The sequence below is a fragment of the Lentzea tibetensis genome, assembly GCF_007845675.1.
GTDB classification, from domain to species: domain Bacteria; phylum Actinomycetota; class Actinomycetes; order Mycobacteriales; family Pseudonocardiaceae; genus Lentzea; species Lentzea tibetensis.
In genome coordinates this window covers 77994-134266 of record NZ_VOBR01000027.1, presented here as the reverse complement: position 1 = coordinate 134266, position 56273 = coordinate 77994, and the positions used below count along the sequence as shown (strand labels likewise).

Genomic DNA, 56273 nt, shown 5'->3' with positions numbered 1-56273 from the left:
GGGCCCCTCGCGGCGTGGTGGGGCCGGCTCCGCCGGCAGGAAGAGCACCTGCCGGCCCGATAGGGGTACCACGCCGCACCCCAAGTCAAGGCCCAATCGCCAGGTGCCCACCACCCCGCTCACTGCGGACACGCACACTCCTTGCCTGATCACACCGACCCGCCTGCCGCCGGGCCCGCCTTCCTTAGACGCACCAACCCGCCTGCCGTCGGGCCCGCCTTCCTTAGACACACCGACCCACTTGCCGTCGGACTCGCCTTCCGTAGATGCACCGACACACCCGCCGTGCCCGCCTTCCGCCCGGTACGACACACCTCGACCCTGCCCAGCACGAACCGGGGTGCGGAAGCCCGCAACATCTACGGCGCGGCGTAGCCCCCGCGAGCGAAGCGAAGCCAGCACACCAAGCAACCCACCACGAAACCGGCAGATACCAGGAGAGCACAGCGAAAACCGGCAGATACCAAAGGAAAAGAGCGCCCGCCGCACCAGCGACCCCCGCACTGCCCAACGGGCGCGGCCCCCGAGCACAAACCGGCAGCCGAATAATCAGGACAAACTTTCCCGGAGGGCAGGGGTGGGGAGGTCCTCGCTGATCAGGCGCAGCCTTGCCACATTTTGAAGTCCCCGTCAAGGCAGCTTTTCCGCCTTGACGGGGACTTCAAAATGTGGCGACCTCTGGTGATCAGCGAGGACCTCCCCACCCACCACCAAAACCCCAAGCTCAGCGAGCCACCGACAGGTTGTCGAACCGAGCGTTGATCGTCTGACTCACCGCGATCCCCACCTGCCCAGCCGCATAACTCGCGTCAACCACAGCCCCCACCTTCACCCCGTCAATCGACGCGGCCACAGACGTACCGGCGAACGTGAGCGCCAACTTGTGCCACTTGTTCACCCCCAACGCACCAACAGTCCCAGAAGCGAGCGTGGTCAACTTGGGCGAAGTATCGGACTTCAACAACGACCACGCCCCACCATCGGTGACCCGCAGGAAGTAGGCGTTGACCCGGTCAGGAGCCAACCCCTGCGACCCGACCCGCCCCTGCAACTCGACAAACCCCTTCTGCTCCAACAAGACGTCGACCCGCACCGTGTAGTCGGCCCACGACACGTCACCGATCAACGCGGAGGGATTCCGCTTCCCGTTGCGCCACACGATGGGCGCCTGAGACATGACCTGCCGCACACACCGCCCAGCCCCGCACGGCACGACCTCGAACGCGCCGTCCATGTCGGCCAGGTACCGGGCCTGCTTGCCGACCGGAGAGGCGTCGAAGTTGTCCTGGTACGGCAGAGCGAGTGGCTTACCTGGCTTCCCCGCGGCGGTGCCGTGGCCCTGGCCACCGGCGGTGGAGATCGAGTAGACGTAGCCCGGCCGGAGAACGAGCGAGTACTTCCCCGCCACCGGTGTGACATCGGGCTGCCGGACGAAGTGGTCGGCGGGGTTGTCCGACCGCAGGTTGGTGGCGTACACGCGCACAGCCCCCTGCTTCAACCCGGAGGCAACGGACACCGAAACCTTCTGATCAGCAACAGCGTCAATGGTTTCCAAGACAGTGGAGTAGTCGGACCCGGACCGCAGGGACACGTAGGAACCGTTGTCGCGGTTGCCACCGAGGTAGCCGGAAGCCGAGTCGAGGTACTTCCACCCCGGCGCGGTGAACTGCGTGGTGTGCGCGATCGCCCACACCTGCTTGCCGACCTGGTACGACCCGGCCCACGGCTGGTGGGCGCGCATCAACCCGGTGGTGTTCCACCGCAGGTTGGGTGAGATGGCGGCGATCAGGGGCCAGTTGAAGTACCCGGTCATCCGCGCGTCGATGTAGCCGCGGTTGAAGCTGCGCGTGGAGGCGAACGCGCCGGTGTTCAGGTCCTGCGAGCCGGTTTCGCTGGCCCACAAGGGTTTCCCGAGTGAACGTGCGTTGGCGCTGTTCAGACAGGACTTGCCCTTGTCGGTGCCCTGGTAGCCGCACGAGTAGTGGATGCCGACCACGTCGACGGCCGCGGCGAACGAGGGATCGGCCACCATGTCGTCGGCTGCGAGCCAGCCCTTGTTGCCGTCGTCGCCGACCAGGAGAGCCTGGTAGCCGTGGGAGCGCAGGGCCGCGTGGAAGGTCTTGTACCAGGCCTTGTCGTAGCCCTTCTCGTTCCACCCTCCCATGTAGTCGATGGTGAGGCCCCGCGAGCGGGCGCAGTCGAGCCACTTGATGTGGTAGTCGACGGTCTTCGAGCTCCAGAACGTCCCGAGCCAGCCGGGGGCGCCCCACGCCAGCGCGGCCAGCTTGATGCGCGGGTTGCGCGCCTTCGCCTGCTCCATCAGCCACCACTCGTAGCCGCGGTCGCAGTTGAGGTCGGTGGCGGTGTGCATGTGGCTGTGCTCGGCGCCGTCGGTGGAGTTGGTGTCGCCGCCGATCTCGACCTTCAACATCTGCAGTGCCGCGCCGTAGCCCGGTTTGAACAGGTAGTCGAGTATCTGGCCGCGCTGCGGCTCCGGGTAGTCGTACAGCAGGCGCGAGTTGCCGCCACCGCCGCTGATCGCGCCGACGCCGTCGAACGTCCTGCCGCCCGACGCCGGGTCGACGGTGATCGCGGTGTCCAGCGGCATCGGCTGGAGTGCCGGCACGGTCATCACCAGTGCCAACGAGGAGATCAGTGCCCAGATCATCGCGCCAGGCTGGACGGCGCGAATGGAAGGTGAATGGAATCCAGCCCAGCGAAACTAGCGCTGGCGCTTGAGCGGCACGATGAGCGGCGTGCCGGTCTCCGGGTCGTCGACGACGCGGCACGGCAGGCCGAACGCGTCCTCCACCAGCTCCGCCGTCATGATCCGCACCGGGTCACCCTCGGCGGCGATGCCCTCGCCCGGTTTCATGACGATCAGGTGCGTGGCGTAGCGGCAGGCCTGGTTGAGGTCGTGCAGCACGGCGACGAGCGTGTGCGCGCCGTCCTCGTGCAGGTCCGCGCACAGGTCCAGCACCTCGTGCTGGTGGGCGATGTCGAGGAACGTCGTCGGCTCGTCGAGCAGCAGGATCGACGTCTGCTGCGCGAGCACCATGGCGAGCCACACGCGCTGCCGCTGCCCGCCGGACAGCTCGTCGACGAGCCGGTCGGTGAGGTCGTCCACGCCGGTCTTGCGCATGGACTCGGCGACGACCGCCTCGTCCTCGGGCGACCACTGGCGGAACAGCTTCTGATGCGGGTACCGGCCGCGCGCGACCAGCTCCCCGACCGTGATGCCGTTCGGCGAGATGGACGTCTGCGGCAGCAGGCCGAGCCTGCGCGCGACCTCCTTCGACCGGTACGACGCGATGGCCGCGCCGTCGAGGTACACCGTGCCCTCGGTGGGCTTCAGCATGCGCGCCAACGCCTTCAGCAGCGTCGACTTGCCGCACGCGTTCGGCCCGACGATCACGGTGAACGAGCCGTCGGGGACGGAGACGTCCAAAGTGGACGCAACGGTGCGCTCGTCGTAGGCGAGCGTCAGGTTCTCCCCGCGCAGCCGCGTCATCGTGCGATGCCCTTTCGCCATTCGTGCGCCAGCAGCCACGCCAGGTACACGCCGCCGACCGCACCGGTCACGATGCCGACCGGGAGCTGGACCGAGAACACGCGCTGCAACAGCAGATCACTCGCCATCAACAGGACAGCGCCCATCAGCGCCGCCGCGAACACGCCAGGCCCGGCGGACCGGGTCAGCTTGCGCGCCAGCTGAGGCGCGGCGAGCGCGACGAACGAGATCGGGCCCGCCGCCGCCGTCGCGACGGACGCCAGCCCTACGCTCGTGCCCAGCAGGAAGAACCGGCTGCGCTCGACGTTCACGCCGAGCCCCTGCGCGGCCTGGTCGCCCATCTCCAGCAGGGCGAGACGTCTGCCGAGCGACACCGCCACCGGCAGCAGCACCGCGAGGCCGACGCCCGCGGTCGTGACGTGGCCCCACGTGCGGAGGTTGAGCCCGCCGACGAGCCACGCCTGCGCCTGCAGCGCCTCGTAGATCGACGCACGGGTGATCAGGAAGTGGTTGACCGCGACCAGGATGAACGACACGCCGATGCCGACCAGCACCAGCCGGAACCCCTGCACGCCGCGTTTCATCGCGAGCAGGTACACCACGACCGTCGTCACCACGCCGCCGACGAATGCGCCGGCCGCGATCATCATCATGCTGCCCTGCAGGAAGAACATGACGCAGATGGCGCCGGTCGCGGCACCGTTGGTCATGCCGATGAACTCGGGGCTGCCCAGCGGGTTGCGCGTCAGCGACTGCAGGATCGCGCCACTGGCGGCCAGCGCGGCGCCGACGAACAACGCGCACAGCACGCGCGGCAACCGCAGGCGCAGCACGATGAAGTCCGACGCGCGGTCGCCATGACCGACCAGCGAGGCGATCACCTCGGACGCGGTCAGCTCGATGTCACCGGTCATCAGGCTGGCGACCCCGACCGCGAGCACCGCGAGCAGGAGCACCGCCGACACGACGGCGACGCGCGGCACCACCCGCAGGGACACCGGTCCGGTGCGCAGCACGGCCGTCACAGCTGCGCCAGCTTCCTGCGCCGCACCAGCGCGATGAACACGGGCGCGCCCAGCACGGCCGTCACGATCCCGACCTCCACCTCACCGGGCCGCGCGATCACGCGGCCCAGGATGTCCGCACCCACCAGGAGGATCGGCGCGAGCACCATCGAGTACGGCAGCACCCAGCGGTGGTCCGAGCCGCCGAGTGCACGCGCGGCGTGCGGGACGGTCAGCCCGATGAACCCGATGGGCCCGGCCGCCGCGGTCGCCGCGCCGCACAGCAAGGTCACCGCGATGCCGCCGAGCAGCCGGATGCGGCCGACGTTCGCGCCGAGCGCGCTGCCGGTCTCCTCGCCGAGCGCGAGGATGTTCAGCGACCGAGTCAGCCCGAGCGTCAGCAGGATGCCCGCCAGCATCACCGGCGCGATGCGCAGGACGACGTCCATCTGGCGGCCGGCGATGGAGCCGACGTTCCAGAAGCGGAACGACATGAACGACATCGGGTAGAGCAGCAGCACGGCCGACACGAACGCGAGCAGCACGGCGCTGATCGCGGCACCCGCGAGCACCAGCCGGTCCGGCGAGGCGGCGCCGCTCCCGGCCGCGCCGAGCACGTACACCACGACCGACGCGGCGGCGGCGCCCAAGAGCCCGAGCCACAGGTAGCCGGTGATCGACCCGATGCCGAGGAACGCGATGCCGACGACCACGGCCGCGGACGCGCCGAACTGGACACCGAGCAGTCCGGGGTCGGCGAGGGGGTTGCGGGTCAGCGACTGCATCAGCGCGCCCGCCAGCCCGAGCGAGGCACCGACGAGGACGCCGATGATCGTGCGCGGCAGCCGGTGGTCGCGGATGATCAGCGACTCGACGGACCCGTCGTCGCTCAACAGCACGCTGAGCGTGTCCGTGAACGGGATGTCCCGCGAGCCGATCCACAGGCTCAGCAGGCACGTCAGCACGAGCACGGCGAGCGCGACGACCAGGCCGGCACCGCGCAGAGCGCGCGCTTCAGTCCTGACCGCCGTGCTCACCGAGTTCCCCCTGCCGATTAGGTGAGCCTAACCGTATCTCACCCGGCTTTGGTTCTGATCGGCATCTCCCGCGCCACCGCCCACGCGAGACCCAGCGCGACCACGACGGTGCCGAGCGTGAGCAACATGGCCTGCCCGTGCGTGAAACCCGGCAGCGAACCGAGGAACGGCAACGAGTTCGCGCCGGACACCAGCGATCCGGCCGGGACGATGAGCACGACGCCGATCGGGATCGTGACCAGCGCCGCCGAGGAGAACCGGATGAACGACGCCGCCATGAACGCGCCGACCGCGCTCCACACCGCGTACACCAGCGAGTACTCGAGAATCCCCCCGCCCGCGTCACCGGTGCTCCAGTCCATCCCGCGGTACACGAGCGACTCGACGAGGAACCCGAACCGCGTCACGGCCGCGAGCACGACCGAGATCAGCAGCGCGAAAGCCGCTGCCTGCCACAGGAACTCGCGCCGCGTGCGGCCGTGTGCGACCGCGATCGAGAGGAAGTTGCTGATCAGGTAGACACCGACCCAGAACAGCACCCACCGGGAGATCTGCGCGGCCGCGATGTTCCACCCGCTGATGCTCACGCCCTTCCAGACGGACACGACGAACGTCAGCGCCAGCACGACCACCAGCGCCCCGGCCCACACGAGCACGAGGAACGGCAGCAACGTCCTGGACAGCGAGGTCATGATCCTCATCGGGTCTCCCCCACGGGTTCGGTGAGGTGGACGAACAGGTCCTGCAAGGCGATCGGCCCCAGTTCCAGCCCCGCGCGCCGCGCCGCGGCGAGCTGCTCGTCGTCGAGCGAGCCGTAGACCATCGCGGACTTGGTGCGCCCCAACGTCTTCTCGGACAGCACGGTGAGCCCGGCGACGAACCCGTCGACGTCGTCCGCGACGCCGGTGACCTCGATCCCCCGCGACCGCAACGAGTCCGTCTCCTCGTGCAGGACGAGCTTGCCGCCGTCGATGATGACGACCTCCTCCAGCAACGCGGCCAGCTCCTCGATCAGGTGCGTCGAGAGGATGAACGTGCGCGGGTTGCGCATGAAGTCCTGGAGCAGCGCGTCGTAGAACTTGTAGCGGGTAGGTGTGTCCATGCCGAGGTGTGACTCGTCGAGCATCGTCAGCGGCGCACGGCTGGCGAGCCCGATCGTGACGCCGAACGCCGAGCGCTGGCCGAGCGACAGCGCACCGATCTTCTCGTCGCGCGACAGCTTGAACAGCTCCAGCAGCTCGTCGGCGTACCTGGCGTCCCACGAGTCGCGCCACCACGCCGCGTACGTCAGCGCCTCGCTGATCTTGTCGGACTTGTCGGCCGCGTCCGCGACGTGCCGGACGAGTGAGATCCCCGCCGTGGCCCGCCGGTTCTCGAACACCGGCTCGCCGCCGACGAGCACCGTGCCGCCGGACGGCTTGCGGTAGCCGGCGAGCACCGACATGAGGCTGGTCTTGCCCGACCCGTTTCTGCCCAACAGACCGTAGATCTTGTCGCTCTCCAAGGAGAAGCTCATGTCGTCCACGGCGGTGACATCGCCGTAGCGCACGGTCAGGCCGGTCACGTCGACGCGCATCAGATGTCCCCGTTCTCGAGCAGTTCGATCCTGCGGATCACGTCCGTCAACGGGATCCCGATGGCCTTGGCCTCGGCCACCATCGGGTCGACGACCTCGCCGAAGAACGTCTCCCTCCCCTGCACCCGCAACATCTCGCGAGCCTCCGTGCTCACGAACATCCCGATCCCCCGCTTCTTGTAGAGCACCTTCTCGTCCACGAGCTGCTGAAAGGCCTTCGCCGCCGTCGCCGGGTTGATCCGGTAGAAGGCCGCGTACTGGTTGGTCGACATGACCTGTTCGTCCGCCTCCAGCGCCCCGCTGAGCACGTCCGCCTTGATCCGCTCGGCGATCTGCCGGTAGATCGGGCTCCGGTCGTCGAACATCAGCTACATCCTTGGTTCGTTACTTGAGTAATGAACCCTAGCACTAGAGAAGTACGCTTGGCCATGTGGTCGGGATCGCGATCCTCTGCGCGGTGCTCGGCGCCGTGTGCAGCGCGGTCGGCGCCGCGATGCAGCACGCCGGTGTCCGGGAGGTCGGCGACCTGACGTTGCGGCGCGCCCACCGCCTCCCCGGCAACCGGCGGTGGCTGACCGGCTTCTCGATCCTGTTCGTCGCCGCGATCCTGCAGGTGCTCGCGTGGACGTTCGCGCCGGTCACCGTCGTCGCACCCATAGCGGTGCTGTCGCTACCCATCATCACGGTGATCGACTTCGGGCGCTTCACGCCCAAGCTGGCGGGCGCGGTGTTCACGGCGACGCTGGGCGTCGCGGTGTTCGTGTGGATCGCGGCCGGGTCGGCGGTGCCGACGGACGTGCCGACCAACGTGGCGCTGCAGGCCAGTCAGCTGGTCGCGGCCGCGGTGTGCGTGTTCGGCGTGATCGCGACGTTCCAGAGCGGCACGATCCGCTGCCTCGCGTTCGCCGTCGGCGCCGGCGCCGCCTACGGGCTGGTCGCCGTGCTGGTGCGGGACGTGACGACCTCACTGCCGTCGATCGCGTGGAGCTCGCTGGCCGGAGTCGTCGTGGCTTTCCTGATCGGGGCGTGGTTCATCCAGCTCGGGTACACGGCGGGAGCCGCGGACCTCGTGGTGGCCGGGCAGACCGTGACCAACCCGATCGTCGCGTCGTGGATCGGGATGGTGCTGCTCGACGAGACGCAGGGCGCCGGTGCGTGGACCGAGGTCGCGCTCGTGACGAGCGCCGTGGTCGCCGTGACCGGGATCATCGCGCTGGCCCAGTTCCACCGGTCCAGAGTGGTCACATGAAGGTTGTTGTCACCGGCGGCCGCGGCCGCTTGGGCCGGCACGTGATGGCCGGACTGCCGGACGCGCGTGCGGTGTCCCGTGCCACCGGCACGGACCTGTTGAAGGGGACCGGGCTCGAGGCGCTGAAAGCCGACGTCGTCGTGCACTGCGCGACGTCGTTCCGCCGGGAGGTCAACCTGGCGCGGACGGTGCTGGCCGCACGGCCGGGACACCTCGTCTACGTGTCGATCGTCGGCGTCGACCAGGTGCCGCTGCCCTACTACCGGCAGAAACTGGCCGCCGAACGCCTGATCATCGACTCCGGCGTGCCGTGGACCATCCTGCGGGCCACCCAGTTCCACCCGCTGCTGCGCTCGATCTTCGAGGCCTCGGCGCGGTTGCCGCTGATGATGATCCCCGACTTCCGGTTCCAGCCCATCGATCCGGCCGAGGTCGCCGCCGTGCTGGCACGGCTGGCGCAGGGTGAACCGGCGGGCATGGCGCCGGAGATGGGCGGCCCGGAAGTGCACCGGGCCACCGATCTGGCTCGCCTGTTCCTGACGGCTTCCGGAAAGCGGCGCAAGGTCGTACCGCTCCGGCTGCCCGGCAAGACGTTCGCGGCCTACCGCGCGGGCGGCAACCTCACCCCACACCGCGCGGTGGGCCGGCGAACGTTCGAGCAGTACCTCAGCGAATAGAGGCCGGCCTCATGTCGGTCCAGTTCTCCTCGACGTAGGCCAGGCACGCCTCGCGGGTGTCGTCGCCGAACACCTTGGTCCAGCCCGCGGGCACCTCGGCGAACGACGGCCACAGCGAGTGCTGCTGCTCGTCGTTCACGAGCACGAAGAACCGGCCCTGCGGGTCCTCGAACGGGTTGGTCATGACTCGATCCTCCTGGTGATGGGAACTGCCGGGTCGGTGACGGCGGCACGCAGCAAGCCGAGCAGCTCGTCCGCGATGCCCCGCGCGGTCTGGTGGTCGAACACAGCGGCAGCGTGGATCAGGAAGCACGGTACCGGTTCGTCGCCGAACGGTTCGTAGAAGCTCAGGGTCAGGTCGGTGCCGGACGACCCGACCGGGACACCGTCGAGCGTCCCGATGCCACCCTCCAGCGCCTCGAGCTGAGCCTGCTCGTGGTGCACCACCATGATCTGCGGTGCGGGAATGCCGAGCGCGTCGAACGGCACGTCGGCGTGCGACAGCGCGGTCAGGTTGGTCTCGCGCACCCGCGACAGCAGCTCGGTGAAGCTCGGCGCTCCCCCGGTGTCGGTGCGCAGGACGACCGTGGTGAAGAACGTGCCGACCAGGTCGGCCAGCGCCTCCTCGGTGCGTCCCGCGACCAGCGTGCCGACCGGGACGTCGGTGCCGAAGCCGCGCCGGGTGAGCACGGCCGCGAGTGCTGCCTGCAGCACCATGAACATGCTCGTCCCGGTGTCGCGGGCCAGCTGGTCGACGGCCACGTGCAGCGCCGAGTCCAGTGCGAAGCCGACGACGCCCGCGGTGCGGTCCGATGTGGATGGACCGAACGGCGTGGGCAGCCCGCGCAGCGTCTGCCGCCAGAACGCCAGCTGTTCCTCACCGACCGACGCGAGCACCTCGTGCGCCCACAGCGCGTAGTCCGCGTAGTCCACGGGCAGCGGCGTGAAGGCGGGCTCCTGCCCCTCACGCCGTGCCGCGTAGGCGACCTGGAGGTCGCGGAACAACGGCACGACCGACCACTCGTCGACCACCGCGTAGTGCATGGTCAGCAGGATCGCCTGCTCGGTCGGCCCGACGAGCAGCCGGGCGCGCACCGGTGCGACCGACAGGTCGACCCGCTCGGCCGCGTACGCCGCCATCCGCGCGTCCAGGTCGTCGACCTGCACGATCTCCAGCCCCGGCGCGGGAACCGTCCGCGCCGACATCCCGTCGACGAACACCGTGCGCAGCGGCTCGTGCCGCTCGGCGACGTCAGCCCACGCCGCCGCCAGTGCGGCGACGTCGAAGCCTGTCGACCGCAACGCGAGCGCGTGGTCGTAGTACGGGTGCGCCTCGGCACGCGTCCACTGCCAGTGCTGCGCGGGCGACAGCGGCAGCGTCACCGGCCGTTCCGCCTTGCGCAGCAACGGACGCCGCGACCCGCCGGAACCGAGCCGCCCGGCCAGCGCCGCCACCGTCGGCGAGTCGAACACGTCGCGCAGCGCCAGATCGACGCCGAACGCCGCGCGCAGCTTGCCGACCAGGCGCATGGACGCCATGGAGTGGCCGCCCAGCGCGAAGAAGTTGTCGTGGACGCCGACCGACTCGAGGCCGAGGAGCTCCGCGAACAGCTCGGCGACGGCCTTCTGCTCGGGTGTGACCGGCTTGTCGTCACCCGCGAGGCGGGACCAGTCCGGCGCGGGCAGCGCCTTGCGGTCCAGCTTCCCGTTGGGCGTCAACGGAAGCGGCCCGTCCAGCTCGATCACCAGCGCCGGGACCATGTAGTCCGGCAGCTGCGCCGCCACGAACGCCCGGAGGTCCTCGTCCTCACCCACGACGTACGCGACGAGCCGCGTGATGTCGCGATCCCGGTCGGCGACGACGGCCGCCTGGGTGACCGCCGGGTGCCGGGCCAGCGCAGCCTCGATCTCGCCGAGCTCGATGCGGAAACCGCGGATCTTCACCTGGGTGTCGACCCGGCCGAGGAAGTCGAGGTTGCCGTCGGCCCGCCAGCGAGCCCGGTCACCTGTTCGGTACATCCGGCCGCCGTCGAAGGGATTCGCGACGAACCGCTCGGACGTGAGCGCGGGCTTGCCCATGTACCCACGGGCCAGACCGCGTCCACCGACGTACAGCTCGCCGACCACACCGGGCGGCACGGGACGCAGCCGCGCGTCCAGCACGTACACCGTGGTGTTCGGGTCCGGGATGCCGATGGGCACCGCGCTGTCCCACGCCGGATCCGCCTGCCACAACGTCGAGTTGACCGTGGCCTCGGTGAGCCCGTACGCGGCCAGCACGTTCATGTGGCCTGCCCACCGGCTGATCACGTCCGGCGGCACGGTCTCGGTGCCGACCAGGATCGTGCCGCCTTCGGGCAGCTCGCAGTCCGGTGGCAGCGCCGACACCAGCGACGGCGGCAGGATCATGTGCGTGATCCGCCGGTCGCGCAGGAAGTCCGTCAACGCGGGCCCCGCGACGCGCACCTCGTCCGGTGCGAACACGAGCCGTCCGCCGACGGTCAGCGCCATGGTCAGCTCGAACACCGCCACGTCGAAACCGACCGACGCGAACTGCAGCACCCGGCTGTCGGAGGTGAGCTTCATCCGGTCGATCGCGGTGGCGGCCAGCGACGCGATGCCGTCGTGCGGTACCACCACACCCTTGGGCCGCCCGGTCGAGCCGGACGTGTAGATCACGTACGCCGCGCTGCCCTGCCCGACCGGACCGCTGTCCACAGGGGACTCGTCGGTACCGAGCTCGGTCAGCGTGGTCTCGTCGACCACGAGCACCGCGCCGGAGTCCGCGACCATGTAGTCGATCCGGTCCCGCGGGTGCGCCGAGTCGAGCGGCAGGTACGCGGCGCCGAGCTTCAGCGCGGCGAGCACGGTCGCGACCATCTCGACCGACTTCGGCACCGCGATGCCGACGACGCTCTCCCGCTGAACTCCCTTGCCGGCCAACAGGTGCGCGACCCGGTTCGACAGCAGGTCGAGCGACCGGTAGTCGATCGACCGGGCCCGGTCGACGACCGCGACGGAGTCGGGGAACCGCTCGACGCACGAGGCGAACAGCTCCGGGAACGTCTTCTCCTCGACCGCGCGGCGCGTGTCGTTGAACTCCTCCAGCACGCGCTGCCGTTCGTCGTCGGCGAGCAGGTCGACGTCGCTGATCGGCGCGTCCGGGTCGGCGACCACGGCCGCCAGCAGCAGGTTCAGCCGCTCCCCCAGCCGTTCGACCGTGACGGCGTCGAACAGGTCGGTCGCGTACTCCAGCCGGCAGGAGATCCGGTCGGTGGAGTCGGTGAAGCTGAACACCAGGTCGAACTTGGCGGTCCGCGTCTCGACGTCGCGCGCCTCCAGGTCGAGCCCGGCGAACGAGGTCCACTCGCCGGACCGGCTGTGGTAGCCGACCATCACCTGGAACAGCGGGTTGCGCGCCAGCGAGCGGGTCGGGTTGATCCGCTCGACGACCGACTCGAACGGCACGTCCGAGTTCGAGAACGCGGCCAGCGCGTGGTCCTTCACCCGGCCGACCAGCTCGGTGAACGACGGGTCGCCCGAGACGTCGTTGCGCAGCACCAGCGTGTTGACGAAGAAGCCGACCAGGTCGTCGAGCGCCGAGTCCGTGCGGCCCGCGATCGGCGCGCCCAGCGGGATGTCCTCACCGGCGCCCATCCGGTGCAGCAGCGCGGCCACCGCGGCCTGCAGCACCATGAACATCGACGCGCCACCGGTGAGCTCGCGCAGGCCCGCGACCACGTCCGCGGCGAGCTCCACCGTCACGTCCGCGCCGTGGAACGTCGGCCGCGCCGGGCGTGGCCGGTCGACCGGCAGCTCCAGCTCCTCCGGCGCGCCCGCCAGCGCCCGCTGCCAGTGGTCCAGCTGCTGGGAACCGACCTGCGCCAGCAGGAGGTCCTGCCACACCGTGTAGTCCGCGTACTGGACCGTCAGCGGCTCCCACACCGGTACCGCCCCGGAAACCCGCGCGAGGTAGGCGTCTTCGAGGTCGCGCAGGAACGGCACGTCCGACCACTCGTCGGTGGTGATGTGGTGCAGCACGATCGCGACCAGGTGGCCGCCGTCGACAGGCGTCACCACCGCCCGCAGCGGCAGCTCGGTGCCGAGCTCGAACGGGCGCTCGACCGCGTCGAACACCTCCTGCTCGGACTCCACCACCTCGACGACCGGCTCCGCGCCGGCCAGCACGCGCTGGAACGGCACGCCCTCGCGTTCACCGAAGACCGTGCGCAGCGCCTCGTGCCGCCCGGCCACGTCCGCCAGTGCCAGCGTGAAAGCATCGACCGAGAAGTCGCCGCGCAACGTGAACACCAGCGGGAAGTTGTACGCCGACGACGTGCCTTCCATCTGCTGGATGAGCCACAACCGCTGCTGCGCGGCGGACAGCGGCAGCTCCTCCGGCCGTTCGACCGGCACGAGGCGGGGGCGCGCCGGACCGGTGCCGCGCAACGCCAGCTCGGCGGGCGTCGGCGCCTCGAACAGGTCGCGGATCGCCAGCTCGGCACCCAGCGCCGTGCGGGCCCTGCCGACCAGCCTGGTCGCGAGCAGCGAGTGGCCGCCGAGGTCGAAGAAGTTGTCGTCCGGCCCGGCCGACGCGACGCCGAGCACCTCGGCGAACAGGCCGCACAGCACCCGTTCCTGCTCGGTGGACGGCTCCCGGCCCGCACCCACCGCGATCTCGGGCTTGGGCAGCGCGGTCACGTCGAGCTTGCCGTTGACGGTCAGCGGGATCGCGTCCACCGGCATGATCACCCTGGGGACCATGTAGTCCGGCAGCCGCGTCTTCAGCTCGTCCCGCAGCTCAGCGGTGTCCACATCGGACACCACGTACGCGACGAGTCGCTTGTCCCGCAGGACGACCGCGGCCTGCGCGACGTCCGGGCGGACCATCAGGGCGCTGGAGATCTCGCCCAGCTCGACCCGGTAGCCGCGGATCTTCACCTGGTCGTCGGTGCGGCCGAGGAAGTCCAGGATGCCGTCCGGGCGTGCGCAGACGAGGTCGCCGGTGCGGTACATCCGGCCGCCCGGCTCACCGAACGGGTCGGCGACGAAGCGTTCCGCCGTGAGCCCGAACCGCTCGTGATAACCGCGCGCCAGGCCTACACCGGCGATGTACAGCTCACCGGGCGTGCCCGGCGCGGCGGGACGCAGGTGCGCGTCCAGCACGTACGCACGGGTGTTCCAGATCGCCCTGCCGACAGCGGGAGTCCTGCTGTCGTCGGTCGACGCGCCCAGTGTGTTGATCGTGTACTCGGTCGGGCCGTAGAGGTTGTAGCCGTAGGTGCCTTCGGTGTCGCGCAGCCGCGACCACACCGTGTCCGACACGGCCTCGCCGCCGAGCAGCACCACCGGCGGCACGTGCCCGTCGAGCAGCCCTTCCTCGATGAGCAGCTGCGCGTAGGTCGGCGTCACGTTGACGACGTCGATCTCGTGCGCGTCGCAGTACGCGACCAGCGCCTCGGCGTCGCGCCGCAGCTCCTCGTCGCACACGTGCACCTCGTGGCCTTCCACCAGCCACAGCAGCTCTTCCCACGACATGTCGAACGCGAACGACACGGTGTGCGCGATGCGCAGCCGCCTGCCGCCCGCCTTCGCGATGGCCGGGGCGAAGATCTCCTGCTGGTGGTTGAGGTGCATGTTCGTCAGGCCGCGGTACGGCGTGACGACGCCCTTCGGCCTGCCGGTCGAGCCGGACGTGTAGATCACGTACGCCGGGTGCTCCAGCGAGAACCGCACCTCGACCGGGTCGCTCGGGAAGTCGATCTCGGTGGTGTCCAGGCACACCGCGTCGTCCACGAGCCCCACCGTCGAGGTCGACAGCACGCACAGCGGACCGGTGTCGGAGATCATCAACCGCAGCCGGTCGAACGGGTGGTCCAGGTCGAGCGGCAGGTACGCGGCACCCGTGCGCAGCACCGCGAACAGCGCCACGACCATCTCGACCGAACGCGGCAACGCCAGCGCCACGACCTTCTCCGGGCCTGCACCGCGAGCGATCAGGAAGCGGGCGAGCCGGTTGATCCGCGCGTCCAGCTCGGCGTAGGTGAGCACCAGGTCGCCGAACACCAGCGCGGTCGCGTCCGGAGTGCGGGCCACCTGGTCGGCGAGCAGGTCCGCGATCGTGCGGTCCGGCAACGGGTTCGCCGAGGCGTCCCACTGCGCGGCGAGCTGCTCGCGTTCGTCGCCCGGCACCACGTCAAGGGTGCCGACGCTCGCGTCCAGGTCCGCGACCAGCCGTTCGAGCGCGGTCGTGTAGCGGTCCATGAGCGCGGTGACGGTGTCAGCGGTCACGAGGTCGGGCCGCGACGCGATGGTGATCCTGGTCCGCTCCCCCGGCGTGACGATCAGCGTCAGCGGGAAGTGCGTGCCGTCCACGTTGGACAGTCCGGTGATGCCGAACCGCTTGGTCAGCTCGGCGAGCCGGTCGTCGCCGTCGGCGGTGCGCAGCACGAACAGCGTGTCGAACAACGTGCGGTGGCCGGACTCGCGTTGCACCTCACCGAGACCGAGGTACTCGTGCGGCATCAGCTCCGTGCGCTCGTCCTGGGTGCGCCGCAACAGCTCCACCACCGACTCGCGCGGGTTCAGCGCGAGCCTGGTCGGGATGGTGTTGAGGAACATGCCGATGACGTTCTCGACGTCGTCGACCTCGACCGGGCGGCCGGCGATCGCGGTGCCGAACACCACGTCCGTGCGGCCGACCGCGCTGGCGAGCACGAAGCCCCACGCCGCGCTGTAGACGGCGTTCGCGGTGAGCCCGTGCTTGCGGGTCTCCTCGCGCACGCGGTCGGTGAGCTCGGCCGGGAGCTCGGTGTGGCGCTCGTCCGGGATGACGGGTTCACCGGAGCGGTCGACCGTCGCGACGAGCGTCGGCTCGGCCAGTCGGGACAACGCCCTGCGCCACGCCGCACGCGCCGCGTCGAAGTCCTGGCGGCCCAACCACGACAGGTAGTCGCGGTACGAGCCGGGCGTGCGCAGCTCGGTCTCGCCCTGGTAGAGCCCGAACAGCTGCTCGAAGAACAGCCACGCCGACCAGCCGTCCCACAGGATCAGGTGGTGCGTGACGACGAGCTGGTCGTGGTCGGGGAGGTGCACCAGGATGAACCGGCACAGCGGCGGGTTCGCCAGGTCGAAGCGGTGCCTGCGGTCCGCGGCGAGCAGCTCGGCCAGCTCGTCGGGGTGGTCGCGGAGGTCCACCTCGCGCAGCGGGATCTCCAGGTCGTCCGCGATGACCTGCATCGGCTCGCTCGTGAAACCCGCGCGGAGGCTGGGGTTGCGCTCCAGCAGCGCCCGGCCCGCCGCACGCAGCCGGTCGGCGTCGATCCGCCCGGCGAAGTCGACGGTCTCCTGCGACTGGTAGACGTCCAGCTCGGTCGTGTCGAAGCTGGAGTGGAAGTACAGGCCCTCCTGCAGCGGAGACAACGGCCAGAGCTTCTCGTCGATCTCCTGGTCGTCCACATCGGACCGGTCGACCGGCACGTGCGCGGCCAGTGCCGCGGGCGTGCGCAGCGCGAAGACGTCGCGCGGGGTGATCTCCAGCCCGGCGCGCCGGGCGCGGGTGGAGACGGCGATCGACGTGATGCTGTCGCCGCCGAGCACGAAGAAGTCGTCGTCCGCGCCGATCTCCGGCAGCCCGAGCACCTCCCGGACGATCCCGCACAGCAGGCGCTCGCGTTCGGTCGCCGGTGCCCGGCCGGCGGTCACGGCGGCCGCCGGTGAGGGCAGTGCGTTCTGGTCGAGCTTGCCGCTCGGGCTGAGCGGGAAGTCGTCCAGCGCGAGCACGTGCGTCGGCACCATCGCGGCGGGCAGTGCCTCGGTGAGTGCTGCCAGCAGTTCGGCGGTGTCGAGCGTGCTCGGCGTGACGTAGCCGAGCAGCTGGTTGGACCGCGCGATCACGGCCGCGCGGGCGACACCGGGCAGCTGGGCGAGCGCGGCCTCGATCTCGCCGAGCTCCACGCGGTTGCCGCGCACCTTGACCTGACGGTCCGTCCGTCCCAGGTAGACGATCTGACCGTCTTCGCGGCGCAGGACCAGGTCGCCGGTGCGATACATGCGCCCACCGTCGAACGGGTTCGCGACGAACCGTTCAGCGGTGAGTCCCGGCCGCGCGTGGTAGCCGCGGGCGAGCTGCACACCCCCGAGGTACAGCTCGCCCGGCACACCGGCGGGCACCGGACGGAGGAAGGCGTCCAGCACGTGCAGCCGGGTGTTCCAGACCGGCGCACCGATCGGCACGGCGATCTCGCGCCCGCCGTCGTACCGGTGGTACGTGACGTCGACCGCGGCCTCGGTCGGCCCGTACAGGTTGTGCAGCGGCACGGCCGTCAGCTCGTACCAGCGGCCTGCCACGTCACCGGTCAGCGCCTCACCGCTGCTGAAGATCCGCCGCAGGCTGGCCGACCAGCTCGCGTCCTCCCCCACGACCTCCAGGAACGCACCCAGCATCGACGGCACGAAGTGCAGCGTGGTAACGCCCGCGGTCTTGATCAGCTCGGCCAGGTAGGCCGGATCGCGGTGGCCTTCCGGCTTCGCGAACACGATCGACGCACCCTCGCACAGAGCCCAGAAGAACTCCCACACCGAGACGTCGAAGCTCGACGGCGTCTTCTGCAGCACCCGGTCGTCGGCGGTGAGCCCGTACTCGTGCTGCATCCACGCGAGCCGGTTCACGATCGCCCGGTGCGTCACCACAACGCCCTTGGGACGTCCGGTCGACCCGGACGTGTAGATCAGGTACGCGGGGTGGTCCGGTTGCGCCGCAACCACTTCGGAGTCGGGTACTTCTTCGGCGACGCCGATCCGGACAGGTGTCACGCCGTCCGGCAGCTCGACGTCGCCCGCGGTGACGACGATCTTCGCGCCGGAGTCCGCGAGCATGAACGCCAGCCGGTCGGCCGGGTAGTCCAGGTCCAGCGGCAGGTAGGCGGCGCCGGACTTGAGCACACCCAGCAGCGCGACCTCGAGCTCGACGGAGCGCGGCACGGCGACCGCGATCACCTGCTCGGGGCCCGCGCCCCGTGCGCGCAGACTGCGGGCGAGTTGCTCGGCCCGCTGGTCCAGCTCGGCGTAGGTGACCTGCTCACCCTCGTACGTGACCGCCGTGGCGTCCGGGGTGCGCTTCGTCTGCGCGGCGATGCGGCTGACCAGCGTGCCTTCCGGCACGGCGACGTCGGTCGCGTTCAGCTCGCCCAGCCAGTTCTTCTCCTGCTGCGACACCAGGTCCAGACGCGCCACCGGGTGCTGGGGGTTCTCGATGAACGCCTCCAGCACGCGCACCAGGCGCGCACTCAGCTCCTCGGCGTCCTCGTCCGCGATCCGGTGCTTGAGGCGCAGCTCCAGGCACTCGCCCGGCAGCGCGACGAGCGCGAGCGGGTAGTGCACCGCATCATCGACCTGGACGGCCGTGATCTCCAGGCCGCCGGTGGTGATGGGTGCCTCGGGGAAGTTCTCGACCACGACGAGCGTGTCGAACAGGTCGCCCCCCGAATTTCGGTTCTGGGCCGCCTTTTGGATCTCCGCCAGACCGAGGTGCTGGTGCTCCAGCAGGTCGGCTTGCTCGTCCTGCAGGCGGCGCAGCACGTCGGTCAGGGTGTCGGTGCCGGTCCAGCGCTGCCGCACGGGGACCGTGTTGATGAACAGGCCCACCGCGGACTCGATGCCCGCGACCTCGGCGGGACGTCCGGCGACCGTGCTGCCGAACACGACGTCCGCGCGGCCTGTCATGCCGCCCAGCAGAAGACCCCACGCACCGTGCAGGACCGTGCCGAGGGTCAGGCCGAGCTGCCTCGCCCTGGTGGTCAGCGCCTTGGTCAGCTCCGGGGTGAGGGAGACGCTGTGCTGGCCGTGCCGGTCCCCCGGCTCGGGGACGAGGACGGTCGGCTCGTCGACGTCGGACAGCGCGGTGCGCCACGCGGTGCGCGCGGCGTCGCGGTCACGGGTGACGAGCCAGCGGAAGTAGTCCGTGCCCGCGGAGTCGGCGACAGCGACCCCACCGGCCAGCTCCTGCTGCAACAGGGCGACCGACCAGCCGTCGACCAGGATGTGGTGCAGCGTCAGCACCAGCCGCCGGTCCGTCTCCCCCAGCTTGATCAGGGCGGCGCGGATCAGCGGCGGCCGGGCGAGGTCGAAGCCCTTGGCGCGCTCAGCCTCGAGCCCGGCGTCGAGCTCGCCGTCGTACTCGGTCCACGGCAGCTCGGCCGCCCCCGGCACCACCTGCACGATCCGGCCGTCGTCGCTCTGCCGGAACCCGGCCCGCAACAACGGATGCCGGTCCAGCAGCCCCTGCACGGCCGCGCGCACCTCGGCGACATCCACCGTCGCGCCGAGCGTGAGCACCTCCTGCACGACGTACGAGTCGTCCTCGTCGAACTGCGCGTGGAAGTAGAACCCTTCCTGCAGCGGCGAAACCGGCAGCACCTCACCGGCGTCCCCGAACAGGGCGACCAGCGCGGGGTCGACCAGTTCGACCTCGCCGGCCGCGGCGACAGGAGCACCGGCGACAGCGGCCAACCCGGCGACCGTCCGGAGCGTGAACACCTCGCGCGGCGTGATCACCAGACCGGCTTGGTGCGCCCGCCCAACGAGCTGCATGGCGACGATGCTGTCGCCACCCAGCTCGAAGAAGCTGTCGTGGATGCCGACGGCGTCGAGCTTCAGCACGTCGGCGAACAGGCCGGCCAGCGTGCGCTCGGTGTCGTTGGTGGGCGGGGCGTCACCCGCGGTCGCGGTCCAGTCCGGGGCGGGCAGCGCCTTGCGGTCGAGCTTTCCGTTGGGCGTCAGCGGAAGCGGGCCGTCGACGCGCACGACCACCGACGGGACCATGTACTCCGGCAACGACCTGGCGACGTGCGCGCGGGCCGTGCCCGTGTCAGCCGAGCCGACGACGTACGCGACGAGCCGCTTGGCGCGACGGTGGTCCGCCAGCACCACCACGGCGGCCTGCGAGATGTCCGGGTGCGCCATCAGGACGCTCTCGACCTCCCCGGGCTCGATGCGGAAACCGCGGATCTTGACCTGGCCGTCGGCGCGGCCGAGGAAGTCGAGGTCGCCGTCCTCGCGCCAGCGCGCGCGGTCACCGGTGCGGTACATGCGCTCACCGGCGCCGCCGAACGGGTCGGCGACGAACCGCTCAGCCGTGAGCGCGTGCCTGCCGAGGTAGCCGCGAGCGAGTCCGCGACCGGCGACGTACAGCTCGCCCTCGACGCCGACCGGCACCGGGCGCAGCGCGGAGTCCAGCACGTAGCACCGGGTGTTGGGGTCCGGCACGCCGATGGGAACGGCTTCGGTCCAGTCCGGCGAAGCGCGCCACAGCGTCGAGTTGACCGTGGCCTCGGTGAGCCCGTACGCGGCCACGACGCGCATGCGACGCGCCCAGCGCGCGATCAACTCGGTCGGGACGGTCTCGGTGCCGACGACCAGCACCGCGCCCTCGGGCAGCTCGCACTCCGGCGGCAGCGCCGCCACCAGCGACGGCGGCAGGATCATGTGCGTGGCGTCGTGCGCGTTGATGTAGTCGGTGAGCGCGGCACCGGCGACCCGGCGTTCGGACGGCACGACGATCGCGGTGCCACCGACGCACAGGGACATCACCAGGTCCCACACCGTCACGTCGAAACCGACGGACGCGAACTGCACGACGCGGCTCTCCGGCGTGATGCCGATGCGGTCGGTCGCCGTGGCGACCAGGCTGCCGATGCCCTCGTGCGTCACGACGACGCCCTTGGGCTGGCCGGTCGACCCCGACGTGTAGATCACGTACGCCGCGTGGTGAACACCCCCTGGGCCCTCCACATCGGACGACTCGAACTCGCTGGGGTCGTTGTCCCGCAGGAACTCCTCGTCGATCACCAGCTGCGCGCCCGCGTCGGTCAGCATGAACTCGACGCGGTCGGCCGGGTGGTCGAGGTCGAGCGGCAGGTAGGCGGCGCCCGCCTTCATCACGCCCAGCAACGCGACCACGAGGTCGATCGACCGCGGCAGCGCGACGCCGACGACGTCCTCCTGCCGCACACCCCGAGAGTGCAGCAGACGGGCCAGCCGGTTCGCCGCCGCGTTCAGCTCGGCGTAGGTGAGACTCTTCTCCTCGCACACCACGGCCGTCTTGTCCGGATGTGCGGCGGCCTGACGTTCGAACGCGCCGGTCCAGCTGACCTCGTCGACGATGCGCGACGCGGTGCCGAACTCGTCGAGCACCAGCTCCTTCTCGGACTCCGTCGCGAGGTCGATCAGCCCGACCGAGCGGTCGGGGTGTTCCTTCATCGCGGCCAGCACGGCGCGGAAGCGGCGGTCGTGCTCGGCGAGGTCGCGCGGCGAGCACAGCCGCGCGTTCGCCTCGAACTCCAGCACCAGCACGCCGTCCGGCATCTCCAGCACGGACAGCGAGAGGTCGTTGACGGGACCGAGCGACAACGTGTTCGGCACGACCGCCAGGTCGCCGAAGTGGATGTAGCTGTCGACGCGCACGTAGTTGAGCGTGGGGCCGACGAGCTGCGGAATGCCGTCGGCGACGCCGAGGTCGCGGGCGATGTCCTCGCCGCGGTACCGGCTGTGCCGCACGAGCGCGCGAACCTGGTCGTTCACCTGGGGAACCAGCTCGGCCGGCGTCGTGCCGGGCCGCACGGTGAGCCGCAGCGGCAGCACGGTCGAGCACATGCCGGGCGTCGTGACCGTCGCCTCGTCGAGCCGCGAGGTGACCGGGAGACCGAGCACGAGGTCGGTGGCACCGGAGACCCGGTGCAGGTACACGGCCATCGCGGCGATCACCTGACGGGACGCGCGGTGGTGGCCGGGCACCTCGACCCGGCGGCGCACGACCTCACGGGCCTGGCCGGAGGACCGTTCGACGAGCCGCACCGGCTCGGGGTGGTCGGCGAGCAGGTCGAGCCAGTAGGCCCGGTCGTCGTCGTGCAGGTGCGACGTGCGGTACATCTGGTCGTGCTCGACGAGCGCGGAGACCGGGCGGTCGACGTGCTCACCGCCGCACGCGCTGTACAGCTCGGCGGCGCGCGCGACGAGCATCAGGTTGCCGCGCGCGTCCATCACGAGGTGGTGGTAGCGCTGGAACCACAGCACGCGGTCGTCGGCGAGCCGGATGATCATCTGGTGGAACACCGGGCGGCCGATGGTGTCCAGGTCCGCCCACATGAGCTCGTCCGCCGCACTGTCCGGATCGGACTCACCGCGCAGGTCGAGCAGCGTGAACGGGCACGTCGGGGGAACCGGGATCTGCACCGGAACGCCGTCGTGCTCGGCGAACTCGACGTGCAGGCTGCCGGTCTCGAGAACGGCCTGGCACACCGACTTCTCCAGCAGCGCGAGGTCGACGTCGCCGCGCAGTTCGAGGCACCACGCGATGTTGTAGACCGGGTTCTCCGGCTCGATCTGCTGGGCCAGCCAGATCCCCGTCTGCGCACCGGTGAGAGGCAGAGCGTGGGAACCACCGAACATCACAACGACTGCCTTCCGCGAGACTACGACAGGGCTCGGACATGGCTGCGGGGACGCACGGAGGCGTCCCCGCTACCACTTCACAACTGCTACTTGATCGCTTCGAGCTTCGGCACCACGTTGTCGAGCGCGTAGGGGATGCTCAGCACCGTGTTGAACGACATGGCGGCACCGACGGGCGGGTCCTGGTAGGTCAGGTACAGAACGTGGTCGTCCTTCACCACGTTCGTGCGCTTGTACAGCTCCTGGCCCTTGATCCCCTCGACCACCTGCGGGCTGCTCATCAGCCAGACGAGGCGGTCCGCCTCCAGCACGTCCAGCTTCTCGTAGCTGTAGTCGACGACGTTCGACTTGCCGACTTCCTTCTTGATGCTCTCCGGCAGCTTGAAGCCGAGGTCCAGCATGAACTTCATCTTCGGGTCGTGGTCCGCGAAGACCGCGAAGTTGCCCGCCTGGAACGAGTCGGCCACGAGAGCCGTCTTGCCTGCCCACTCGGGGTGCTTGTCGCGGACGGCCTTGAACTTGCCGTCCATCTCGGCGATGAGCCTGTCCATCTCGGCGGAGCGGCCGAGCGCCTTGGCCGTCAGCTTGGCCATCTCCTGCATCGGGGCGCCGTAGTCCTCGAAGCCGGGGACCTGCGCGACGACCGGAGCGATCTGCGACAGCGTGTCGTACTGCTCCTTCTTGATGCCGGAGTAGTGCGCCAGGATCAGGTCCGGCTTCAGCGACGCGATCTTCTCGACGTTGTACTCGTCGCGCTCGCCGACGATCTCCGGCGGCGTGTCACCGAGCTTGCCGGCCAGCCACGGCCAGTTGCCCCACGGGCGCTCCTTGAACCAGTCGATGACGCCGACCGGCTTGACGCCGAGCGCCACCACGGCGTCGTGGTCCGACAGGCCGAGGGTGACGACCCGCTTCGGCTCGGACTTGATCTCGGTCTTGCCGAGCTTGTGCTCGACGGTGACCGGGAAAGCACCGGTCTGCGCGGTCGTGTTGCCACCAGGCTGGGCACTGCTGCCCCCACCGCACGCAGCCAGCGCCATCGCGGCGGCCAGCGAGACCGCCACGATCGGCAGCCCTCTCATCCGAGACATCGTCTTCCCTTCAGCGACGGACCCAAAGAGTTAGGTAAACCTAACCGAATTGAGGGCACCCTAACCCACGCTGACGGCGATGCGCGACTGCGGAACGGTCACAGCTGCGCCGTGATCAAGAATTGAGCCCAAGATCTCACCCACGCGCACCGCGGTGTTCGACAAGAGCGAGGACGTGATGCCGTGCGTGTGTTCCGTGCCGCCCTGCAGGTAGATGCCGCACCGCAGGTCAGGCGACGTGACGACGCGGTAGTCGCGGTCGATCTTCAGTCGCGTGTCGGCGTCGCGGCGACAATGTTCGGCGAGACTTCCCAGCAACCTGACCGGATTCGCCGGACGGTAACCGGTCGAATACACAACGACATCGGCTTCGACATTCCGCCGGCTGCCGTCGGCGAGCGATTCGACCGTCGCGCTGACCTTCGCGCCGTCGTCGGCGACATCGACGAGCCTGGACGTGTTGTAGAGCCGCAACCGCTGGCGGTTCAGCACCTTCTCGCGGTAGACGCGCCGGTACAGCTCCTGGATGAGATCGAGGTCGACCACCGCGAAGTTCGTGTTCCCGTGGTACGCCATCAGCTTGCGCTTGACGTCCTCGGGCGCGGAGTAGAAGTCGTCGACGGCCGCGGGGTCGAAGATGCGGTTCGCGAACGAGCTGTCGTCGGCCGGGCTGTAGCCGTAGCGGGCGAACACACCGCACACCTCGGCCGCGGGGAAGCGGTCGTGCAGGAACGCGGTCACCTCGGCCGCGCTCTGGCCGGCGCCGACGACGACGAATCGTTGCGGGTCGTTCACCTGCTCGACGCGGTGCAGCAGTTCCCGGTTGTGCCAGATCCGTTCGCCGGTCTCGATTCCCTCCGGCAGGTTCGGCTCGAGTCCCGTCGCCATCACGAGATTGCGCGCCACCGTCACCTGGCCGTCGTTCGTGGTGACCTCGAATACGTCACCGTCACTTGTGACCTGAACCACTTCCGTGCCGTAGGACACGAGGTGCGCGACCTTTTCCGCCGCCCACTCGAAGTAGTCGTGGAACTCCACGCGCAGCGGGAAGAGGTTCTTGTGGTTGACGAAGTCGATCAGCCTGCCCCGGTCGCGCAGGTAGCAGAGGAAGCTGAACTCGCTGCGCGGGTTGCGGAGTGTGACGAGGTCCTTGAGGAACGAGACCTGCATCGTGGCATCCTCGAGCAGCATGCCCCGGTGCCACCCGAATGCGGGCTGCTTCTCGAAGAACCGCGCGGTGACAGGCCGTTCGTGCTCGTGAACGGCGATCGCCAGCGCGAGGTTGGACGGACCGAAACCAATTCCGACGAGGTCGTGCACGGGCTCAGACGGCATGGCTGTTCGACTCCTCGGGGTCAGTTGTAAAGTAACCCTAACTTAACTAAGGCACGCCTTAGCTAGTGCATTCGGACGTGATCTACACCGCCCCAGGAGGTGGACGAACGTGCTGTGGCGTGCGATCGCCGGCCAATGGCGTTGTGTCAGCGCGGCTTCCGCGCTCGGCGCGATGCACCAGACAGGAGAGGCACTCGTCCCGGTACTGATCGGCGTGATCATCGACGAGGCGGTGGCCACCGGCGACGCGGGCGCGCTGGCGCGGTTGGTCGCGGTGCTGATCGGACTGTTCGTGGTGCTGTCGCTGAGCTTCCGGTTCTCCCTGCGGCTCGGCGAACGCGGATCCGAGCGGGCCTCACATGCGATTCGGATGGAGCTGACCGCGCGCGTCCTGCACAGCGGTGGCGGTGCGGAGAACGGGCGGCTGTCCGGTGAGCTGGCCAGCATCGCGACCGGTGACGCGAAGCGCGTCGGCTCGGTGAACCTGGCGCTGCCGATCGCGTTCGCCGCGGTCGTCGGGCTGGTCGTCGGCGCGGTCGCGCTGCTGCGGGTGTCCGTGCCGCTCGGCCTGCTGATCCTCGTCGTGGCACCGCTGATGCTGGTGCTCGCGCACCTGCTCGGCAAGCCGCTGGAACGGCGCAGCGAGGCCGAGCAGGACCGCGCCGCGCAGGCGTCCGGCATCGCAGCGGACCTGGTGAGCGGGCTGCGGGCGTTGAAGGGCATCGGCGCCGAGTCGACCGCCGCGTCCCGCTACCACCTCACCAGCCAGGGCTCGCTGGTCGCGGCCGTGCGCGCCGCGCGGGCGCAGTCGTTGCTCGAAGGCTCCGTGCTGACGCTGACCGGGTTGTTCCTGGCACTGATCGCACTGGTCGGCGGCAAGCTGGCCGTGCAGGGCGACATCACCGTCGGTCAGCTCGTGGCGGCCGTCGGGCTCGCGCAGTTCCTGTTGTGGCCGTTGACCATCTTCTCGTGGGTGAACGGCTTGTTCGCGCAGGGCAGGGCTTCCGCGAAGCGGGTGACCGAGGTCCTCTCGGCCCCGTACGCGGTTCCGCCCGCTGCTGGCTCGCTGCCGTCCGACGTGCGCGGGCACCTGCGGTTGTCCGGCGTGAGCTCGGACTCGTTGCGGTCACTGGATCTCGAGGTGCGGCCGGGCGAGCTGCTCGGTGTCGTGGCACCGGATCCGGCGGACGCCGCCGCGCTGCTGCGGCTGCTGGGCCGCGAGGTCGACCCCACGGCCGGGTCCGTCGAGCTGGACGGCGTGTGCGTGTCCACTGTGGACGTGTCCTCGTTGCGCGGCTCGGTGGTGGTCGCCGCGCACGACGCCGATCTGTTCGAGGGAACCGTGGCGTCCAACGTGGTCGGTGACGTCGACGGCGCGCTGGACGCGTCCGCGTTGACGCTGCCGCTGGAGACGCCGGTGTCCGAACGCGGCCGGTCGCTGTCCGGCGGGCAGCGGCAACGCGTCGCTCTCGCACGGGCTTTGGCGCTGGCACCACCGGTGCTGGTGCTGCACGACCCGTCGACCGCGGTGGACGCGGTCACCGAGGTGTCGCTCGCCGCGGGCATCCGGGAGATGCGCCGGGATAGGACGACGATCGTCGTCGCCTCCTCCCCCGCGCTGCTGGGTGCCGCGGACCGCGTGGTGCTGCTGTCGGACGGCCGGTTCGTCGCGTCCGGCACGCACTCGGACCTGGTCCGCGACCACGAGACGTACCGCGCAGCGGTGCTGAGCTGAGGGGATCCCTGTGACTCGCGAACTGCTCCCGATCGCGTCGGGCGCACGAACCTGGGCCGTGCTGCGCTCGCTGGCGCCCGTGAAGCTGACGCTGCTGGCGTTCGGCGTGCTGGTGGCCGGAACCGGCGCGGGCATGGTCGCGCCGCCGGTGCTCGGTCACGTGGTCGACCTGGTCACCGCGCGCCGCGACGAGTTCCTGCTGCCGGTGGCGGTGCTGGTGGTCGTCGCACTGCTGCAAGGTGGTCTCACCGCGCTCGGCATCTCACTGGTGGCGAAGGTCGGCGAGGGCGTGCTGGCGGAATTGCGCGAACGCTTCGTCACGAGGGTGTTGCGGCTGCCGCTGGAACAGGTCGAGAAGGCCGGTGCCGGCGACCTGACGTCCCGCGTGACCCGTGACGTGCAGGTGGTCGCGGACGCCGTGCGCATCGCGTTGCCGACGATGGCGCGCGCGTCGCTGACGATCGTGCTCACCCTGGTCGGGCTGCTGGTGCTGGACTGGCGGTTCCTGCTGGCCGCGCTGCTCGCCGCGCCGATCCAGGCGTACACGGTGCGCTGGTACGGCGGCCGCGCGATGAAGGTCTACACGGCGCAGCGCACGGCCGTCGGCGAGCAGCAGCAACAACTGCTCGACACCATCGGCGGCGCGTCGACCGTCCGCGCGTTCCGGCTCGGCGAGGACCACCTGTCCCGCGTGCGCACGCGTTCCGAGGCCGCGGTGTCGTTGACGCTGCGCGGGATCAAGCTGCTCAGCCAGTTCTACGGCCGCCTGAACGTGGCCGAGGTCGTCGGGCTCGTCGGCGTGCTGGTGACCGGTTTCATCCTGGTGGGCAACGGTTCCGCCACGCTGGGCACGGCCACCGCGGCCGCGTTGTACTTCCACAGCCTGTTCAACCCGATCAACCAGGCGCTGGCGCTGGCCGACGACGTGCAGTCCGCGACCGCGAGCCTGTCGCGCATCGTCGGCGTGGTCGACTGCCCGGTCCCGGACCGCGGCACGTTCGACGGCGTCGCGGACGGCTCGGTGAAGGTGTCCGGCGTCGGCCACTCGTACGTCACCGGCAGGCCCGTGCTGTCCGATGTGGACATCGACCTGTCGCCCGGCGAGCGGGTGGCGCTGGTCGGCGCTTCCGGCGCGGGCAAGACGACACTGGCGAAGCTGATCGCCGGCGTGCACACGCCGTCGGCCGGAACCGTCGACGTGGGCGGCGATCCGCGCGACTCGGTGGCGCTGATCTCGCAGGAGGTGCACGTGTTCGCCGGTCCGCTGATCGACGACCTGCGCCTGGCCCGCCCGTCCGCCTCGGTCGACGAGGTCGAGGCCGCGCTGGCACGGGTGGACGCGCTGGCGTGGGCGTCCGCGCTGCCGTCCGGACTCTCGACCGTGGTCGGCGAGGGCGGTCACCGGCTGACCGTCGCCCAGGCCCAGCAGCTCGCGTTGGCGCGGTTGGTGCTCGCCGACCGCCCGGTCGCGATCCTCGACGAGGCCACCGCCGACGCGGGCAGCGCGGGCGCCCGCGCCCTGGAGGCCGCCGCTTCGTCGGCTCTGGAGGGCCGGACCGGCCTGCTGGTGGCACACCGCCTGACGCAGGCCGAGTCCGCCGACCGCGTGGTCGTGCTGGAGGACGGCCGCGTCGTCGAGTCGGGCACGCACGCCGACCTGCTCGCGGCGGGCGGCAAGTACGCGACGCTGTGGGCTGCCTGGTCGGGTTCGCGCTGATTCAGGCACTCTCGTACTCATGATCGATGCGAAGACGCTGCTGCACGACGACCTGCGCTGGATACGCGAGGCGATGCTCTCGAAGATCGACGGGCTCGGTGAGTACGACGCCCGTCGCCCGCTGACCCGCACCGGCACCAACCTGCTCGGCCTGATCAAGCACCTGGCGACCTCGGAGGCGAGGTACTTCGGCGAGGTCTTCGGGCGTCCGTTCCCCGAACCCCTGTTCCATTGGGACGACGTGGCCGCGCGCCGCGCCGACAACTGGGCGGCCGAGCACGAGACGCGCGCCGAGATCGTCGACCGCTACCGGCGCGCGTGCGACCACGCCGACGCGACGATCAACGCACTCGACATCGACGCTCCCGGCCACGTGCCGTGGTGGCCGCGCCCCGACGTGACGCTGTTCAACGTCCTGGTCCACCTGCTCACCGAGACCAACCGGCACGCCGGGCACGCCGACATCCTGCGCGAACAGATCGACGGTGCGGTGAGCGTGGACGCGGCGGGCCGGGACGCGGCCTACTGGGAGAACCGGCGCGCGGAGATCGAGCGGGCCGCCAGGGCGGCCGGGGCCTGACCGCACGCGACTGTCAGACCCCTCTGCGATGCTCGGGCCATGGTGCACATCCCGGAGGAGAACTACGCCCAGACCGTCACCGACGACACGCGCCCGCCGGTGCCGTACACGGGGTCCGAACGCGACCTGCTGATCGCGTTCCTCGACCACCACCGGCAGACGTTCGAGCTGAAGTGCCGCGGCCTCGACCAGGCGCAGATGTCGACGATGGCGGTGCCGCCGTCCGGCCTGTCGCTGCACGGCCTGTTGCGGCACCTCGCGGGCACGGAGCAGTGGTGGTTCAGCACGCAGTTCCTCGGTTCCGACGAACCGATGATCTACTACTCCGACGACGACCCGGACCAGGACTTCGAGCACCTCGACGGGCCCGTCGAGGAGGCCTGGGCGGCGTGGCACGAGCAGGTGGCCCGCTCCCGAGAGATCGTGGCCGCCGCGTCGCTCGACGACGAAGGCACCGTGCTCAGGCACGACCTGCCGGTGTCGCTGCGCCGGATCATGATCCACATGATCGTCGAGTACGCCCGTCACAACGGCCATGCGGACCTGCTGCGCGAGCGGATCGACGGGGCCACCGGCATGTAAAACCGGAATGTAACAGTGCTGTTAGAATTCTCGGTGTGCTGATCGACCTGGCTCCGCTGCGCGTCCGCGCCTTCCGCCGCCTGTGGATCGGCCGCACGATCTCCGGCCTGGGTGGCCAGATGGCACTGGTCGCGGTGATGTTCCAGGTGTGGCAGTCGACCGGGAGCACCGTGTGGACCGGCGCGGTCGGTCTGGCGCAGGCGGTGCCGCTGATCGCGTTCGGTCTGTTCGCCGGGTCGCTGGTCGATCGCGTCGACCGCCGCCGCTTCTACCTGTTGACGACGACGGGCCAGGCCGTGTGCGCGGTTCTGCTGGCGGTGCAGGGGTTTCTCGGCTCCCCGCCCGCCGTGGTGCTGGTGATGGTCGCCGCGCAGTCGTGTTTCGTGGCGGGAGGCGGACCGGCCGCCAGGACGTTCGTCAGCGCGCTGCTCCCCCGCGAGCAGCTGGCGGCCGGGCTCGCGCTGAACCGGATCGCGTTCCAGGGCGCGATGCTGGCAGGCCCCGCCGCGGGTGGCCTGGTCGTGGGGTGGGTCGGCGTCGGCGGCTGCTACCTGATCGACGCGGCCACGTTCGCGGTCGCCCTGTACGGCGCGTTCCGGTTGCCGGAGCTGCGGCCGTCCGGCGCACCCGCGCGGCCCGGACTGCACGGGGTACTGGACGGCCTGGCGTTCATGGCCCGCAACCCCGTGGTGCGCGGTGCGTTGCTGACGGACCTCGCCGCCACCGTGCTGTCGATGCCGATCAGCCTGTTCCCGCTGATCAACGCCGAGCGGTTCGGCAACGACCCGCGCACGCTCGGGTTGTTCCTGTCCGCCATCGCCGTGGGCGGCGTGGTGGCGTCCTTCTTCTCCGGAGCGTTCACCAGCGGGACTCGTCCTGGGCTGGTGATGCTGGCCGGTTCGGCTCTGTGGGGCGTGTCCCTGGCCTTGTTCGGGTTGTCGTCGAACCCCTGGGCCGGGCTCGGGTTTCTCGTCGTGGCCGGGGCCGCCGACACCGTCGCCGTCGTGTCCAGGGGAACCCTGGTCCAGTTGCACACGCCGGATTCGTTGCTGGGGCGGGTTTCCGCCGCCGAGCAGATCGTGGGACAGGCCGGACCGGATCTCGGCAACCTGCGTGGCGGGCTGGTGGCCGGGCTGTCCTCCGGCGGTTTCGCACTGGTCAGCGGCGGGGTGTTGTGCGTGGCCGCCGTCGCCGCGGTCGGGATGGGTGTTCGGGGTTTCGCGCGGCCTTCTCCCTTCCCGAAGCCTCCGCGGTCAGCGCGGTCACCGTGGCCGCGTTGAGCCCGGCACCTTCTCCGCGTTCGGATTCGTTCGGGATCCGCCAGTACGGCCCCTCGGCATCGGAGTGTTGCCGGCATGCCCGCAACAGCACCAGTTCACGAGGAGACCAGCATGGCCGTCATCGAACCGTCCGCGGCGACCGTCCGGCCCCGCGGCCGCACCAGGCGCCGATGGCTGCAGGCGGCGCTCGCCGCCGCGATGACCCTCGGCACCATCGGCCTGACCGCGGGGCCGGCGTCCGCGGAACGGACGTGCACCGGCGCGCGCGACGCCAACCTGTGCCTGACGATCGAAGGGCTCGGCAACGGGTTCTACCGGGTCCACGTCGGCATCGACGTGCACATGAGCTTCGAAGAAGCCCAGGAGTACATCGACGACCCCGGTGACCCGCTGACGGCCGTGATCCGCGGCGACGACAGCGGCAGGCTCGCCGAGCTCCTCTTCGGACTCCCGCTCGTCCACCTCGGAGCGGATCCCGAGTTCGGGCTCGGAGCCGACTTCGACACGATCGTGCCCGGCAGGCTCCTCGACGAGGACCGAGGAGCCGACCAGGACGAGGTCCGCGCCGTCGTCACCCTGACCGACACCGACACCAACACGGTCAGGGGCACCTTCGTCTCGGGACCCATCAGGGGCAACTGGTCCTAACTGCCGAGGCCGCGGCCACCGTCGACGACGATGCGCTGACCGGTCACGAAGCCGGCTCCCTCGGACGCGAGGAAGCTCACCGCGTGCGCGACGTCGTCGGGGGTTCCCATGCGTCCGGCGGGAACTGAAGCGAGATAAGCGTTTCTGATCTCAGCGGACACGTCCGCGTGGCGCTCCACGGGGACGAAGCCGGGCGCGACGGTGTTCACGGTGATGCCGAACGGGGCGAGCTCGCGGGCCCAGCCGCGGGTGAGTCCGACCTGCGCGCTCTTGGCGGCGACGTAGGCGGACCTGCCGGGCGGCGGCCGGTGGACGACCTCGGAGTCCACGTGGACGATGCGACCGAACCGCCTGGTCCGCATCCCCGGCAGCACCGCGCGGCCGAGCAGCACGGGACTCTTGACGAAGAAGTCCAGCTGGGCGAGGTGATCGGCCCACGTCACCTCGGTCACCTCGCCCTCCGGCTGCGGGCCGGTGGCGTTGAACACCAGTACATCGACGGGGCCGAACCGGTCGGTGATCGCACCCACCAGCTCGGCGACCTGCTGCTCGTCGGTGATGTCAGCGGTGAAGGCGTCACCGGTCCCGCCGTCGTCGCGGATGGTGCGGGCGACCTCGAGTGCCTGCGCGTCGCCGCGGAGGCCGTTGACCGCGACGGCGAGGCCGTCTCGGGCCAGGCGTCGTGCGATGGTGGCGCCGAGGCCGCGCGAGCTCCCCGTCACGAGCGCGACTCGTTCCCTCGCCGAAGGCATGTGACCGATCATGTCACTCCGAGCGCCAGGATCCGGTGGTGTCCGCAGGGGTGCACCACCGGATCCTCAGCTCACCGCCCGCGGTGCTCCTGGATCACGTCCCGGTACCAGAGGGCGCTCTGCTTCAAAGTCCGCTCCAAGGTGTCGTAGTCGACCCGCACCAGCCCGAACCGCTTGGCGTACCCGTAGGCCCACTCGAAGTTGTCCATCAACGACCACGCGAAGTACCCGCGAATGTCGGCTCCGGCCTCACAAGCGGCACCGACCGCGGCGATGTGCGAGGAGATGAACGCGACCCGGTCGTCATCCGAGACGAACCCGTCCGCGTCGGCGACGTCGTCGAACGCCGCGCCGTTCTCGGTGATCACGATGGGCAGGTGGTAGTCCTCGTGCAACCGCACCAGCAGTGACGTGAGCCCGGACGGCACGATCTCCCAGCCCATCGCGGTGACCGGCAACGACTGCGGCACCACGACCGGGAAGGCGGGATCCGCACCACCCCGGAACGTGTGCGACGAGTAGTAGTTGATCCCGAGCACGTCCAGCGGCGTCGAGATGGCCGACAGGTCGCCGTCCCGCACGGGCATGGTCACACCGCGAGCCGCGATGTCCTCCAGCACGTCCGCCGGGTAGTGCCCGTGCACCAACGGGTCCAGGTAGATCCGCGTCGCCAGGCCGTCGGCGCGGCGGGCGGCGTCCACGTCGCGCGGGTCGTCGGAGAACGGTGTCGCCACCCCCATGTTGAGGGTGATGCCGAGGTCCGAGACACCCCGCGCGCGCAGCTCCCGCGCGGCCAGGCCGTGTCCCAGCAGCAGGTGGTGCACGGAGTGCATCGCGGCACCGAAGTTCTTGCGGCCCGGCGCGTGCACGCCCTGGTCGTAGCCGAGCATCGCGGAGCACCACGGCTCGTTCAGCGTGGTCCAGGTGTCGACGCGGTCGCCCAGCGCGTCGTGCACCAGGGTCGCGTACTCGGCGAAGCGCAGCGCGGTGTCGCGCTCCGGCCAGCCGCCCGCGTCCTCCAGCTCCTGCGGCAGGTCCCAGTGGTACAGCGTGATCCACGGCTGGACGCCCTTGGCCAGCAACAGGTCCACGAGCCGCTTGTAGAAGTCCATGCCGATCCGGTTGACCGGACCGCTGCCTCCGGGCTGCACCCGCGGCCACGAGATCGAGAACCGGTACGAGTCGACGCCGAGATCCGCGATCATGGCGACGTCGCTGGGCATCCGGTGGTAGTGGTCGCACGCCAGGTCGCCGTGCTCGCCGTTGACCACGGCACCCGGCCTGCGGGCGAAGGTGTCCCAGATGGACGGTGTGCGTCCGTCCTCTGCTGCCCCGCCCTCGATCTGGTACGCCGACGTCGCGACCCCCCAGAAGAAGTCTGCCGGCAGCCCGGCGGTCACGTCGGCCGACGTGGCTTCCTGCCCGACGATGGTCATGTGGCTCCTCTGTTCTCGTGTTCCAGCCAGCACGCGACGCTGCGGTGCTGATCAACCGGCGCCAGCACGGGCGTGCGTGCGGTGCACACGTCCATGGCGCTGGCGCAGCGCGGGTGGAAGGGACAGCCGGACGGCACGTGCCGCAGATCCGGCGGGGAGCCGGGGATCCCGCGCAACGGGCGGCGCGGTCCGCGGAGCGCGGGGAACGAGCCGAGCAGCCCGGTCGCGTACGGGTGCCGTGCGGCGCGGTAGAGCGACTGGGCGGGTGCCTCCTCGACGACCCGGCCCGAGTACATGATCGCGATGCGGTCGGAGAACTCGACCAGCAGCGAGATGTCGTGCGTGATGAACACGACCGAGAACCCGAGCGCGGCCCGCAGCTCCATCATCTGCTCGAGGATCTGCCGCTGCATCACGACGTCCAGCGCGGTGGTCGGCTCGTCCATGATCACGATCTCGGGTTCGAGCGCGAGCGCCATCGCGATCATCACGCGCTGCCGCATGCCGCCGGACAGCTGGTGCGGGTAGCTGTCCAGCCGGTCCGGCGAGATGCCGACCAGGTGCAGCAGCTCGCGGCACCGCGCCAGCCGGGCGGCGCGCGGCATCGACGGGCGATGAGCGCGGAACACGTCCAGCAGCTGCGTGGCCACCGATGCGACCGGGTTCAGCGCGTTCATGGCGCCCTGGAACACGATCGCGATGTCGTTCCAGCGCAACGTCCGCAGCTGCTCCGGTGCCAGCGACAGCAGGTCGAAACCCTTGTAGCGCACCGTTCCCGAGCGGATCACGCCGGGCGGCGGCAGCAGCCGGGTCATCGCGTACGCGAGCGTCGACTTGCCGCTGCCGCTCTCCCCCGCGAGCCCGAGCACCTCTCCGCGCTCCAGCGTCAGGTCGACGTCGTGCACAGCGCGCAACGTGCCGTAGTCGACCGAGAGGCCGCGGACCTCGAGAACGCTCATGACCGCTCCACCGGGGTGAACCCGACCTTTCCGCGCCCGGCGGAACGCAGCCGCGGGTTGGCGTACTCGTCGATGCCGAAGTTGACCAGCGCGAGCGCGGTGCCGAGGAAAGCGATGCACAGGCCCGCGGGCACGAACCACCACCACGCGCCCTGCGACAGCGCCTGATTGCTCTGCGCCCAGAACAGGACCGTGCCCCAGTTCCAGTTCGAGATGCTGGCCACGCCGATGAACGACAGCGTGATCTCCAGCAGCACCGCGAAGATGACCGTCCCGACGAACCCGGACGCGATCACCGCGGTCAGGTTCGGCAGCACCTCGAACACGATCAGCCGCCACGTGCGCTCACCGGTGGCGCGCGCGGCGAGCACGTAGTCCCTGTTGCGCAACGACAACGTCTGCGCGCGCAGCACCCGCGCGCCCCACGCCCACGCGGTCAGGCTGATCACGACCGCGATCAGCAGGTCACCGGAGTCGGGCAGGAACGACGCCACGATGATGATCAGCGGCAACGCGGGCACGACCAGGAAGATGTTGCTCAGCGCGGACAGCAGCTCGTCCGCGGCACCGCCGAGGAACCCGGCGCTCACCCCGATCACGATCGACAGCACGGTCGCGAGCACCCCGGCGACCAGGCCGACCACGAGCACGCCCCTGGTGCCGACCAGCACCTGTGAGAACACGTCCTGCCCGGTCATGGTCGTGCCGAACCAGTGCGCGCCGGACGGCGGCTGCAGCAGGTCCGGTCCCATCGCGGACGGGTCGTACGGCGCGATCCACGGCCCGACCACCGCGATCAGACCGAAGAAGCCCAGCAGCGCGAGCCCGGCGCGGGTCTTGGCGTTCACCAGGCCTCCCGCCGGGTGCGCGGGTCGAGCAGCAGGTAGCCGACGTCCGCGAGCAGGTTCGCCACCAGCACGGCGAGCGTCACGACCAGGAACACGCCCTGCATCAGCGGGTAGTCCTTCGCGTTGACGCCCTGGAACAGCACGTACCCGATGCCCGGATAGGAGAACACCATCTCCACCAGCAGCGTGCCGCCGACCACGAAACCCAGTGACAGCGCGAAACCCGACACGCTCGGCAGGATGGCGTTGCGCGCGGCGTAGGAGATCATCACGCGCCGCTGCGACAGGCCCTTGGCGTGCGCGACGAGCACGTAGTCCTCGGCCGACACCGTCACCATCATGTTCCGCATGCCGAGGATCCAGCCCGCGACCGAGCTGACCACGATCGTCACCGCCGGCAGCACCGCGTGGTACAGCACCGCGCCGGCGAACTCGCCGCTGAACCCCGGCTCCATGCCCGCCGGGTACCCGCCCGCCGCCGGGAACACCTGCCAGTTGACCGCGAACACCGCGATCGCGATCAGCCCGAGCCAGAAGTACGGGATCGCCGAGAAGAACGTCGTCACCGGCACCAGCGCGTCGACCCACGTGCCGCGCCGCCATCCCGCGTAGACGCCGATCACGGTGCCCAGCCCGAAGCTGATCACCGTGGTGACGCCCATCAGCCCGAGCGTCCACGGCATGCTCTGCCCCAGCACCTCGGACACCGGCGTCGGGAAGAACGTGAACGACAGCCCGAGGTCACCGGTCAGCAGGTTCCCCCAGTACGACAGGTACTGCTCCAGCACGCTCGTGTTCTGGTCCAGTCCGAAGAGGACGTACAGCGACTGGACGGCGTCACCGCTCAGCCTGCCCTGGAACCGCGTGATCATCGCCTGCACCGGGTCGCCAGGCAGCAGTCGCGGCAGCAGGAAGTTGACCGTGATCGCGGCCCACGCCGTGACGAGGTAGAACACCGTGCGCCGCAGGAGGAACCTCATGCGACGACCTCTTCGTACAGCCAGCAGGCGGCCCAGTGGCCGTCGCCGAGCGAGCACCGCGGCGGCGCGTCCGTCCAGCACCGCGGCGTGGCCTGCGGGCAGCGCGGGCTGAACCGGCAGCCGTCGGGCGGCGAGCCCAGCGACGGCGGCTCACCGAGCGGTGTCGGCGTGCTGGTCGCGGGCCGGTCCGGGTCGGGCGCGGACGCGATGAGCAGCTGCGTGTACGGGTGCGCGGGGTGCTGCGTGACGGTCTCGCTGTCGCCGCCCTCGACGACCTGACCGCCGTACATCACGAACGTCTCGTCCGCGAAGTAGCGCGCGGACGCGATGTCGTGCGTGATGTACAGGACGGCCAGGTGCAGCCGTTCCTTCAGGTCCCGCAACAGGTTCAGCACGCCGAGCCGGATCGACACGTCGAGCATCGACACCGGTTCGTCGGCCAGCAGCACCGACGGCTGGGCGGCCAGCGCGCGGGCGATCGCCACGCGCTGGCGCTGCCCGCCCGACAGCTCGTGCGGGTACCGGTCGAGGAAGTCGGCCGGGAGCTGCACCGCCTCCAGCAGCTGCTCCGGCGTCTCGCTCCGGCGGTGGATCTTCAACGGCCTGGTGAGCGTGTACCGGATGCGGTGCACCGGGTTCAGCGACGCGAACGGGTCCTGGAAGATCATCTGCACGGACCGGCAGTACTCGCGGAACCGACCCGGCTTCTCGCCGCGCAGCAGGATCTCGCCGCTGGTGGCCGGGACCAGGCGCGCCAGCAGCTTCGCCACCGTCGACTTGCCCGATCCCGACTCGCCGACCAGTGCCGTCACCCGGCCCCGGCGCAGCACCAGCGACACGTCCTCGACGGCGCGGGCGCCGCGCCGGTAGTGCTTGGTGAGGCCGCGGGCCTCCAGCACGACCTCGTTCATGATGCCGGGCTCAGTCGCATGACGATCTGGATCGCGTTCGGCAGGGTCGCCTGCGGCGGCGCGTACGGGTCGGCCTCCGACGGCCAGCCCGTCCAGTGCTTCGTCGTGTACTCGGCGCCGATCGGCGCGGCCGACGTCGGGATCATCGGCACCTGCTCGACCATGATCTTCTGCAGCACGGCAAGGCTCGCCTTGCGGGTGGCGTCGTCGGTGGCGTTCTCGTACGCCTCCAGCGCCTTCGTGGCCTCGGGGTTGTTGTAGCGCCCCTGGTTGCCGCCCGCGGCCTCGCCGATCGGGCGCAGCTGGTTGCCGTTCATGACGTCGGTGTAGATGTCGTCCGGCGTGCCGCCGGTGTCGGTCCAGCGCATCGAGCCCTGGAACTTGCCGTTCGAGAAGTCGGTGGTCCACGCGTCCGCGGTCTGCGTGCGGACGGTCGCCTCGACGCCGATCTGCTTGAGGTCGTTCTTGATGATGTCGAGGTCGGTGAGGTAGTCCGACCAGCCGGCCGGGTTGGTGAGCTCGATCGTCACCGCCTTGCCGGACGGGTCCTTCAACGCGCCGCCGTCGAGCTTGAACCCGGCCGCCGTCAGACGTTCCTTGGCCTTCGGCACGTCCACCTCGTGCTTGGCATCGACGTACTCCGGTGCGAGGAACGGGTCACCGGCCGGCCGCGGCAGCCCGGTCGGGCTCTCGAGCTTCGGGAACAGCCCGGCCTCGCCGCGCTGGAAGATCGCGTCGCGGTCGATCACGTCGTTCATCGCCTGGCGCAGCGCGACGTTGTCGAACGGCGCGACGGTGTGGTTGATCCACAGGCCGTGGATGCCGAGTCCGGACGGGAACCACAGCTTGTTGTTCGCCGGGTCCTTGTCGACGTAGAGCGTCTTGTAGTTCGGCATGAACACGTACGACCACTGGCTCGTGCCGCTGGCCAGCGCGGTCGTCTGCGCGCTGTTGTCGTTGTAGGACGTGTACTGGATCTCCGGGACCTTCGGCAGCTCCTGCCAGTACGCGTCGCGGCGCACCACGGTGGTGGTCTGCGGCGTGAACGTCTTGAGCTTGTACGGCCCGGTGCCGACCGGGTCGGGGTTCACGTACGTCGCCGGGTCGGGCACCGCCGCCCACACGTGCTCGGGCACCACGATCGTCTGGAGCACCTTGAGCTCGTTGACGAACTGCGCCCGCGTGAACGTCACCTCGACCTTGCCGTCCACGACGGTCGCGGTGTCGATCGGCAGCGAGTGCACGTCGAGCGCGGGGAACTCCTTCAGCAGCGTGAACGAGAACGCGACGTCCGCCGGGGTCATCGGCTTGCCGTCGGACCACTTCACGTTCTCGCGCGGCGTGAACGTGACCTTGCGGTAGTCCGGCGCCCACTCCCACGCGGTCGCGAGCCACGGCGTGCCCTTGTCGGTCGGCCGCACCGGGTTCGTCTGCACGAGCGGCTCGTAGATGACGTAGCGGTAGCCGAGCGACGACGCGGCCGAGGTCGGCAGGTACGGGTTGTGGTTCTCCGTCATGGGGCCGTTGGGCATGCCGACCGTCAGCACGCCCGCGCCCGCCTTCGACGCCCCGCTGGGCGCGCACCCGGCCACTGCGAGCACGGCTGCCAGCACGAAAAGAGTTGTCCTGCGCATGGGACTCTCCCGGTACGTCTGCGCGAGAGCGCTCCCTCGCGCGGCATGGCGAACTGACCGATCCGCGCTACGCGGACGGCGATGGTCGAGGTTTTCGGTGCTACGGCGCGGATTCGCGCACGATGAGCGAGGTCGGCAGCACGGTCGGGTGGTCGGGCAGCTGCCTGCCTTCGAGAGTGGAGATCAGCATGCGCGCCGCGGCGGCGCCCATCTCCTGCAGCGGCTGGCGGACGGTCGTCAGCAGCGGCTCGCAGTGCGACGCGACCGGCACGTCGTCGAAGCCGACCACGGCGACGTCTTCCGGCACGCGCCGGCCGTTCTCCCGCAGCGCGCGCATGGCGCCGACCGCGGACAGGTCGTTGTGGGCGAACAGCGCGTCGAACTCGAGTCCGCTGTTGACCAGCTTCTCGACGGCGACGCCTCCCCCGGTGGTGGTGAAGTCGCTCTCCACCACCAGGTCCGGGTGCAGCGGGAAGCCGGACGACGACAGCACCTCGCGGAAGCCGTCGAGTCTCGCCTGCGTGCACCCGAAGTGCAGTGGGCCGGTGACGACGGCGAACCTGGTGCGCCCGCTCGCGACCAGGTGCCGCGCGGCGTCCGCGCCACCCTGCCGGTTCGTCGTCGCCACCGACGGGAACTCCGGGTGCGTGCCCCGGTCGTCGATCATGACGACCGGCAGGCCCGCCCGGTACAGCGTGGAGATGTAGTGCAGCGCGTCGGGCGGCTCGATCACGAGCAGCCCGTCGAACGCGTTGGCGGACACGTGGTTCGCGAACTGGTTGAGCGACTCGGGGCCGCGGTTGACGGTGTAGAGCAGCAGCCCGTACCCGTCGGCCTCGAGCGTGTCGACGACGCCCTGGAGCACCTCGCCCATCCACGGCCAGGTGAGCGACGGGGCGAGCATGCCCACCGTCCGGGTGCGACCGCGGGCCAGGCCGACGGCGCGAGCGCTCGGCACGTAGCCGATCTCGTCGATCACGCGCCGGACGCGTTGCGCCGTGGAGGCGTCCACGTCGGGTTTTCCGTTCAGCACGCGTGACACGGTCGCCTTGGACACCTGGGCGCGTTGGGCGACCTCAGCGATCGTGACACGCATGCCGAACTCCCTCCGACGGCTCTCCGGCACCGGTACCGAAACCGGTTACGCGGACGAGGTGGCAGCAGTTAACCGGTCCGTCACAGGAGTGGTCAAGACCTTCGTGGGAGCGATTTCACGAGACTTGCTCAATCGCGTGAGAGCGCTTACATAACCCCTGGTCGCCTGCACTGGTCGGGTGAACCGAACTGAGACGCCGAACTGTTCGACACCGAACGACGTGCCTGCCGTGAGAACCGCTCACGACGAGAGGCACACCCATGAACGACATCACCTGGGCGCAGCTGCAGGAAATCGTGGCCGACGCGATCGCCCGCACCGAGCCCGAACCGGTCGCACCCGTCGCCGAGGTGTCCGTTCTCGACGTGCTGTCCGGCGAGGCGACCTGGGACGATCTCGACGCGTACCGCCTGGCCTGCTGACATAATCGGTCGCATGGGGGAAGTGATCGCGGTCAGTCGCAGCGCGGAGTACACGTTCAGCAAGCCCAACGCGGGCAGCATCCGGCTGCTCGCCGGGCTCGGCGTCGAGGGCGACGTGCACCAGGGCGTCACGGTGAAGCACCGTTCACGCGTCTTCAAGGACCCGACCCAGCCGAACCTGCGGCAGGTGCACCTGATCCACGCCGAGCTGCACGACGAGCTGCGCGAGTCCGGCTTCGAGGTGGGGCCGGGCCAGATCGGCGAGAACGTCACCACGCGCGGAGTCGACCTGCTCGGGCTGCCGACCGGGACGCTGCTGCACCTCGGGCCGGAGGCCGTCGTCGAGGTGACCGGGCTGCGCAACCCGTGCGTGCAGATCGACCTGTTCTCCAACGGCCTGCTCAAGCAGGTGGTGCACCGGGACGCCGCGGGCGAGCTCGTCCGCAGGGCCGGGATCATGGGGATCGTCGTGACCGGCGGCGAGATCAAGCCGGGTGACGAGATCCGGGTGGAGCTGCCCGCCGAGCCGCACTCGCCGCTCAAGCCGGTGTGAGCAGGTCTTCCTCGATCAGCTTCGCGGTGGCCCGCAGGTGCGGGAGCAGGTCCTCGAGCACCGTCGTCGCGTTGCCGCGGTTGGCGTGCGCGGACACGTTGACCGCCGCGACGACATGACCGTCCGCGCCGTGCACGGGCACCGCGACCGAGCGCAGGCCTTCTTCGAGCTCCTGGTCTACCAGCGCCCAGCCCTGCGCACCGACCTCGCTCAGCGTCGCGCGCAGCACCGCCGGGTCGGTGATCGTGGCGCGGGTCAACGGCTTCAGCCGGACGTCGCGCAGGTAGCCGTCCAGTCGCTCGCGGGGCTGGGCGGCGAGCAGCACGCGGCCCATGGCGGTGGCGTAGGCCGGGAACCGGGTGCCGACGGTGATCGACACGGTCATGATCCGCTTGGTCGGCACGCGGGCGACGTAGACGACGTCCTCGTCGTCGAGCACCGACATCGAGCAGGACTCGTGGACCGTGGCGACGAGCTTCTCCATGTGCGGCTGGGCGACCTCGGGCAGGGTGAGCGCGGACAGGTAGGAGAAGCCGAGCTCGAGTATCCGCGGCCGCAACGAGAACAGCTTGCCGTCGGTGCGCACGTAGCCGAGCTCGACCAGGGTCAGCAGGAACCGGCGGGCGGCCGCGCGGGTGAGGCCGGTGATGCGAGCGACGTCGCTCAGCGTCAGCGCGGGGTGCTCGGCGTCGAACGCTCTGATCACGGCTAGTCCGCGGTCGAGGGACTGGACGAACTCGGACATGATCACTCCAGGGTGGCGAACACTCGTGCCGCGACGGCGAACGCCCGGTTGGCGGCGGGCACTCCAGCGTAGATCGCGACCTGCAGCAGGATTTCCTTGATGTCGTCGCGGGTCAGCCCGTTGCGCAGGGCGGCCCGCACGTGCAGCGCCAGCTCGTCGTCGTGGTGCAGCGCGGCCAGCATCGCGAGGGTGATGCAGCTCCGCGTTCGCCGGTCGAGCCCGTCCCTCGACCAGATTTCGCCCCACGCGTACCGGGTGATGAGGTCCTGGAACTCCTTGGTGAACTCGTCGACCGGCACCTGGTCGACGTACTCGTCACCGAGCACCTCCCGCCGGACCTTCATGCCTTCATCGAACATCCACACCTCCCAGGTGACCGTCGAGGATGACCGAGACGGCTTGGCGCGCCTCGACGTTCGCGAGGTGGGCGGCGTCGCCGACCACGTAGAGCTCGGCGTCGGGGACGGCGCTGCTGATCACGCGCGCGAACTCCGTCGGTGTCGACTGGTCCTGCGCGGCCGCGATCACCACGGTCGGCGCCTTGATCCGGTGCAGCTCTGGCCGCAGGTCCATCGCGCGGATCGCCTCGCAGGACGCCACGTACGCGCGCGGGTCGACCCGCGTCAGCTGTTCGCGGAACTTCTGCTTGCGCGTCTGGTCGAAGTGCGGCGTGAACCAGCGGTCGACGACCTTGTCCGCGATGGACTCGAGCCCGTGGTTCTCGACGGCGTCGATCCTGCTGTCCCACGAGGACTTGTCCGGGAAGTAGGCGGTCGTGCACACCAGCGCGAGCCGGGAGATCCGGTCGGTGTGCGCGGCGAGCCACATGCCGATCATGCCGCCGAGCGACACCCCGCAGTAGAGGACGCGCTTCAGCTGGAGGTGGTCGAGCAGCTCCAGCACGTCCACCGCGAGGCTCTTGATGTCGTACGGTCCGGGTGGCGCCTCCGACCCGCCGTGGCCGCGGTGGTCGAAGCGCAGCGTCCGGAACGGCAGCTCGTAGCCGTCCCAGAGTTCCGTCGTGGTGCCCAGCGAGTTCCCGAGCACCAGCACCGGTGCGTCTTCGGGTCCGTCCAGCAGGTGATGCGGGATCACGGCGACTCCTTCCGCCTTGGTCACGACATCCTGCGCTTTCACACCTCCGAGCGCAGCTGCGAGACGCTCCGCCATCACGAAACCACTCGGTGCATCCGGTTCGCAATACGCACAGCAATCCGTATGTCGAACATAGCCTGAACGATGTGAGCCGGACGCGTGACGGTGCGTATCCAAGGTCCAGTCATCGAAACAAGACGATCGAGGTGCGCTCTGATGCTTCCCAGGGGGTCCACTTCGAAGGGAAGCACTCATGTTCAGGTTGTTGCTGTCGATCGCGGTCGCCGCCGGGCTGACGGTCGCGCCCGCGTCCGCCGACGAGGTCGGCGCGTACACGTCGGGGCTGTGCAGGTTCGGCAACCAGTGGGTCGTGTCCGGCAACTGGGACGGCACCGGCGGTGACGGCGTCGGCATCGTCCAGGAGACCGACGCGGGGCTGGAGTGGTTCCTGCGCAACGAACCCGGCTCCGGCGCCGTCGACATCAACCTCAAGTTCGGCGCCAAGGGCGAGTTCCCGATGGTGGGCGACTGGGACGGCAAGAACGGTGACGGCGTCGCCGCGGTCAAGACGAGCGGCAAGGACCTGCGCTGGCAGCTGCGCAACACGTTGACCACCGGGCCGGCCGACTCGTCGTTCACGTTCGGGACGTCGAGCGACCTGCCGGTGACGGGCGACTGGGACGGCAAGGACGGTGACGGGGTCGGCGCGTGGCGGATCTCCGGCAACAACATCCAGTGGCACATCCGCAACAGCGCGAACGCGGGCTCACCGACGTCGATCTTCAGCTTCGGCGCCAAGACGGACCGCCCGGCGACCGGTGACTGGGACGGCAAGAACGGCGACGGCGTCGGCACGTCGCACCGCGGCACCGGGATGGACTGGCAGCTGCGCGACAGCGCGAACGCCGGTTCGCCCAACAAGAGCTTCACGTTCGGCGACGGCAAGACCGACTGCGCGCTCACCGGTGACTGGGACGGCGACGGCAAGGACAGCGTCGGCATCGTGCGCGTGCTGGACGGCAGGCAGTGGCAGCTGCGCAACCCGCTCAGCGGTGGCGCGGCCGACTACACCTTCACCTTCTAGGCCCCCACCGAAACATCGTTACGGGGAGCATGATGGCGGGGACCTCGCGTCGCCGACCACACCCAGGACCCCGATGAGCCCCGAGACCGCCGACCCGTTCGTGCACGAAGCGCTCTTCTACCGCGACAAGGAAGAGTTCCTCGCCGGCACGGTGCCCTTCGTGTTCGCCGCGGTCGCCGCCGGGGAGCCCGTGCTGGTGGCGGTTCCCGAGCCGAACATCGCGCTGCTGCGGGACCAGCTCGGCGGGCACGCGGACGAAGTGCACTTCCTGGACATGACCGAGGCGGGACGCAACCCCGGCCGGATCATCCCCGGTGTGCTGATGGCGTTCAGCGCCAGCACACCCGCGTCACCGATGCGGATCATCGGCGAGCCGATCTGGTCGGGGCGCAGCGAGCTCGAGTACCCGGCGTGCGTGCAGCACGAGGCGATGATCAACACCGCGTTCGCCGGGTGGAACGGGACGATCCTGTGCCCGTACGACACCACGGGGCTCGACAAGGACGTGCTGGAGGACGCGGAGCGGACGCACCCGATCGTCGTCGACGAAGGCCTCAGACGGCCCAGTCCGTACTACACCGAACCGTCGGTGGTGGCGGAGGCGTTCAACATCCCTTTGCCACCACCGCCTCGGGACGCGACGGTGCACGGGTTCGCGGTCGGCAACCTCGCGTACACGCGCAAGGTCGTCGAGCGGTTCGCGACCGAGTCGGGACTGCGCCGCGCGCTCGTCGAGGACCTCGTGCTCGCGGTCAACGAACTGGCGACGAACAGCATCCTGCACGCGACCGGTCACGGAGTGCTGCGGATGTGGCGTGAGAACAGGACAGTCGTGTGCGAGGTCACCGACGAGGGCACGCCGGGAGGCTGGGTTCCGTCCACGTTCCACGGTCTCGGCGGCTTCGGCATCGTGATGGTGAACCTGTTGTGTGACCTGGTTCGCACTCACATGAGTCACACCGGGACCACCATTCGGGTGTACTTGGGGCGGTAGGGCGTGACCGTCACTTCACTGCCATGCGCTTGTCACAGGAACCTGGTCTGCTGGCACACCTATGACAGACCACCTGAGCCCCCTCGACGTCGCCTTCCTCGCCATGGAAGGCAACAGCAACCCGCTGCACCTCGGTGCGGTGGCGACCTTCGCACCCAAGCAGCCCGTGCACCCGGCGCGAATCGCCGCGGTGCTCTGCGAACGCGTGCAGGAGATCCCCCGCATGCGCCAGCGGGCTCGCACGTCCTGGCTGCCGCCGGGAGGTGCGCGCTGGGTCGAGGATCCCGCGTTCGCGCCTGAGGACCACGTCTTCACGCACCACGTGCGCGGGCGGGATCGGTTCAGCGCGCTCGTCTCGCACCTCATGGCCCAGCCGCTCGACCTCAACCGGCCGCCGTGGGAGCTGCACGTCGTCACCGGCCTCCCAGGTGGGCGGTTCGCGGTCGTGGCGAAGCTGCACCACTCGCTGTGCGACGGCATGAAGGCCGTCGGGCTCGGCCTGCGCCTGTTCGACGAGTCTCGACTGTCCATTCCGGACGCCCCTCCCGCGCAGCGCTCGCTGCCCGGTTTCGACGACGTGGTGCGCGGCGTGAAGGACACCTTCGACATCGCGTCCTCGGTGCTGATGAACACGCGCCCGCCGACGCTGAGCTCACCGGTGCTGACGTCGTCCGCCCGCCCGCGCCGCGTGGTGATGGCCCGGCTGGACATGACCGACGTGCACCGCGTCCGCCGCGAGCACGGCGGCACCGTCAACGACGTGCTGCTCGCGCTGGTGACGGGCGCGTTGCGGCACTGGCTGCTCGGGCACGACAGCGCCCGGCCGGGCGCGACCGTCCGCGCGCTGATCCCGGTGAACCAGCGCAGCCGGTCCGGTGACGGCGCGTCGGGCAACCAGATCTCCGGTTTCCTCTGCTCACTGCCGGTCGGCGAGATCGACGCGCTGGAGCGGTTGCGGATCATCCGCGAGCAGATGGACCGCAACAAGGCGTCCGGCTCGGACCGCGGTGCCGGCGCGCTGCCGCTGCTGGCCGACCGCGTCCCCGCCCTGCTGCACCGCCTCGCCGCTCCGGTGGCCGCCCGGTGCGCGCCGCTGCTGTTCGACACGCTGGTGACGTCCGTGCCGCTGCCCTCGGTTCCGCTGGCTCTGGACGGCGCCGAGCTGTGCGAGCTGTACCCGGTCGCGCCGGTCGCTCCCGGGCACGCGGTGGGCGTCGCGCTGTCGACCTACCGGTCGGCCGTGCACATCTGCCTGCACACCAACCAGACCTGGATGTCGGACACGCACTGGCTGGAGAACGTGCTGCGGCGCGAGCTGGCCGCGTTGCAGCCGACGCCGGTGGGCGCCGACGTGCGCTAGTTTGCGAGCCGGCACCGCCGGGCACTCGAAGTCGTGACCAACACAGTCATCTTCGACGTCGACGGCACCCTGGTGGACACGAACTACCACCACGCCGTGGCGTGGGTGCGCGCGTTCCGGCGGATCGACCTCGTGGTGCCCGCCTGGCGGGTGCACCGCGCCATCGGCATGGGCGGCGACAAGCTGGTCGCCGCGCTCGCGGGCGAGGGGGTCGAGGCCGCGCACGGCGACGACCTGCGCTCGGCGTGGGAGGAGGAGTTCGCCCCGCTCCTCCCCGAGATCCAGCCGCTGGAGGGGGCGCACCGCCTGGTCTCCGCCGCGCGCGACCAGTTCGCGGTCGTACTGGCCAGCTCCGGCAAACGCGAGCACATCGAGCACTACCTCAAGCTCATCGACGCGGGCGACGTGCCGTGGACCAGCGCGGACGACGTCGATGCGAGCAAACCCGACCCGGACCTGATCACCACCGCGCTGAACAAGGCCGGTGCGTCGCGGGCCGTGATGATCGGCGACTCGATCTGGGACTGCGAGGCCGCCGCCAACGCGGGCCTGCCGTCGGTCGGTCTGCTCACCGGCGGCACGTCGGCCGCCGAACTGCTCGACAGCGGCGCCACCACCGTCTACTCCTCGCTCGACGAGCTGCGCGCCGACCTCACCGACCTGCCCTTCGCGGAAAGGATCTGACCGTGCGCTTCGGCTACACGCTGATGACCGAGCAGACCGCGCCCCGTTCGCTCGTCTCGCACGCGGCTGCCGGTGAACGCTCCGGGTTCGACTTCGAGGTGATGAGCGACCACTACTTCCCGTGGCTCGACGCACAGGGCCACGCGCCGTACGCGTGGAGCGTGCTCGGCGCCGTCACGCAGGTGACCGACGCGGTCGAGCTCATGACGTATGTGACGTGCCCGCTGATGCGCTACCACCCGGCCGTCGTCGCACAGAAGGCCGCGACCGTGCAGGAACTGGCGAACGGCCGGTTCACGCTGGGCCTGGGCGCGGGCGAGAACCTGAACGAGCACGTCGTCGGGCGCGGCTGGCCGCCGGTGAACGTGCGGCACGAGATGCTGGCTGAAGCCATCGAGATCATCTCGCTGCTGTTCGACGGCGGGTACGTCGACTACGCGGGCGAACACTTCCGGGTCGACTCCGCGAAGCTGTGGGACCTGCCCGCGCAGCGCGTCCCGATCGCCGTCGCGGTGTCCGGCGCGCAGTCCGTGCGGCTCTTCTCCCCCGCCGCGGACGCGATGGTCGCCGTCGAACCCGACGCGGCACTGGTGCGCCAGTGGGACCAGACCGGCGGCGCGCCGCGCAAGATCGGCCAGCTCCCGGTGTGCTGGGACCGCTCGGTCGACGCCGCCGTGACACGCGCGCACGCCCAGTTCCGCTGGTTCGGTGGCGGTTGGAAGGTCAACGCCGAGCTGCCGGGCACGGCCGGGTTCGCCGGTGCGACGCAGTTCGTCCGTCCGTCGGACGTGGCCGACGCGATTCCCTGCGGACCCGACGTGGAGCCGATTCTCGAAGCTGTGCGACCGTTCCGCGACGCCGGCTTCACCGACCTCGCGCTCGTGCAGATCGGTGGAGAGCACCAGCACGAGTTCCTCGACTTCGCCAAGGGTGAGCTCCTGCCCGCGCTCAGGACCTAGCCTGGTTTCGCGGGCTGCCGGGCTGCGCGGGCTGCCGGGCTGCGCCCGGACCACGAGTGATGCCTCCTCCGTCGGCGTCACCCGTACCGAATTCTTGGGTGGCTTGGCACCGTGGTCCGGTCCGGTGGTCGGCTTTCGTTGTTCTGGTCGCGCTGGCTCCGTGGCTGACGGGTGGTGGCTCGCCTTTTCGTTCTTAATCCTAATGAGTGATGCCTGTTCGAACAATTGTGCGGTAATGTGTTCGTTATGAGCATCGAGGGGGCTCTCGACACAATCCAGCACTGCCAGAAACAGATCGACTACTGGCAAGCCCAGCAGGTCCGCGCATTGGGTGAATACGCCGAACTCACGTGGCAGGACGAGTTCGCGTCCTCCGAGATCGCGGCGATGATGCACTGGACCCGGAACTGGACCGAGGACCGGATGATGGTCTCCCGGGATCTCGTGTCGCGGCTGCCGTTGACGGTCGACGCCCTGGAGAAGGGCGAGATCGACCTCTACAAAGCACAGATCATCCACACCCAGACCCTGCCCCTCAGTGCTGAGCAGGCGGCCGAGGTCGAACAACGCGTACTCACCAAGGCACCCGAGCAGACCAGTGTGCAGATGCGGCGCCGGGGGCGGCGGATCGTGATGAGCGTCGACCCCGACGGAACCCGCGAACGCGCCGAGCAGAAGAAGGCCGCTCGTGCCGCGGGGATGGAGTCCCTCGAGGACGACATGGCCAAGCTGTGGGTCACCATGCCCGCCGACAAAGCCATGGTCAGCTGGCTGCGCGTCGACAAACTCGCCCGCGCCGCGAAGTTCCCCGGCGACACCCGCACCCTCAACCAGCGCCGCGCCGACGTCGTCGCCGACCTGCTGCTCGCGACCCCGGACAACGCCAGCCCGGTCAAGGTCGAACTCCTGGTCACCGTCTCCGCCACCACCCTGATGGGCCTCGACGAGCATCCCGGCGAGATGGACGGCTACGGGCCGATCAGCGCCGACCTCGCCCGCGAACTCGCCGGAGACGCGACCTGGCGCCGTCTGCTCACCGACCCCGCCTCCGGCGCCCTGCTCGACGTCGGCACCAGCACCTACCGGCCCCCGGCGCATCTGCGCCGGTTCATGTGGGCGCGGGACAAGACCTGCACCCAGTACGGCTGCACCGCGAAAGCCACCCGCTGCGACCTCGACCACACGGTCCCGTTCCCCGACGGCCCGACCGCCGACTACAACCTCGGACCGCGGTGCGGGCACGACCACCGCCTCAAGCACGAATCAGCCTGGCAAATCACGCAACCCTCCCCAGGCACATTCCGGTGCGTCAGCCCCACCGGCCGCGTCTACATTCGCGAACCCGAACCAGTCCTCCCCGGCTTCAACTAAGAACCAAGAGAAAGAATGAAAAGGCGAGCCACCGCCCCGGTAACCACGGACTCAACGCAACGAGAATCTCGCACGGCAAGCATCGGATCGGGACCACGGTGCCAAGCCACCCAAGAATCCGGTACGCGTGACGCCGACGAAGGAAGCATCACTCGTGGTCCGGGCGAAGCCCGGCAACCCTCACTCGAACGGGGTGCTCCATGTCCCCAGCGCATACCCGAAACTCCAAGCCATGACGCCGACGCCCTCCACGCCGTACAGCCGAGACCTCGGCGACGAGCTGCGGCACCTGCGCGAAAAACACACCAGCTACACCGGCACCGAAATGGGCTACGTACTCGGCTGGCACCAGACCAAAGTCTCCAACGTCGAGAACGGCAAGACCAGGGCCAGCGAGATCGACATCGTCCAGTACCTGACCACGTGCAAACGCAGCCGAGCCTCAGTCGAGGAGTTCCTCAACCGGTACCGCCACGCCTTCGACGCGTACTTCGTGCAAGTACCGGAGAACCTCCGCACGTTGGCCCTCGCCGAAGCCCCGGCCACCAAGGCCACGAGCTATGACCAGACGGTCATACCCGGAATGCTCCAGACCGAGAACTACGCGCGTGCCTACCTCGCGCGGCGGCGACCGATGCCCGAAGACAAGCTCGAGACCTTCGTGGCCTTCCGCATGCAGCGCCAGGCGGTTCTTCAGCGCGAGGACAGACCGGCCTGGACCTTCTTCGTGCACGAGCAGGCGCTGCGGCTGCACGTCGGCGACGACCAGGTGATGGAAGAACAGATGCTGCGGCTGATGTTCAAGACGCACTCGATCCGCATCGTCCCCGACTCGGCGGGCGCGGCAGGAGCGATCGGCGGGACGTACATCCGGTGGGAGTACAAGCGGGACAAACCGGTGGTCTACACCGAGACGCTCATCGGCCAGCTCTTCTCCCAAGACAAGCGCGCAGTGGCGCGCTGCACCCAGCTGTTCAACGACCTGGATCAGATCGCAATGGATGAGGGACAATCGCGGAGTCTGCTGATGGGCTACATCGGCCGCCCGCGAGAGGACCCGAATGACCCAGGATCGCACGTGGCGTAAGAGCAGCTACAGCACGGAACCGGACGGCGCCTGCGTCGAGGTGGCGTTCACGCAGACCGTGCACGTCCGCGACTCGAAACACACCACCGGTCCCCAGCTCACGTTCTCCCCCGCGTCCTGGCGAGCATTCCTCCCCCGCTAGCCACATCAGGTCGTGGTGGGGACAACGCTCCCGTCCGACGGCTTCGGCTTCGGCGTCCTGGTGCGCGACGGCTTGTCCCTCGACGGCTTCACCTTCGTGATCGTCACCGTGGACGGCCCCACCGTCTCCTCCTCGTCGTCCGGCGGAGGCGGAGCCCCAGGCTCGGTCAAAGTCACCGCAACCGTCTCCGGCGGCAGGGACACCGAGACGGTTTCCGGTGCCACACCACCAGGATCGGACGACGGACCGGGGTCACCGGTCGCGGGTGAGGCACCGCCGCCGATGTTCGCCATGACGACGGCGATCGCAGCCACAGCGGCAGCAGCCGCTGCCGACAACGCGTAGCCGACGCGGTGCGAACGCGACCGCGGCGGAGTGTCCACAGTGTCCAGATCATCATCGAATGCGGCAGCGAGCAGCGCGGGAATGCCCTTGCTCGCCTCCTTCGCCGCGAACAGTGCGGTGGCGCACTTCGCCGCGGACGGACGGCGATCAGGATCGAGATCGGTCATCGCGGTGAGCAGCGAGACCCACGCGGCGGGCAGCGACGACGGGATGCGCGGCGGGCGGGACAGCCTGGCCAGCGCGGCCTCCGCGTCACCGCCGGGGTACTCGGGCCTCCCGCTCAGGCACTCCAGCAGCACCAGCCCGAGCGCGTAGATGTCCGCCTTCGACGAGACGGTCGAGCCGCGCACCTGTTCCGGCGCCAGGTATCCCGCGGTGCCGACGAGCACGCCGGACTTCGTGTACCGGGTGACCTCCGCCTGCAGCGCGAGGCCGAAGTCCGCGAGGTAGGCCTGCTTCGCCTCGTCGTCGAGCAGGATGTTCGACGGCTTGATGTCGCGGTGCACCACGCCGAACTCGTGCACGTCGTTGAGGCTGTCCGCGACCTGGCCGCCGATCCGCGCGACGAACGCGGGCGGCAGCGGGTCGCGCATCCGCTGCCGCAGCGTGCCGCCGCGGATCTCCTGCATCACGTAGAACGGGCGGCCGCCGTGCGTGCCGCTGTCGAATACCGAGACGACACCGGTGCAGCGCAGGTCGGACAACATGCGAGCCTCGCGCTGGAGCCGCTTCGCGTCGTCGGGCGCCGCGGTGCCGAGGAACACCTTCAGCGCCACGTTGCGGGACAGCTCGCGGTCGTAAGCGCGGTAGACCTCGGCCATACCACCGGCGCCGAGCAGGCTGCTGACGACGTAACGGCCGGCGACGACCGCACCGGTCAGTTCGCCGTCCCAGGGCTCGGTCATGGGCCTCCGCTCGTGCCGACTCCTCGCGGGAACCTATCGGTTACCCACCGCAGCCGGAACAGCAGTACCCGAAATCAAACGTCAACAATCACAAGTTCGCTCTCAATGCGTCGGACCAGCTCCTCATCTGCGGCCAACTGGTCGGCGTCCGTGGTCGCCAGAACGACGTAACCCAGACTGGTCCACAAATCATCGGTGCGCGGTACAAGTGATCCGTCGCGGTACGGAATCACGTCGCGCTGGAACGACGGCATCAGCTCGGCGAGCCGATCGAGGCGTTCGGCGTTGCGCAGCACCCCTTTTCGAGGGGACGACAGGTAGACCGTCTTGACGTACTGCTTGCGCGCGTACAGACCGACGTCGCGCTTGCCGTCGACCCAGTGCTCGACCATGCGCGTGATCTGGCTCTCACCCGCACCCACGAACGACAGCTCCTGCTGCTCGGCGCCCGCGCACCGGGCGCCGATCTCGATCAGCTTGGGGCCGTTCTCGGTGACCATGACCTCCACGTGGGCGGGGCCGTTGCGCACACCGGTCGCGTCGAGCACCTGGCGCACGTACTCGAAGAGCACGGCCACCACGGGGTCCTCGGGCGAGACGAACGTGTTGGAGAGGTAGATGCCGAGCCGCTCGCCCCTGCGTTCCTTGGCGTAGCGCCACACCGCGGCCAGGCCGTGCTGCCCGTCGATGGAGTAGGTGTCGACCTCGTACTCGGTGCCGACGGCCAGTTCCTGCACCAGCACGCGGTCGTTGACGATGTCGAGCTTGTTGACGCTGCCGAGGATCCGGTGGAACAGCGCGCGCCAGTCGTCACCGGGCGAGGCGACGAAGACGTCGTCGGTGCCGCCGCTCTCCTGCGGCTTCAACACGATCGACGAGTCGATCAGCCCGGTGGACTCGAGCCACCGCGCGACCTCCTCCTCGGAGTCCGACGAGATCTGACGCAGGTGCGGCACCCCGGCGTCGCGCAGCGCCACGTACATCTGGAACTTGTCGCGCCGCGCGTGCGAACGCTCCAGCGCGTTGCTCCGTCCGGGCGTGATGAGCTCGGACAGCGCCTCCGCGGTCTCCACGCCGGTCTCGGTGCCGGGGACGACGCACAGCGGCTCGTGCCCGGCGAGCTTGTCCGCCAGCGCGCTCAGGTCGCCGTTGACGACGTGCACCTCGGTGAAGTTCTCCGGGAACCAGGACTTGGCGAGACCCGCGGGCGGTTCGGCGGTCGTGAGCACTGCAATCGCTCCCACACCGCGCTCGGCGAACGCGGGCGCGATGCCCCGCCCAGCCGAGTAGGGGTCCACCACGACGACCTTGCGATCCGCCACCTGGTCACTCCGCTCTGAGCTCGTTTGGTCCGAAATTCTGCCGAACCGTCGAGCGGATCAACAATGAGGTGAATGACCGGAATTCCCGTCTCGACTGGACTCACAGCGAGATCACGATCACTCCGGGTCAAATCTGAGCCCCGGCAACGTTTCCGGGGCGACGAGCAGGGGCGCCCAGGTCCGCCAGTGCCTCCGCAGCCGCGACGTGAGGTCGTGCTGCCCGGTCAGCGCCTGCGACATCATCTGCACCCCGAGGAACTCGGCCACCACCTGCTCGGCCGCGTACCGCAGGTTGACCTCGTCCAGCAGCTCCCCGCACGCCCGAGCCTGCGACAACAGGTCGCTCACGACCGAGATCCACCCGACGAACTGCGCGGAGGCCACGAGGTCGAAGAACGCGGCCTCCCGCAGCAGCCGGTTGCTCACCCGGACCATGAGGTCGGACTCGAGCCTGCGCGCGAACTCGAAGGACAGGTCGATGAGCGTCTGCACCGCGCCGAGCTCGCGCTTGAGCAGCTCGTCGCGCAGCTCGTGCCACAGCAGCGACTGGTGCTCGATGATCGCGACGCCGAGCGCTTCCTTGGAGCGGAAGTGGCAGTAGAGCGCGCCTTTCGTGACGCGGGCGCGGGCGCAGACCGTGCGCAGGTTGGCGCCGGCGAAGCCGTCGCGGTCGAAGACCTCCGCGGCGGCCAGCAACAGGTTGCGCCGGGTGCGCGCAGCCTGGGGGCTTCTCGTCATCAAGCCGATCAGGCCATCGTGGCCGTGCCCAGTGCGAGCGCGACAGCCAACGTGTCCTGCAGCTGCCAGTACTGCTCGATCTCGCCGCGGTAGACCGCGACCGACATCGCGAAGTCCATGTCCAGCAACGCTCCCGTCGCGATGACCCGCCAACGCGTCCAGCCGAGCACGACCGCGTCCCCGCCGTCGGTCACGACCTGGCGCACGGTCAGCTGCTCCAGCTCCAGCATGTCGAAGAGCGTGAGGAAGTACGACTCGACCTCGCGGGGGTTGCGCGCACCGTCACTCCACCGGGTGCCGCCCAGATCGGGCACCCGCCAGTCGACCCGCGCGGCGAAGAGCCTCGCGATTCCCGCGGCATCACGTGCCGCCAACCGGCTGAGCAAGACCTGTACCACTTCCACGGTCGACAGCACACGGCTGGTCAACTCCGGCTCACTCCTGTCCTTGCGCGATCAACTACCCGCAACCCTAGCGACTCGCGCAACCGCCATGCACATTCGCTGCGTCACATTGCGCCGAATGAGGCAATCAGCGATTAGATGACAGTTCAACGACCACGGGTATCACCGTTTTGCATCGTGCACGGCCTGAAAAAACCGGGCACTGTGTTGATGTCGATCGACACACCACTGGAGAAACGGAGCGGTGTGGTGCACGCCACCGAATCGATATCGACACTGATTCCCCAGGCGAGGAGAGAGCGTGGTCTGACCCAGGAAGAACTGGCGCGAAGATTGTCCGAAATTTCCCGGAACGACAGCATAACTCGGGAGGACATCTCGCGCTGGGAGCGCGGCAAGCGCATCCCCGGCCCGTACTGGCGAGGCTGGATCAGCAAGGCACTCGAAATGCCCTGCGCCGATGTCGAACGCGCTGCTCACGTCGCGCGAACGACCCGCAGGGAACACCGGCGAGTGAGGTAGCGCGAGCGGTGTCGCGGCCGACCGGCAGGGGGTCGGCCGCCCGCGGGCACGGCGCACGGGGCCGCCCCTCGAACTGGCCCCGTGCGCCCGACCCGCCCGTTGCAGCAGACTGCCGAAGCGTGACGAGCAGCATCCTGCTCGCGTGCCTCACCGCCGTAATGATCAGCGCACCTGCCCCAGGATCGTCCCCCATCAGGGTGAACGAGATGGCAGCGGGCACGACGGGCTTCATCGAACTCACCAACACCGGCAACGCCGCCGTCGACATCGGTGGCTGGGTCATCAGGTCGTGCCGGAACGGCAGAACCACCCCGCTGGCGACCTTCCCGCTGGGCACGGAACTGCCCGCGAACGCGTTCTTCCTGGTGGTCGGCCGCGACTTCACCGGCACCGCCGAAAGACTCCTCTTCGCAGAGTCCATAGACCCTAGTGGTGCGACATTGCGCAATGCTAACGGCGCACGCATTGATGGCGTGGGGTTCACCGACAATTCACCGTGCCGCGAGGGCACCCCGTCGGAGCAATGCGCTTACTCCTCCCTCGGGCGTGATTCCCTCTCACGTGACACGGACGACAACGCCACCGATTTCACGTGTCAACTGACAACGCCGGACCAGGTCAATGAAATGGCCCCTAGCTCCAGACGACACCTGACGGAAACATGAGTTTTACCGGCGAGCGGTCCGCGCCACAAATCGCAGCCGGTATTCCATCCAATTTCTGAAAGGTATTATCATGCGTCGACTGGTCATCGGCGGCATCGCGCTCGGAATGTCCGCGCTGGCCGCTCTCAGCGGCTCCGCGTCGGCAGACGAGCCCGACGTCACCCAGCAGGCCATCTCCAACGTCGTGATCAACGAGGTCTCGGCGATCGGCCCCAACGGTGAGCTGGACGAGGCCATCGAGATCCGCAACATGACGGGCGACCAGCTCAGCCTCGAGGGCTACGTGGTGCGCCTCTACAGCAGCACCAACCAGGTGCTGCAGACGATCCCGCTGTCCGGCGTCACGCTCGAACCGCGCGACAACGACGGCGACATCCTCGTGCTGACCGGCGTCAACTTCAGCAGCACGGTCGCGCCTGGTGCGCAGGTGCAGCCGATCGCTTTCCAGGGCACCGTCGGCATCCCGGTCAACGGTGGCGTCGCGATCTTCGGGTCCGCCGCGCCGACCGCCGTCAAGCAGGACGGCATCGCCATGAGCGCTGGTGCGGTCACCCCGAAGGAGGGCACGCAGGCCGCTCCGGAGAACATCACGACGGCTCAGCTGGAAGCGTCCAACGCGCGCAACATCCTGAGCACCGACACCAACAACAACCGCGTGGACTTCACGCTGCACCACCGCACCTTCGGTGCGCGCAACTAAGTAGCAACGCGTGGCGCGTTGTCGCCGTTGGCGACAACGCGCCGCCGGTTAAAAATTGACAGCCAAGCGCACCGCCGCACACACGACGC

Annotated in this window: 47 protein-coding genes; 21 read left to right on the top strand and 26 right to left on the bottom strand. The window is 69.6% G+C overall.

What is annotated here, in order from left to right:
• Positions 1-724: 724 nt before the first annotated feature.
• The 7 genes from FKR81_RS33295 to FKR81_RS33265 are packed head-to-tail and all read right to left on the bottom strand — an operon-like array spanning position 725 to position 7493.
• On the bottom strand, positions 725-2668 hold the full coding sequence (locus tag FKR81_RS33295; protein ID WP_146358188.1) for a galactosylceramidase: 1944 nt from the start codon (positions 2666-2668) through the stop codon (positions 725-727).
• Positions 2669-2722: 54 nt separating this feature from the next.
• Positions 2723-3511 (bottom strand): ABC transporter ATP-binding protein, encoded by a 789-nt coding sequence (locus FKR81_RS33290; RefSeq protein ID WP_186763316.1) that lies wholly within the window; start codon positions 3509-3511, stop codon positions 2723-2725.
• Positions 3508-4536 (bottom strand): FecCD family ABC transporter permease, encoded by a 1029-nt coding sequence (locus tag FKR81_RS33285; protein WP_146358179.1) that lies wholly within the window; start codon positions 4534-4536, stop codon positions 3508-3510. The genes FKR81_RS33290 and FKR81_RS33285 overlap by 4 nt, the downstream gene beginning before the upstream one ends.
• Entirely contained in the window at positions 4533-5552 is a 1020-nt protein-coding gene (locus tag FKR81_RS33280) for a FecCD family ABC transporter permease (RefSeq protein WP_186763315.1), read from the bottom strand. The genes FKR81_RS33285 and FKR81_RS33280 overlap by 4 nt, the downstream gene beginning before the upstream one ends.
• A 38-nt stretch (positions 5553-5590) precedes the next feature.
• Positions 5591-6253: a hypothetical protein gene (locus FKR81_RS33275; protein WP_146358175.1), complete on the bottom strand. Its 663-nt coding sequence runs from the start codon at positions 6251-6253 to the stop codon at positions 5591-5593.
• Complete coding sequence (locus FKR81_RS33270) at positions 6250-7128, bottom strand: ATP-binding cassette domain-containing protein (RefSeq protein ID WP_146358173.1); 879 nt, start codon at positions 7126-7128, stop codon at positions 6250-6252. Before FKR81_RS33270 ends, FKR81_RS33275 begins: the two co-directional genes overlap by 4 nt.
• Positions 7128-7493, bottom strand: coding sequence for a GntR family transcriptional regulator (locus FKR81_RS33265; RefSeq protein ID WP_146358171.1), 366 nt, complete (start codon positions 7491-7493; stop codon positions 7128-7130). The genes FKR81_RS33270 and FKR81_RS33265 overlap by 1 nt, the downstream gene beginning before the upstream one ends.
• A 65-nt stretch (positions 7494-7558) precedes the next feature.
• Here FKR81_RS33265 and FKR81_RS33260 point away from each other — a divergent pair, with 65 nt between their 5' ends.
• The gene (locus FKR81_RS33260) at positions 7559-8377 is read left to right on the top strand and encodes a DMT family protein (protein ID WP_146358169.1); all 819 of its coding nucleotides are present in this window, start codon (positions 7559-7561) and stop codon (positions 8375-8377) included.
• Complete coding sequence (locus FKR81_RS33255) at positions 8374-9054, top strand: SDR family oxidoreductase (protein WP_146358167.1); 681 nt, start codon at positions 8374-8376, stop codon at positions 9052-9054. The genes FKR81_RS33260 and FKR81_RS33255 overlap by 4 nt, the downstream gene beginning before the upstream one ends.
• On the opposite strand, the gene FKR81_RS33250 is transcribed toward FKR81_RS33255, so the two are convergent.
• The 4 genes from FKR81_RS33250 to FKR81_RS33235 form a co-directional block, all read right to left on the bottom strand.
• Positions 9044-9238 (bottom strand): MbtH family protein, encoded by a 195-nt coding sequence (locus FKR81_RS33250; RefSeq protein ID WP_146358165.1) that lies wholly within the window; start codon positions 9236-9238, stop codon positions 9044-9046. The two genes, FKR81_RS33255 and FKR81_RS33250, sit on opposite strands and share 11 nt — an antisense overlap.
• Complete coding sequence (locus FKR81_RS33245) at positions 9235-22500, bottom strand: non-ribosomal peptide synthetase (protein WP_146358163.1); 13266 nt, start codon at positions 22498-22500, stop codon at positions 9235-9237. Before FKR81_RS33245 ends, FKR81_RS33250 begins: the two co-directional genes overlap by 4 nt.
• Positions 22501-22589: 89 nt before the next feature.
• On the bottom strand, positions 22590-23585 hold the full coding sequence (locus FKR81_RS33240; RefSeq protein ID WP_222598482.1) for an iron-siderophore ABC transporter substrate-binding protein: 996 nt from the start codon (positions 23583-23585) through the stop codon (positions 22590-22592).
• Positions 23586-23654: 69 nt separating this feature from the next.
• On the bottom strand, positions 23655-24929 hold the full coding sequence (locus FKR81_RS33235; RefSeq protein WP_146358161.1) for a lysine N(6)-hydroxylase/L-ornithine N(5)-oxygenase family protein: 1275 nt from the start codon (positions 24927-24929) through the stop codon (positions 23655-23657).
• A 109-nt stretch (positions 24930-25038) separates the two neighbouring features.
• Between FKR81_RS33235 and FKR81_RS33230 the strand changes: the two genes are divergently transcribed.
• From FKR81_RS33230 to FKR81_RS33205, 6 genes are all read left to right on the top strand, one after another.
• A complete protein-coding gene (locus FKR81_RS33230) occupies positions 25039-26664 on the top strand; it encodes an ABC transporter ATP-binding protein (RefSeq protein ID WP_407936562.1) in 1626 nt (541 codons plus the stop codon).
• Positions 26665-26674: 10 nt separating this feature from the next.
• The gene (locus tag FKR81_RS33225; protein WP_146358159.1) at positions 26675-28381 is read left to right on the top strand and encodes an ABC transporter ATP-binding protein; all 1707 of its coding nucleotides are present in this window, start codon (positions 26675-26677) and stop codon (positions 28379-28381) included.
• Between the two features lie 19 nt (positions 28382-28400).
• Positions 28401-28961, top strand: a complete 561-nt coding sequence (locus tag FKR81_RS33220; protein WP_146358157.1) for a DinB family protein — start codon at positions 28401-28403, stop codon at positions 28959-28961.
• Positions 28962-29000: 39 nt separating this feature from the next.
• A complete protein-coding gene (locus tag FKR81_RS33215) occupies positions 29001-29543 on the top strand; it encodes a DinB family protein (RefSeq protein WP_146358155.1) in 543 nt (180 codons plus the stop codon).
• A 35-nt stretch (positions 29544-29578) separates the two neighbouring features.
• Positions 29579-30823, top strand: coding sequence for an MFS transporter (locus tag FKR81_RS33210; protein ID WP_235921922.1), 1245 nt, complete (start codon positions 29579-29581; stop codon positions 30821-30823).
• Between the two features lie 111 nt (positions 30824-30934).
• The gene (locus FKR81_RS33205) at positions 30935-31471 is read left to right on the top strand and encodes a hypothetical protein (protein WP_146358153.1); all 537 of its coding nucleotides are present in this window, start codon (positions 30935-30937) and stop codon (positions 31469-31471) included.
• Here the strand turns inward: FKR81_RS33205 and FKR81_RS33200 are convergent.
• From FKR81_RS33200 to FKR81_RS33165, 8 genes are all read right to left on the bottom strand, one after another.
• On the bottom strand, positions 31468-32223 hold the full coding sequence (locus FKR81_RS33200) for an SDR family NAD(P)-dependent oxidoreductase (protein WP_146358151.1): 756 nt from the start codon (positions 32221-32223) through the stop codon (positions 31468-31470). The two genes, FKR81_RS33205 and FKR81_RS33200, sit on opposite strands and share 4 nt — an antisense overlap.
• 71 nt (positions 32224-32294) lie before the next feature.
• The gene (locus tag FKR81_RS33195; RefSeq protein ID WP_146358149.1) at positions 32295-33659 is read right to left on the bottom strand and encodes a GH1 family beta-glucosidase; all 1365 of its coding nucleotides are present in this window, start codon (positions 33657-33659) and stop codon (positions 32295-32297) included.
• The gene (locus tag FKR81_RS33190; RefSeq protein WP_146358147.1) at positions 33656-34618 is read right to left on the bottom strand and encodes an ABC transporter ATP-binding protein; all 963 of its coding nucleotides are present in this window, start codon (positions 34616-34618) and stop codon (positions 33656-33658) included. Before FKR81_RS33190 ends, FKR81_RS33195 begins: the two co-directional genes overlap by 4 nt.
• Positions 34615-35466 (bottom strand): ABC transporter permease, encoded by an 852-nt coding sequence (locus FKR81_RS33185; RefSeq protein ID WP_235921920.1) that lies wholly within the window; start codon positions 35464-35466, stop codon positions 34615-34617. Before FKR81_RS33185 ends, FKR81_RS33190 begins: the two co-directional genes overlap by 4 nt.
• Complete coding sequence (locus FKR81_RS33180; protein ID WP_146358145.1) at positions 35463-36446, bottom strand: ABC transporter permease; 984 nt, start codon at positions 36444-36446, stop codon at positions 35463-35465. Before FKR81_RS33180 ends, FKR81_RS33185 begins: the two co-directional genes overlap by 4 nt.
• On the bottom strand, positions 36443-37357 hold the full coding sequence (locus FKR81_RS33175; protein ID WP_146358143.1) for an ABC transporter ATP-binding protein: 915 nt from the start codon (positions 37355-37357) through the stop codon (positions 36443-36445). The genes FKR81_RS33180 and FKR81_RS33175 overlap by 4 nt, the downstream gene beginning before the upstream one ends.
• Entirely contained in the window at positions 37354-38991 is a 1638-nt protein-coding gene (locus tag FKR81_RS33170; protein WP_146358141.1) for an ABC transporter substrate-binding protein, read from the bottom strand. The genes FKR81_RS33175 and FKR81_RS33170 overlap by 4 nt, the downstream gene beginning before the upstream one ends.
• A 100-nt stretch (positions 38992-39091) precedes the next feature.
• The gene (locus FKR81_RS33165; protein ID WP_146358139.1) at positions 39092-40087 is read right to left on the bottom strand and encodes a LacI family DNA-binding transcriptional regulator; all 996 of its coding nucleotides are present in this window, start codon (positions 40085-40087) and stop codon (positions 39092-39094) included.
• A 260-nt stretch (positions 40088-40347) separates the two neighbouring features.
• Here FKR81_RS33165 and FKR81_RS43910 point away from each other — a divergent pair, with 260 nt between their 5' ends.
• Positions 40348-40509, top strand: coding sequence for a hypothetical protein (locus FKR81_RS43910; protein ID WP_186763314.1), 162 nt, complete (start codon positions 40348-40350; stop codon positions 40507-40509).
• A 13-nt stretch (positions 40510-40522) separates the two neighbouring features.
• The gene (locus tag FKR81_RS33160; protein WP_186763313.1) at positions 40523-41062 is read left to right on the top strand and encodes an MOSC domain-containing protein; all 540 of its coding nucleotides are present in this window, start codon (positions 40523-40525) and stop codon (positions 41060-41062) included.
• Here FKR81_RS33160 and FKR81_RS33155 read toward each other — a convergent pair.
• Genes FKR81_RS33155 through pcaD form a run of 3 tightly spaced genes read right to left on the bottom strand, consistent with a single transcriptional unit; the run spans position 41049 to position 42902 of the window.
• The gene (locus FKR81_RS33155; RefSeq protein ID WP_146358137.1) at positions 41049-41807 is read right to left on the bottom strand and encodes an IclR family transcriptional regulator domain-containing protein; all 759 of its coding nucleotides are present in this window, start codon (positions 41805-41807) and stop codon (positions 41049-41051) included. The two genes, FKR81_RS33160 and FKR81_RS33155, sit on opposite strands and share 14 nt — an antisense overlap.
• Before the next feature lie 2 nt (positions 41808-41809).
• A complete protein-coding gene (pcaC, locus tag FKR81_RS33150; RefSeq protein ID WP_146358135.1) occupies positions 41810-42166 on the bottom strand; it encodes a 4-carboxymuconolactone decarboxylase in 357 nt (118 codons plus the stop codon).
• On the bottom strand, positions 42156-42902 hold the full coding sequence (gene pcaD, locus FKR81_RS33145) for a 3-oxoadipate enol-lactonase (protein ID WP_146358133.1): 747 nt from the start codon (positions 42900-42902) through the stop codon (positions 42156-42158). The genes pcaC and pcaD overlap by 11 nt, the downstream gene beginning before the upstream one ends.
• A 253-nt stretch (positions 42903-43155) precedes the next feature.
• On the opposite strand from pcaD, the gene FKR81_RS33140 reads away from it, so the two are divergent.
• From FKR81_RS33140 to FKR81_RS33105, 8 genes are all read left to right on the top strand, one after another.
• The gene (locus FKR81_RS33140; RefSeq protein WP_146358131.1) at positions 43156-43986 is read left to right on the top strand and encodes a hypothetical protein; all 831 of its coding nucleotides are present in this window, start codon (positions 43156-43158) and stop codon (positions 43984-43986) included.
• A gap of 73 nt (positions 43987-44059) precedes the next feature.
• Positions 44060-44980, top strand: a complete 921-nt coding sequence (locus FKR81_RS33135) for a sensor histidine kinase (protein WP_146358129.1) — start codon at positions 44060-44062, stop codon at positions 44978-44980.
• 61 nt (positions 44981-45041) lie between these two features.
• Positions 45042-46340 carry a wax ester/triacylglycerol synthase family O-acyltransferase gene (locus tag FKR81_RS33130; RefSeq protein WP_146358127.1) on the top strand — a complete coding sequence of 433 codons (1299 nt, stop codon included), beginning with the start codon at positions 45042-45044 and terminating at the stop codon, positions 46338-46340.
• Between the two features lie 33 nt (positions 46341-46373).
• Positions 46374-47024 carry an HAD family hydrolase gene (locus FKR81_RS33125; protein ID WP_146358125.1) on the top strand — a complete coding sequence of 217 codons (651 nt, stop codon included), beginning with the start codon at positions 46374-46376 and terminating at the stop codon, positions 47022-47024.
• Positions 47025-47026: 2 nt separating this feature from the next.
• The gene (locus tag FKR81_RS33120; RefSeq protein ID WP_146358123.1) at positions 47027-47983 is read left to right on the top strand and encodes a TIGR03557 family F420-dependent LLM class oxidoreductase; all 957 of its coding nucleotides are present in this window, start codon (positions 47027-47029) and stop codon (positions 47981-47983) included.
• Positions 47984-48229: 246 nt separating this feature from the next.
• Positions 48230-49354, top strand: coding sequence for an HNH endonuclease signature motif containing protein (locus FKR81_RS33115; RefSeq protein WP_146358121.1), 1125 nt, complete (start codon positions 48230-48232; stop codon positions 49352-49354).
• Between the two features lie 232 nt (positions 49355-49586).
• Positions 49587-50441: a helix-turn-helix domain-containing protein gene (locus FKR81_RS33110; protein WP_146358119.1), complete on the top strand. Its 855-nt coding sequence runs from the start codon at positions 49587-49589 to the stop codon at positions 50439-50441.
• Complete coding sequence (locus FKR81_RS33105; RefSeq protein ID WP_146358117.1) at positions 50416-50583, top strand: DUF397 domain-containing protein; 168 nt, start codon at positions 50416-50418, stop codon at positions 50581-50583. The genes FKR81_RS33110 and FKR81_RS33105 overlap by 26 nt, the downstream gene beginning before the upstream one ends.
• Before the next feature lie 5 nt (positions 50584-50588).
• On the opposite strand, the gene FKR81_RS33100 is transcribed toward FKR81_RS33105, so the two are convergent.
• The 4 genes from FKR81_RS33100 to FKR81_RS33085 all read right to left on the bottom strand — a co-directional run bounded on the left by FKR81_RS33100 (position 50589) and on the right by FKR81_RS33085 (position 54297).
• Positions 50589-51833, bottom strand: coding sequence for a serine/threonine-protein kinase (locus FKR81_RS33100; RefSeq protein ID WP_146358115.1), 1245 nt, complete (start codon positions 51831-51833; stop codon positions 50589-50591).
• A 74-nt stretch (positions 51834-51907) separates the two neighbouring features.
• A complete protein-coding gene (locus FKR81_RS33095) occupies positions 51908-53155 on the bottom strand; it encodes an ATP-grasp domain-containing protein (RefSeq protein WP_186763312.1) in 1248 nt (415 codons plus the stop codon).
• A 117-nt stretch (positions 53156-53272) separates the two neighbouring features.
• Positions 53273-53893: a ScbR family autoregulator-binding transcription factor gene (locus FKR81_RS33090; RefSeq protein WP_146358111.1), complete on the bottom strand. Its 621-nt coding sequence runs from the start codon at positions 53891-53893 to the stop codon at positions 53273-53275.
• An 8-nt stretch (positions 53894-53901) separates the two neighbouring features.
• Positions 53902-54297, bottom strand: coding sequence for a nuclear transport factor 2 family protein (locus FKR81_RS33085; protein WP_186763311.1), 396 nt, complete (start codon positions 54295-54297; stop codon positions 53902-53904).
• 177 nt (positions 54298-54474) lie between these two features.
• Here FKR81_RS33085 and FKR81_RS33080 point away from each other — a divergent pair, with 177 nt between their 5' ends.
• The 3 genes from FKR81_RS33080 (at position 54475) to FKR81_RS33070 (ending at position 56184) form a co-directional block, all read left to right on the top strand.
• Positions 54475-54819, top strand: coding sequence for a helix-turn-helix transcriptional regulator (locus FKR81_RS33080; RefSeq protein ID WP_235921918.1), 345 nt, complete (start codon positions 54475-54477; stop codon positions 54817-54819).
• A 119-nt stretch (positions 54820-54938) separates the two neighbouring features.
• Positions 54939-55484, top strand: coding sequence for a lamin tail domain-containing protein (locus tag FKR81_RS33075; RefSeq protein WP_146358107.1), 546 nt, complete (start codon positions 54939-54941; stop codon positions 55482-55484).
• A 70-nt stretch (positions 55485-55554) separates the two neighbouring features.
• Positions 55555-56184: a lamin tail domain-containing protein gene (locus FKR81_RS33070; protein WP_146358105.1), complete on the top strand. Its 630-nt coding sequence runs from the start codon at positions 55555-55557 to the stop codon at positions 56182-56184.
• Positions 56185-56273: the final 89 nt, after the last annotated feature.

What these genes read in the sequence shown, in the direction of transcription:
- FKR81_RS33200 (WP_146358151.1), bottom strand. Translation starts at nt 32,223, where the DNA reads ATGCCTTCGGCGAGGGAACGAGTCGCGCTCGTGACGGGGAGCTCGCGC.
- FKR81_RS33220 (WP_146358157.1), top strand. Translation starts at nt 28,401, where the DNA reads ATGATCGATGCGAAGACGCTGCTGCACGACGACCTGCGCTGGATACGC.
- FKR81_RS33135 (WP_146358129.1), top strand. Translation starts at nt 44,060, where the DNA reads ATGAGCCCCGAGACCGCCGACCCGTTCGTGCACGAAGCGCTCTTCTAC.
- FKR81_RS33265 (WP_146358171.1), bottom strand. Translation starts at nt 7,493, where the DNA reads ATGTTCGACGACCGGAGCCCGATCTACCGGCAGATCGCCGAGCGGATC.
- FKR81_RS33165 (WP_146358139.1), bottom strand. Translation starts at nt 40,087, where the DNA reads ATGCGTGTCACGATCGCTGAGGTCGCCCAACGCGCCCAGGTGTCCAAG.
- FKR81_RS33245 (WP_146358163.1), bottom strand. Translation starts at nt 22,500, where the DNA reads ATGTTCGGTGGTTCCCACGCTCTGCCTCTCACCGGTGCGCAGACGGGG.
- FKR81_RS33175 (WP_146358143.1), bottom strand. Translation starts at nt 37,357, where the DNA reads ATGAACGAGGTCGTGCTGGAGGCCCGCGGCCTCACCAAGCACTACCGG.
- FKR81_RS33295 (WP_146358188.1), bottom strand. Translation starts at nt 2,668, where the DNA reads ATGATCTGGGCACTGATCTCCTCGTTGGCACTGGTGATGACCGTGCCG.
- FKR81_RS43910 (WP_186763314.1), top strand. Translation starts at nt 40,348, where the DNA reads ATGAACGACATCACCTGGGCGCAGCTGCAGGAAATCGTGGCCGACGCG.
- FKR81_RS33180 (WP_146358145.1), bottom strand. Translation starts at nt 36,446, where the DNA reads ATGAGGTTCCTCCTGCGGCGCACGGTGTTCTACCTCGTCACGGCGTGG.
- FKR81_RS33235 (WP_146358161.1), bottom strand. Translation starts at nt 24,929, where the DNA reads ATGCCGTCTGAGCCCGTGCACGACCTCGTCGGAATTGGTTTCGGTCCG.
- FKR81_RS33130 (WP_146358127.1), top strand. Translation starts at nt 45,042, where the DNA reads ATGACAGACCACCTGAGCCCCCTCGACGTCGCCTTCCTCGCCATGGAA.
- FKR81_RS33240 (WP_222598482.1), bottom strand. Translation starts at nt 23,585, where the DNA reads ATGAGAGGGCTGCCGATCGTGGCGGTCTCGCTGGCCGCCGCGATGGCG.
- FKR81_RS33195 (WP_146358149.1), bottom strand. Translation starts at nt 33,659, where the DNA reads ATGACCATCGTCGGGCAGGAAGCCACGTCGGCCGACGTGACCGCCGGG.
- FKR81_RS33140 (WP_146358131.1), top strand. Translation starts at nt 43,156, where the DNA reads ATGTTCAGGTTGTTGCTGTCGATCGCGGTCGCCGCCGGGCTGACGGTC.
- FKR81_RS33190 (WP_146358147.1), bottom strand. Translation starts at nt 34,618, where the DNA reads ATGAGCGTTCTCGAGGTCCGCGGCCTCTCGGTCGACTACGGCACGTTG.
- FKR81_RS33100 (WP_146358115.1), bottom strand. Translation starts at nt 51,833, where the DNA reads ATGACCGAGCCCTGGGACGGCGAACTGACCGGTGCGGTCGTCGCCGGC.
- FKR81_RS33115 (WP_146358121.1), top strand. Translation starts at nt 48,230, where the DNA reads ATGAGCATCGAGGGGGCTCTCGACACAATCCAGCACTGCCAGAAACAG.
- FKR81_RS33160 (WP_186763313.1), top strand. Translation starts at nt 40,523, where the DNA reads ATGGGGGAAGTGATCGCGGTCAGTCGCAGCGCGGAGTACACGTTCAGC.
- FKR81_RS33250 (WP_146358165.1), bottom strand. Translation starts at nt 9,238, where the DNA reads ATGACCAACCCGTTCGAGGACCCGCAGGGCCGGTTCTTCGTGCTCGTG.
- FKR81_RS33155 (WP_146358137.1), bottom strand. Translation starts at nt 41,807, where the DNA reads ATGTCCGAGTTCGTCCAGTCCCTCGACCGCGGACTAGCCGTGATCAGA.
- FKR81_RS33290 (WP_186763316.1), bottom strand. Translation starts at nt 3,511, where the DNA reads ATGACGCGGCTGCGCGGGGAGAACCTGACGCTCGCCTACGACGAGCGC.
- FKR81_RS33105 (WP_146358117.1), top strand. Translation starts at nt 50,416, where the DNA reads ATGACCCAGGATCGCACGTGGCGTAAGAGCAGCTACAGCACGGAACCG.
- pcaC (WP_146358135.1), bottom strand. Translation starts at nt 42,166, where the DNA reads ATGTTCGATGAAGGCATGAAGGTCCGGCGGGAGGTGCTCGGTGACGAG.
- FKR81_RS33255 (WP_146358167.1), top strand. Translation starts at nt 8,374, where the DNA reads ATGAAGGTTGTTGTCACCGGCGGCCGCGGCCGCTTGGGCCGGCACGTG.
- FKR81_RS33170 (WP_146358141.1), bottom strand. Translation starts at nt 38,991, where the DNA reads ATGCGCAGGACAACTCTTTTCGTGCTGGCAGCCGTGCTCGCAGTGGCC.
- FKR81_RS33090 (WP_146358111.1), bottom strand. Translation starts at nt 53,893, where the DNA reads ATGACGAGAAGCCCCCAGGCTGCGCGCACCCGGCGCAACCTGTTGCTG.
- FKR81_RS33270 (WP_146358173.1), bottom strand. Translation starts at nt 7,128, where the DNA reads ATGCGCGTCGACGTGACCGGCCTGACCGTGCGCTACGGCGATGTCACC.
- FKR81_RS33205 (WP_146358153.1), top strand. Translation starts at nt 30,935, where the DNA reads ATGGCCGTCATCGAACCGTCCGCGGCGACCGTCCGGCCCCGCGGCCGC.
- FKR81_RS33215 (WP_146358155.1), top strand. Translation starts at nt 29,001, where the DNA reads ATGGTGCACATCCCGGAGGAGAACTACGCCCAGACCGTCACCGACGAC.
- FKR81_RS33070 (WP_146358105.1), top strand. Translation starts at nt 55,555, where the DNA reads ATGCGTCGACTGGTCATCGGCGGCATCGCGCTCGGAATGTCCGCGCTG.
- FKR81_RS33110 (WP_146358119.1), top strand. Translation starts at nt 49,587, where the DNA reads ATGACGCCGACGCCCTCCACGCCGTACAGCCGAGACCTCGGCGACGAG.
- FKR81_RS33275 (WP_146358175.1), bottom strand. Translation starts at nt 6,253, where the DNA reads ATGAGGATCATGACCTCGCTGTCCAGGACGTTGCTGCCGTTCCTCGTG.